This window comes from Lentzea sp. NBC_00516, assembly GCF_036346835.1.
GTDB classification, from domain to species: Bacteria; Actinomycetota; Actinomycetes; order Mycobacteriales; family Pseudonocardiaceae; genus Lentzea; species Lentzea sokolovensis.
This window is the reverse complement of record NZ_CP107840.1, coordinates 2,348,670-2,403,781: the sequence shown is the minus strand read 5'-3', so window position 1 is coordinate 2,403,781 and position 55,112 is coordinate 2,348,670. Positions and strand designations below refer to the sequence as shown.

Here is a 55,112-nt window from a genome sequence, read left to right as displayed (position 1 = left end):
GACACGTTGGAACGGGTTCTCGACAAAGGCGTCGTGATTGTCGGCGACATTGCTGTGTGCGTGGTGGACATCGAGCTCCTCACGCTGCGAGTACGGCTATTCATCGCATCCGCGCAGACAGCGCGTGAAATGGGAATGGACTGGTGGACGAACGATCCGTTCTTCACGCCGAAAGCGGTGGAATCGGACGTCGGGAAGAACGAGTTGGCCCAGGCGAACGCCGACCTGCGCGACCGGGTCGCGGCGTTGGAGCGGGCACTGGGGGAGGAACGGGCGTGAGACGCGGCCTGTACGCCTACGCGATCACCAGGGACCGGCGGATCGACCTGGAAGGGCCCTGGCTGATCAGCCATCGGGGCTTGGCGCTGGTCGTGGCCGAGGTCGACCTCGACCGGTTCACCGGGCTCGAGTGCGACGAACCCGACGAGGACAGCCCGTTGGCCGTGCTGGTCCGCGAGCACGACGCCGTGGTGCGCACCGTGTTCCGGCACGAACCGGTGTTGCCGTTGCGGTTCGGCACCGTCCTCGACGGCGCCGATGCCGCCGTACGGCTGCTCAGCGCCCGTTACGTGGAGGCGCTGGCCTGGCTGGACCGGGTGGAGGGACGGCGGGAGTGGGGCGTGCGGGTCCGCGGCGCCGGGCATGAGCCGGTGAACCTGGACGGGGTGTCGGGAACGGCCTACCTGTTGCAGCGGCGTGCACGGCTGGCCGCCGCCGAGAACGCCCGTCGCGACGCCGCCGCTGTGCATCAGGAACTGGCCCTGCGAGCCGCCGAGAGCACCTTCCGCGACCTCGCGGGCGATCTGCTCCTCGAAGCGGCGTACCTGGTCGACACCGGAAGCGAGGACGACTTCCAGGCGGAGGTCCACCGGCTGACCGGGGAACTGGGGCTGTCGGCGGAGATCACCGGGCCGTGGCCTCCGTACTCGTTCACGACAGTGGAGTTCGCCGATGCCTGAGCACAGCACCACGACCCTGGTCGACCTGCTCGACCGCGTAGTGCACCGGGGTGCGGTCGTGCGCGGCGACGTGGTCATCACGCTGGCGGGTGTCGAGCTGATCCGGCTCGACCTGCGACTGCTGCTGATCGGCCTCGGCGGCGCCCGGTGAGTGCGCAGGACGCGGGCAAAGGGCTCGGCCGGATCGTCGTGGCGGTCCTGGAGATCGTGTGTGAACTGCTTGAACGCCAAGCGCTGCGCCGGGTGGACGCCGGCACCCTCACCGACGAGGAGGTCGAGAACCTCGGCCAGGCGCTGGTCTCGCTGCAACGCCAGTTCGCGGCGCTGCGCGAAGCACTCGGAGAACCGGACACCTCCGCGGTACGGCTTCCCGTCGACATCGCGAGCCTGCTGCACGAAGAGAGGACATCATCGTGACCGCTCCCGCCACGCAGAACTCGGGCGGCCTGGCCGACGTGCTGAACGTACTGCTGGACAAGGGACTCGTGATCGACGCGTCGGTGCGCGTCTCGTTGATCGGCATCGAGATCCTGGCCATCGAGATCAAGGTCGTGATCGCCAGCGTCGACACCTACATCCGGTACCTGGAAGCGATGCATCGCCTGGAGATGGTCCGGCGCGGAGCGGTCGTACCGCAGCCCGTCGCCCAAGGCATCGGCGGCACCTACGGCCTGCTGGCCGCCGCGGTCCCCGCTGTGGTCACCCCTGCCGTGGCCACCCCGGTACCGGCGGAGCAGACCCGCCCATGAGCCTGCACCTGCACGCCGTCGTACGGGCGACCCATCAGCTACCGGACGGTTCGTCGTTCCGGCTCGTCGAACTGGAGGACGTCGCCGTCGTCGTCAGCGAGCATCCCGATGGCCGCGTGCTGACCGAACAGGAGGCCGTCGACGACCTGGCCGGGTTGTGCGCGCTGCTACCGGACGGACCGGTGGTGCCGCTGCGCATCGGCACCACCGCGGTGGACGAGACCGCCGCCCGTGCCGCCGTGCACGCGCTGTCCGTGCCGGTGGTGCGAGACCGGCTGAACCAGCTCGACGGTGTGGCAGAGTTGCACGTGCGCTTGGTGTTCGACGAGGACACCGCACTACGCGCCGTGCACGACGAGAGCGGCTTCGCCGGCGGCGGGGCCGATCTCACCGCCACCATCGCGCAGGGCGAACGGATCGCGCGGCAGATCGTGGCCTGGCGCCGGAACCAGGCCGACGGAATGCTCGCATCGGTGTCAGCCGTCGCTCTCGCGGTGGCACTGCTCGACCCGCCGGTGCACACCGAGGAACACCGCGCGTTCCTGGTTCCGCTCGGCGAGGTCGAGGCCGTGCGAGACGGTGTTGCCGCGCTGAACGGTGTCACAGCGATCTGCACCGGCCCGTTGCCTGCGTTCCACTTCCTCGACCTGGCCCCACGACAACCGCGCCACCAGGACCAGCCGGCATCGCGCTGGGGCTGGTAGGTCCTCGTCGAGGCACAGGATCGAGGTGGTGACTTCGTGAGTAGCGTCGTGAACATGGAGAACGGCGGACCCAGCCGGACGGCGCTCGTCACCGCGTACGCCCGTGCCTACCACCAGATCGTCGACCAGCCACAGATCTTCACCGACCCCCTTGCGGCACGTCTGCTCGGCCATGCCGCCGAAGAACTGCCGAGACTGGGCACGGCCGCGACCGATCGCCTCGGCGGCGCCGTGACGGACCGGCCCCGCCGCCTGGTCTTCGCCTCCAGGGCTCGCTTCGCAGAGGACGCCGTGGCCGCGGCCGTCGCCAAGGGTGTGCGGCAGGTCGTGATCCTGGGCGCGGGCCTGGACACCTTCGCCTACCGCAATCCGCACCGCGATCTGCACGTTTTCGAGGTCGACCACCCCGCCACCCAGGAGTGGAAGAGAGAACGCCTTGCCGCGACCGGGATCGACAGCCCTGACACGCTGACCTTCGTGCCGGTCGACTTCGAAACCCACACGCTGGCAACGGAACTCGAAGCCGCCGGATTCAGCCGGACGGACCCGGCCGTGTTCGTGTGGCTGGGCGTCGTCTACTACCTGACCCCCGACGCCGCCCACGCCACCCTCGCCTACATCGCCGGTCAGGCTCAGCCGGTCGAGGTGGTCTTCGACTACCTGCGGTCCGCGACCACCGACGCGGAACGTGCCTACCAGCGCGCACGTGCCGATCGGCTGGCCGCCGTCGGTGAACCCCTGTTCAGCTACTTCACTCCCGACGGCATCGCCGCACAGTTGCGAGCCCTCGGGTTCACCGATGTCGAGGACCACTCCGCTCCCGACCTGATCAGCGGTTACCTCGGCGGATCCGCGGCGTTCGAGAGTGAACCGTCCCCAGCGCTGCACGCGATCCGCATGCTGCGCGCGAGCCGCTGAGGACGCTGTGGGTGCCGGGTGACGCACTCACTCGGCGAGCTTTCGGTAGGTCAGGCGGATGTTCTGCGGGCCGGCCGAGGCGCGATGGCGTTCGAAGAGTTCGTCCAGAAGTGCGACGACCGGGCGGCGGCGCTGCCGGGTGAACACGGGGCGCCAGAGGAACAGGACGAGTTCTCCGCCTGGTCGAAGTACCCGGTGTGCTTCCCGAATGGCTGCCAGCGGGTCGGGCATCTCTTCGAGGCTGTAGCCGTAGAACAATGTGTCGGCCTGGTCGTCGGCCAGCGGAAGCTTGCAGCCGTCACCGGCCACATAGGACATTCGTGCGCCGGGCACGCCGTCCAGCCGGTGCTGCAGTGATCGCATGGCCGACGGTGACGGGTCGAGGGCGATCAGGGTGTTCTCGCCGCCCAGGTGGGTTTTGAGTGCCGTGGTGTAGAAGCCGCCTCCGCTGCCGACTTCCAGGCAGACCGTGCCGGGGCGGCGGTTGATCACGCGCAGGTCGTGCCGGGGCAGGTCCCATCCGAGGATCATGCGCAGGACCGGGCTGCTGATCAGCCGGTACAGGCGGTCGGGTGTGCGCCAGCCGCCGCTGACACCCGGCTGGGCCGGATGTGTCGTGCTGGTCTTGAGGTCAAGCTCGGTCATCGTTGTGTGATTCCTTCGTTTTGGGCAGGGCACGTGCCGCGGCGATCGTGGCGAGGACGAACAGGACGACGCCGAGCACCAGCGCGGCTCGCAGGCCTGTCACGAACGCGGCACGGGCCAGTTCGAGCAGGTGAGAGCCCGCTTCGGGCGGTAGTCCGGTGGCAGCGGCCGTCGCCTCGGTGAGGCCGTCGCGAGCTCGTGCCGCCTCGCCGGGAAGACTGGCCGAGTAGATCAAGGTTGCCACGCTGCCCAGAACCGTCACACCGAGCCCGGCGCCGAGCTCGTAGGCGGTCTCCTCCACAGCGGCCGCCGCGCCCGCCTGCTCGGCCGGTGCGGCGGCGAGCAGGGCGTCGGAGGCGGCGGTGAGCGAGATCGAGACACCGAAGCCGGTCGCGGCCAGCACCGGTCCGAGCAACCACAGGTTCTCGGTCACCGTCAGACCCGCGGCGCAGACCACCAGGGCCACCGCGCTGACCGCGAACCCGGCGATCGTCATCAGACGGTTCCCGAACCGCTGCAACAACGGCCCGGCGACGAGACTGCCGATGATCGCCGAGACCATGACGAACATCAGTCGCAACGCGGCGGGCAGGGGCTGCAGCGCGAGCACGAGCTGGAGGTACTGGGCGAACAGCAGACCCAGGCCGACCAACGAGGTCATGACCAGCAGGACGCTGCCGACCGCCACGCTGAACGCGCGGTCGCGGAACAGCGTCACGTCGAGCAGCGGAACAGCCAGTTTTCGTTGCCGCCGGACGAATGCCACGAGCAACAGGCACCCGAGCAGCCCGGCGACCGGGCCGAGCACGTACATCGTCCCGCCGTGCGGGGTCTGCTTGATCGCGAAGGCGATCCCGATGATGCCCAACCCGGCCAGCACGGCGCTGAGCCCGTCCCACGGCCCGTCCGGCGGGTCCGCGGACTCCGGGATCAGCCAGTAGGTCAACGGAATCGCCACGACCATCACCGGCACGTTGATCAGGAACGCGGCGTGCCAGGAGAACGTCTCCACCAGGAAGCCGCCGAGCAGCGGCCCGAGCACCGCCCCCGAACCGGCCACTCCACTCCAGATGCCGATGGCCGTCTGGCGTTCGGCACGGTCGGGAAACGCCTGGCGCAACAGCGACAGAGTGGCGGGCATGATCATCGCGCCGCCGACACCGAGCAGGGCCCGCGCGGCGATCAGCACCGCGACGTTGGGCGCCCACGCGCAGGCGAGTGAGGCCAGTCCGAACACGACGTATCCGAGCACCAGAATCCGGCGCCGGCCGTACCGATCGCCCAACGTGCCGAAGGCGAGCAGCAGGGGCGCCGCGACCAGCGAATAGACCGCGATGATCCACAGTTGGCTGGTGGCGGTGGGCCGCAGGTCCTCCGCCAGCGCGGGCAAGGCCATGTGCAGCACCGTGGCGTCCACGGACACCAGCAGCAGACTGGCGCACAAGATCGCCAGCACGAGCCAGCGCCTGCCCACCAGGACTCTGGGCGGAATGGTCACAACCAGTCGGCCTTACGCAGATGACGATGCACGGTTCCAGTCTCGCTAATTCCGGTCCATGACACCTCATCCTTCAGACGCTTGTGAATCATCCTCTGGTAGCAGAAGCACAGACCCGCTGGCGGGGATCGGCGTCTGGTTCACGATCGCCATGCCCCGCCCGCGTGGCGAGTCGGACGAGGACGGCCGCATCACCGGCGCCGACGCCGAGGCGTCCTCGACCGAAATCCTGACGACGCAAGGCTCACCCGACTTCCTCAGCCGCAGACGTGCTGGAAACCGCGCGTGGTCGTAGACGTTCGAGACGCGCTCGGTGACGACCAGTAGAACGTCGACGAGGTCGTCCTGGTGCAGGCCGGTCAACGAGGATTGTGTCCACCTGCGGACATTGCCCAGGTCGGCGGCATCGCGGTCCAGCTCCAGAACGTGCCAGCCCCGCCAGACTCAGCAGCTTCCTGGAGTGAGCTCCTCGCCGCCGCGCGGCGTAGGACGCGGTGTAGCAGGCCAGGGCGGCGGTGATGGCGATCGCGTGCACCACGTCTACTCGCCGTGGCCGCGGCTCAAGACGTTCGTAGTCAGCAAGTCCCAAGAGGACGACCGGCACCGAAGCACACGCCCAGGCCCCGATGGGCACGGTGGTCATCAAGGGGTGCACCCGGGCACACACCGCTCATCCGGTTTGAGGAGGCCTGCGGCGGTAACACCTCCGCCATGCCGATCGCCCAGTCCTTCCGACGTGTCCAAGCCGCCTATGCCGAGGACGAACAACGCCCACTGCTCGGATACCTCGCGTCACTGTGTTCCTACGGCGTTCTGGTGGGACTCGCCACGGCTGTCGGCCGGCACCGGGGAACGCGGCTGCCGGAACGGTTCACGGCCGGTGACACGGTCCTGCTGGCGCTGGCCACCCACAAGGCGAGCAGACTCATGACGAAGTCGTCGATCACGAGCGTGCTGCGCGCACCGTTCACCCGTTACGAGAAGCCCGCAGGCGTGGCCGAGGTCCAGGAAACGGTGCGCGGCAACGGGGTGCGGCACGCCGTCGGGGAGCTGATGACCTGCCCGTTCTGCTCAGGCGTGTGGATCGCGGGTGCTTTGACCGCCGGTCTGGTGCTCGCGCCGAGACCCACCCGGCTGATCACGACCGCCCTGTCCGCCGTGGCCGCCTCTGACTGGCTGCACGTCGGTTACGACGCCGCCAAGAACTGAGCCACGCGGCGGGCCATCTTGCGGTTCATCGTTCTGCCCACGGCTTTCACGATCCTTCGCGAGGGATCGCACTCGTTGCGGCCACCGCGATCGTTCACCCAGGAAGCGTGAACTGCCGGACGTTGTCGTGCGGATTTGGCAGCGGGGGAGTAGACGACCGAGCTCCTGGGTAGAGGTGGATCAAGTCGAGAGGAGACGACGACCAACCACGTCGCCACCGACTCGCTCTGCAAGCAGATCGACCGCGGCATCCCGCAGATGCCGCAGGAGGTCATCGCGAATATCGAGCATGACATCGACGCTGTCAGCGAAAGGATGTACCGATGAGCAACAAGAACGTCCCCGTCAACGCGGACGAGCCGCGCGCCGAAGTCGAACAGACGCGGCGGGGCCTCGGTGACACCGTGGAAACGCTGGCGCACAAGGAGAATGTCCGCGGCCGGGTCGAGGGCGAGGCGCACGAGGGAGCGAACACGGTGAAGCAGACCGCCGCGCGGGCCAAGAAACCGGCGGCTGGGAAGCCGGCCGATGCCGCGGGCAGCGCCGTGAGCAAGGCGGGACAGACGACCGACGAAGCCGGTGCCGCCGCCGGTATCGCTGCCGAGAAGGCAGGCGTGAAGGCGGAACAAGATGGCGCGGCCCGCGAGAAGGCGACCGTCGTGGCCGCTCAGTTGAGCGAGAAGGCGACCCAGGCCGGCCAGAAGGCCGGCGCCGTCGCCGACCAGTTGAGCGAGAAGGCGACCGTCGTCGCCGGTCAGGTCGGCGAGAAGGCCGGTGTCATGGCCACGCAGGTCGGTGTGGCTGCCGTTCAGGCGGTCGAGGCGCTGCCTGAGCCCGTGCAGCAGCGCGTCGAGCAGGGCATCCGTCAGGCCCGCCAGCACCCTGCGCTGGTCGCGGTCGGCGCGGCGGCGGGCGTGCTGCTGCTGTGGAAGCTGCTGCGGCGGGGGCGGTGAACAGGAACGTCACCAAGCTGGACCACCGGCCGCTGGGCATGCCGTTCGGTGTGCTCGGCGGCCTGGCCGCCAGCAGGTGTTCGTGCGCGTGCAGAAGCTGATCACCTGCACCGAAGAGTGAATCTCACCGACGTCTTCATTCGCTGTGGCGAATCGCCACCAATGCGGTGTCGTCGGCCGCCGGCTGGTCGCCGATCATCGTGGCCATGATCGTGATGCACGCGGTCTCGGGATCCGTGGAGGTGACGGCGCCGCGCAGGCGCTCCAAGCCCGTGTCGAGATCGTGCTCCCGGCGTTCCACGAGGCCGTCCGTGTAGAGGACGATCAGGGTCCCGGGCGGCACGTCGAACTCGGTGTCGTGGCGACCGGTGCTGCCGAGGTCGAACCCGATGGGCGGGTCGACGTGGACGTCGACGAACCGGGCTTCGCCTTCTGGCGTCGCGAGTACCGGCGGCAGGTGGCCGGCCACGGCGATGCGCATGTTGTGGCTGGCCGTGTCGATGACCGCGTACGCGACGGTCGCCATGGTGTCGTGTTCGAAGTGACTGGCTTTCCGGTCGAGTTTGCCCAGCACCTCCGCTGGATCGGCGTAGTCCAGCGCGTAGGCGCGCAAGGCGCTCCTGAGCCGGCCCATGACGACGGCGGCGGGCAGGCCGCTGCCGACGACGTCGCCGATCACCACGCCGATGCGGTCACCGGGCAGTTCGAACACGTCGTACCAGTCACCGCCGACACCGCTCTCCGCGCCCGGTACGTAGCGTGCCGCGAACTCCCAGCCCTCGGTGCTCGGCAGGCGGGTGGGCAGCAGGCTTTCCTGCAACAGCGTGGCCGCGGCGCGTTCTGAACGTGTCCGGTCCACGTAGACCGCGACCGCGAGGCGATCGGCGACGAGTTGCAGTGCCTCGATCTCCTCGTCGGTGAACCGGCGTGCCGCGGTGCTGCCGACGTGGAGCACCCCGGTCAGCTCGCCTTCGGCGATCATCGGCACGCCGAGCAGCGTTTGCAGACCGTGTTCCCACAGCAGGGGGTTGACCACTGTGGACTTGTCGACGTGCCCGATCTGCACTGCCTGCCGGAGTTGTGCCACCCGGCCCGCGAACCCCTTGCCCACGGGCACGCGCACTCCCTGGAAGACCTCCTCGTCCAGGCCGGAGGTCGCCTTCGCCACCAGGTGGCCACCATCGCGATTCATCAGCAGCACCGTCGCGGTGTCGACGGCCAGCAGTTCGCGGACGTTTTCCAGCAGTGCCTGCAGGAGCTTGTCGAGGTCGAGCTCCTTGAGCGCCCCAGCCGTGACGGCGTCGAGGACGCGCAAGCGAATCGACGAACCGCCGACCTCGGCCATTCCACCTCCAGCGCACCGAGCGTGTTCACGACAGTACTTCGCGGGGCCGTCGACTTCGAAGATCGATCATGGTCTGCGGGCGATTCGCCGACAGTTGGATCGTTTCTGAGTCGATTTTGCCGGGTATTGCTGTTCCAGGGCGTGAGCAGTCGTGGCGAAGAGGCCTGGATCGCGCTCCGCCGCTTCCAAACACATCTCAGCGCAGGGGAGAAGTCAGGCATGAGCACGATCACCAAGTCCGTGGACGTCGAGGCCGACGTCACGAGCGTCTACAACCAGTGGACCCAGTTCGCCGAGTTCCCGCGGTTCATGGAGGGCGTGGAGCGGATCGTCCAGCTCGACGACACCCACACCCACTGGACCCTGAGCATCGCCGGCGTGACCCGTGAGTTCGAAGCCACCATCACCGAACAGCATCCCGACCAGCGCGTGGCCTGGCGCTCCGACAGCGGACCGGACCACGCCGGGGTGGTGACCGTGCACCGCCTGGACGACCACCAGACTCGCGTGACGGTGCAGATGGACATCGACCCGGACGGCTTCGTGGAGAACGTCGCCGACAAGCTCGGCATCCTCGACCGCCGCGTCCAAGGCGACCTCGATCGCTTCAAGACGTTCATCGAGAAGCGCAACGGCACCGAGACCGGCGCGTGGCGCGATGACGTGGACCGCCCTGACGCTTCCTGACCTGGCGTACAGACGGGTGCGTTCCCGGGGTGATCCGTACAGCGCGGATCACCCCCTACGTCGTTCAACCTGGCCAACGCTATGACCGGCATCCGGCACGACGCGGCCGCGGTCGGAAAAGCGCTGCAGTGGCGGCGCACAGAACGGTCGCGAGGTGGGCGACGCAGGACCTTCGGTGGTGCTCACGCGCGATGCTCATCCGCGCCCTCGGCCTTCTGCGGGCTCAACGCGGCCATCACTTCGTCCGATGAGGCGTAGGTCCGCTCTGGCAGTTCGTGCAGCCGACGGCGGACCGGAGTCTCGAAGTCGTGCACACCGGCGCAGCTGACGACGTGCACCTTGTCTGCCGGGTAGGTCAGTCCGTTGAGGACTTCTCGTAACTCCGCTTCGTTGCTCTCTACCAACATGCTCACAGAACTTGACTACCCGCCCGTGCGTGGCACAACACCTGTGCTGGATCGGTTGACCTGCGTGAAGGCGAGCGGTCCAAGACGTCCCGGCGGAGGCGGATCGACCTCGAATGGTGACTTTCGTTGCAGGACAGCGGGTTGATGTCGTCCAGTGACCTGATCAGACGGACCACGTGCGGCTGATGCAGGCGGCTGATCAGATCCCACCCGGACTCATCACCGCTCAGGACACGGGCAGACCGCCCGGAAACGCCGAGTGCCCCCACATCAAGGATGTGGGGGCACTCGGCGGTGTGACGCTCAGTCTTTCTTGAAGACGTCCTTGACGTTCTCCGCAGCGTCCTTCAAGTGACCCTTGGCCTGATCCGTCTTGCCTTCGGCCTGCAGACCCTGGTCGTCCGTGGCGTCGCCGACGCCTTCCTTCACCTTGCCCTTGAGCTGATCGCCCTTGGCATCCAGCTTGTCATCTGCACCCATGTCCACCGGATGCCCTTGTTCCTCGCGGGCAAACCACTGTGATGGCCACGTGGATCGCGAAGGGCGCGTTGTCGTTGCTCGGCAAGGTCGAGTGCGAAGGTGTGGATGGCACGACACTGAGATTGCGCGGCTCGACACAGAGGCCACCAGCGGCACCGCCATCCTGTTCACCTTGTCCACCAGCAGACGTCGGCGTGTTGCCGGTCATCATCCGGTGTGAACGCGGACACGAGCGAGCGGAGTTGTTGACGTCGACGGATGCGCAGAGCCTGGGGGTGGCTGCTCGCCGCGATGGTGAGATGAAGCACCTCGCCCGAGACGCGATCCACGCGCTGAAAGGCCGTGAGCGGGGCTGCTGAGCAAGGCTTTGGTGTGTCGGACGACCGTCGCCTGGGCGGACCCGGTCCATCGTCATGGATCCTCGGTGATCAGTCGTCAGAGGTCCAGGTTGCCGCCTGAGACGATCACGCCGATCCGGCGCGGCGTGGGTCGTACGCGTCCGCACAGCAGGGCCGCCAACCCGGTGGCGCCGCTGGGTTCGACGACGATCTTCAGTCGTGTCAGGGCGAAGTGCATCGCCTCGCGGATTTCGTCGTCGGTCACTAGGACGATGGTCTCGACCAGGCGCTGGTTGATCGCGAAGGTCAGCTCACCCGGGATGGTCGCGGCCTGGCCGTCGGCGATCGTGTGGGGCACGGGGACGGAGATCCGGTGTCCGGCTTCGAGAGAGCGCCGGGTGTCGTCCCCGGCCTCGGGTTCGACGCCGATCACCCGGATTCCGCGGTGCAGGGAGGTCGCGGCGGTGGCACTGCCCGCGATCAGCCCGCCGCCGCCGACCGGGACCACCAGCGCGCCCAGAGGTCCGGTGTCCTCGAGCAGTTCGAGTGCGGAGGTTCCCTGTCCGGCGATTACGTGCTCGTGGTCGTAGGGCGGGACGAAGGTCAGGTCTCGTTCGGCGGCCAGGACGGCCCCGAGTGCCTCGCGGTCGTCGGTGTAGCGGTCGTAGGTGATGATCTCCGCGCCGTAGCCCAATGCCGCGTCCATTTTGGACTTCGGGGCGTCCGCGGGCATGAGGATCACGGCGGTGGTACCGAGTTCGCGGGCCGTGAGCGCGACGGCTTGGGCGTGGTTGCCGGAGGAGTAGGTCGTGAGGCCTTTCGCAACCCGCAGGCGCGACGCGGCGTTGTACGCGCCACGCACCTTGAACGAGCCTGTGCGCTGGAAGTTCTCGCATTTCAGGAACACCTCGGTGCCGACGGCCCTGTCGAGGGTGCGGGACCGCAGGACGGGCGTGCGGTGGGCGACACCGCGCAGTCGGCCGGCGGCGGAGCGGACGTCGTCCAAGGTCACCGGATCACGGCTCACCGGTCACCGCCCACGCGCTGACCTCGACCAGCACACCCGGCCGGAGTCCGCAGCAGACGGTGGTCCTGGCCGGGTACGGCTCGGCGAAGAACTCCGCGTACACCGCGTTGAACTCGTCGAAGTCGTCGGTGTCGGTGAGGAACGCCTGCACCGCGATCACGTCGTCCGCACTGGCGCCGACGGCCCGCAGCGCGGCGGCCAGGTTCCGCAGGGCGAGCCGGGTCTGCTCGGTCACGCCCTGTGCCGGTGACCGGTCCGGCAGGTAGCCGCACTGTCCGGCGACCGCGACGTGGCGCCCGATTCGCGCGCTCGCCGAGTAGGGGCAGCCGGGGGCCGGGCCGTTCGGAACCACTCCCGCGACGCGTGTCATCACAGCTCTCCTTCGGCGACGACGGGATTGCTCAGCGAGCCGATGCCGGGGATGCGGCACTCCACGACGTCGCCGCCGGCGACGACCACCGCGCCGGGAGTGCCCGTGGAGATGATGTCGCCGGGGAACAACGGCATGACCTGGCTGTGAAAGCTCACCAGGAACTCCGGCGAGAACGTCATGTGCGACACGGTGTTGTGGCGGTGCACCGATCCGTTGTGGACGGTCTGCACCTCGATCTGCGCCAACGGGAACGGGATCTCGTCGAGCGGGACCAGGTGCGGGCCGAAGGAGAAGAACGTGGGGAAGTTCTTGGCCCTGGTGAGGAACCGCGGGTTGCGCCGCAGGACGTCCTCCGCGGTCTGGTCGAGGATCGGCACGACTCCCCACAGGTGGTCGAGTGCCTCGGACTCCGGCACGGTGCGGCAGTACCGCCCGATCACCAGGCCGAGCTCGGCCTCCGCGGTCACCCGCGTGCTCTGGTGGGGCAGCACGATCGGCTCGCCCGGACCGATGATCGTGTGATCTCCCTTGATGAACGACGCGGGTTCGTCCGGCACCGACTCGGCCAGGTCGCCGGCGTGGTCGACGTAGTTCAACCCGATGCCCCAGATCTTGCGCGGGGACAGGTACGGCGCCACGAAGGTGACCTCGTTGGCAGGGAGGAACAACGCGTCGTCGGTCTGCGCCGCGGCCGTGAGGGCCGTCTGCCAGGTGAAGGGGTCGAGCAGGGCCATGGCGTCACCGGAGAACCCCGGAAGTGCCACGTCCGCAGGGATAACTCCCCGTTCGGCGTCGACTAGCACCGGACGCCGCGCTGTTCCCTCGGCGATCGTCGCGATCCGCATGAATTCTCCTTTCAGCAACCGGAGATCAGTCCGCCGTCGACGCGGATCTGCGCACCGGTGGTGTACGAGGCGCGGTCACCGCACAGGAACGCGGCCATGTCCGCGAACTCCTCCGGCCGGCCGTAGCGGCCCGCCGGGATGAGCTCCTCGGACCTGGCCCGCACCGACTCCGCGGGAAGTCCGCGGCGAGCGGCCTGGTCGGCGTCCAGCGCGGCGACGCGGCCGGTGTCGATCCGGCCCGGCAGCAGCATGTTCACCGTGACCCCGTCCGCGGCGACCTCTGCCGCGAGGGTCTTGAGGTAGGCGGCGAGTCCCGCGCGGGCCACGTTGGACCGCACCAGGCCGGGGATGGGCTGCTGCACGCCGCTGGACCCGATCGCCAGCACTCGTCCCCAGCCTCGCTCGCGCATGCCGGGCAGCACCGCCGACACCAGGTCGATCTGGGCCAGCAGCAGAACGTTCGCGGACTCGGCCATGCTCATCCCGGTCAGTTCTGCCGCCGGTCCCGGCGGTGGACCACCGGCGTTGAGCACCAGCACGTCGATCGCGCCGAAGGTGCCGGCGGCGCGCGTGACGGCAGCGGCGGTGGTGGCGGGCTCCACCAGGTCGAGCCCGACACCGATCGCGCCGGTCAGTTCCGCCGCGCGCTGCTCGGCGAGCGCGGCCCGGCGACCGGTGATCACGACGTTGGCGTGCTCCCGGCTGAGGACCCGTGCGATCGCGAGTCCCAGCCCGGACGTCGACCCGGTGACCAGGGCGGTGCGGCCCCGCAGTCCGAGGTCCATCACGCCACGCCCACGGCGGTGCTCGGGGAAGTGCGGCGCACTGTGCGCACGAGCAGAAGAGCCAGCACACCCGCGGCCACGAACGCCCCGGTGCCGAGTCCGATGTAGCCGAACACGCCCGCGGCCGAGTTCTCCGTCGATCCGTCCACCCGCACGCTGGTGGACTTCAGCACAGCGGCGCCTGCGAAGTTCAGCACCACCGACCCGATCGCGATCATCACCATGACGAGGCTCGACACGACGCCCTGCCGGTGCGGGGGTGCCAGCACCGCCGCCATGTTGAACCCGGACGTCACGAGCGTCCCCGCGGTCAGGCTGAGCATGAACGAGCAGACCACCGCCAGCGCGAGCGTGGACACCCCGGCGAACAGCCCGAGGGTCGCGACCAGCCCGAGCGCGACCCCGCCCATCAGCGTCACGGCGGGGCCCACCCGAGTCGCGAGCGCCCCTGCGAGCGTGCCGCCGAGCACGATCCCGATCGCCGGCACCCCGTACAGCAACCCGAGGGCGCCCTCCGCGGCCAGCCCGTAGCCGAGTCCCTGGTCGGGTGAGACGTCGGCGAGAAGGCTGAACAGCTGGAGCATGCTCTGGTACGCGCCGGTTCCCAGCACGACCACGAGAAGCGTGAGCACCAGCGGCCTGCCGAGATTGCCGATGTCGACGATCGGCTCCGGCACGCGGCGGGCCGTCACGTACCAGCCGGCGAGCGCCGCCGCGCCGGCGAGCAGCAGCAGGAGCGCCGGGCTGATCCAGCCGAACTCCGCGCCGAGGCTGATGTACCCGACCACCGCGGCCAGCCCGCCGCCGAGCAGGAGCGCTCCGGCGACGTCGATGCGGCCGGGCGTCCTGATCACCGACTCGGGCAGGAAGAAGCGCACGAGCAGCGCTCCGGCGGCGGCGAGGACGCCCGAGACGATGAAGACGATCCGGTAGCCGTACGCATGCGACAACGACTCGAACACGAACGGGAACACGATGCCGAACACCGCGTTGCCGGTGGTCACGATGCCGGTGACGATCATCGCGATACGGCTCTCGCAGAGGTCGCGGACGATCCCGACGGTGAGGAAGAGCGACGCCACGGCCGCTCCCTGGACCACCCGGCCGAGCACGAACACCCACAGGCTCGACGCGATCATGCACACCAGGGCGCCCGCGCCGGCCAGCACCAGCGTCAGCACGAGCAGCTTGCGCTTGCCGTGGACGTCGGCCGTCTTCCCGAGCAGGGGAGCCCACATCGCGCCGGCGAGCAGCGCGCTGGCGTTGAGCCAGGCCGGCTGGTCGGTGCCGAAGTGGTCGAGCATCTGCGGCAGGACGATCAGCGGTGCCGTGATCACGGTGTCCACCACGACGTTGACCAGGATCAGGACGGCCACCTGGCCGACGAGCCGCTTGTTCCACGCCGTGTGCAGCGTGCTGGTGCTTGGCATGACGCCCTTCTTCATCGTTTCCGGACCGGGTGCGCGCACTAGCGGGGACTGACCTGGTTGCCGACCGAGCGGAACGGCGCCAGGTGGTTGATGACGTCCATCTCGCGACTGGCGGGAACGCGGGCGATGACGTGCCCGTCGGTCCTGATGAGGATCAGCTCGCCGGCCAGGGGCCGGTACACGCGCTGGAACTCGCCCTCGGTGTCGACGATCGCGCTGTCCGGGCCCGCACCGATGCGGTGCACGTGCATGTGGGTCGGTTTGGCGTTGTCGAAGACGACCGGATCGGTGTGCTCGTAGGCGATCAACGACCAGTGCGGTCCGCGCAGGAGGTCGAAGAGGTCGCCGCGGAAGCCCCCGCCGCTGAGCCCGCCGACGTTCGGGGCCCGGTCGCCCGCCCAAGGGGCGTTCGCCGGTTTCTCGCCGTCGGGGAACACGATCGGGCTGGTGCGGTAGTGGATGCCCAGACCGCTGTTGAGCGCGCCGTCACCGATGGCCGCGAGAGCGGAGCCCAGCCCGTTCTCAGCGCCCCGGCCCGCCTGCTCCATCGCCCTGTCCATCTTGGCGGTGCTCATCTCCAGCACCGTGCGGGCGACGGGGACGCGTTCGGCGCCGTAGGTGTCCAGCAGGATCGGCAAGGCGCCGTCGAGGACGCTGGTGAGTTTCCAGCCGAGGTTGTACGCGTCCTGGATGCCGGTGTTCATGCCCTGCCCGCCCGCCGCGGAGTGCACGTGCGCCGCGTCTCCCGCCAGCAGCACGCGTCCGTTGCGGTAGCTCTCGACCATGCGGATGTTCACCTGGTACACCGACAGCCAGGACGCGCTGTCCAGCACCACCGCGCCCTCGCCCGCGCGTTCGTCGAACAACCGCTGGTAGAACTCGAGCGACGGCGTGCCGGGATCCTCGCCGGGGGCGATCGGGCTCTGGAACTGCCACAGGTCGCCGCCGAGCGGGGTGAGGCCGAGCATCCCGCGCTCGGCCGGCCAGATGTGGATGTGGTCGCGGTCGAGACCGGGCACGGTGACGTCGCCGAGGTACCAGCGCTGCTCCTCCCGGGTCTCGCCGACCAGCGGGAGCCCGGCGAGCTTGCGGGTGCCGCTCTTCCCGCCGTCGGCCGCCACCACGAAGCGGGCGCGGACGTCCTGGTCCCCGTCCGCCGTGCGCAGGGTGGCTGTCACGGCGTCGTCGTCCTGGGCGAGCGCCACCAGTTCGACCCCGAACTCGACGTCGCCGCCGAGCTCGCGGAGTCGTTGGCGCAGAGCGTGTTCGACGTCGAACTGGCCGACCCACAGCGGATCGGGGTAGGGGCTGTGGAACGCGTCGTCGGCTCGCTTCGAGATCGACGGCCGATCCACGATCGCGCCGGACGGTTCGTGGAACCGCATCGGGAGCCGGGCGACGCCGTGCTTCAGGACGTGGTCGATCGCGCCGAGGTCGTCGAGCACCTCGAGTGACCGGGGCTGGATCGTCTTCGCCCTGGTGGCGGTGTTCGGTGCGGAGTCCCGTTCGACGACGCGGTGCGCGACACCGCGGCGGGCGAGGTCGACCGCCAGCGTCAAGCCGGTCGGTCCGGCCCCGACGATGAGGATCTGGGTGTCGGCGATGTCAGTCATGGAGTCCTTCCGGGAGCGTGTTCTTGCGAAGCCGGTCGTCCACGCCCATCAGGCGTGCGGCGGTGACCGTCGCGGCACGGATCGCGTCCATCGGGCTCATGCCCAGCTCGACCAGGCACGCCAGTTCGGTGAGGTTCCGGCCGTGCTCGGCGATGCCGGCGTCGGTGCCCGCGGCGATGTTCACCTTCCGCTCGATCGCGGCGGCGATGTTGTGCCTGGTGCGTTCCTGCCAGCGCAGCTTCTTCTCGTACCGCCACGGCGGAACCTTCAGCGGATCCAACTTCTGGACCATTGTGGACAGTGTCGGGACGAGGAACGCGCCGCGCTCACCGAGCAGGTTGCACCCCTCGTCGTCGATGCCGAAGCCGTGCTCGACCGAACGGACCCCGCCGCGGAGCGCGGCCAGGATCCCGGCCCTGCCCTGGGCGTGCGCGGCCACGGGGCGGTCGCGATGGCGCCGGGCCTCGTCGACGACGGCGGCGATCTCCTCGTCGAGCAGGTCCTGGTCGTCCGGGTCGTCGCTCGGGCTGCTGATGCCACCCGTCGTGCAGATCTTGATGACGTCCGCTCCCGCGCGGAGCATCAGCCGGGTCGCCCTGCGCGCCTCGCGCACGTCGTCGGCGAGCAGGCAGAAGTCGAAGCCCAGGTCCTTCCCGCCGGGCAGCGTGCTGTCGGCGTGACCGCCGGTGTGGCTGATGATTCCGACCGAGACCTGCAGCCGCGGCCCCGGCAGCAGACCGGCGGTGACGGCGTCGCGGAACCCGGCGGGTAACGCGCCGAGGTCACGCGCCGAGGTGATGCCGGCGTCGAGAGTGCGCCGCATCCGGTCGGCCGCCTGCAGCACGCGCAGCACGGGGTCCGTCATCAGCGCCTCGTCCACGATCGACCGGTCGGAGGGCATGCCCAGGTGGACGTGGCAGTCGAAGAACCCCGGCAGCAGCGTGCCGCCCCGGCCGTCGACGGTGCGGATGCCGGGCGGTGCCGCGGGGGCCTGGCTCGCCGGGCCCGCGTAGGTGATCCGGCCGTCGGCGTCCGCCTCGAGCACCGCATCGGCCAGTGCTGTCGGGCCGACACCGTCGACGAGCCGGACGTTGGCGACTCTCAGCGCCGCCTTGCTCCGTATTTCCACCTCCTGAACGCTATGGTTACCTGACTTTCAATTCTGAAATCTGCATGTTCTTGTTGGTAGCATCGCGTTCTGTGCATGAAAGAGGCCGTGTGTCGGACTTCGACGAGCTGGACGTCGCCATCGTGGACGCGGTGCGGTCGGCACCCCGCGCGAGCTGGCGGGACCTCGCTCCCGTGCTGGAGGTCGATCCGGCGACCATCAGCCGGCGGTGGTCCCGCATGCAGTCCGAGGGGCATGCCTGGGTCACCGCTCACCCGGCGGGTGCCGCGACGCCGTCGTGCGCCCTCGTGGAGATCGACTGCGCTCCTGGGCGAGCGGTCGAGGTGGCGAACGTCCTGGCCGCCGACGTGGAAGCGGCCACGGTGAAGCTGACCTCGGGGGCGCGGCACGTGCTCGTGCTGGCGCAGGCACCGGACCTGGACTCGCTCTCCACGTACCTGCTCGACCGCGTCGGGAACGTCCCGGGCATCACGTCGCTGCGAAGCCACCTCGCCACGCGCGCGTCCCTCGAAGCCAGCCGCTGGCGTGAAGGGGCGCTGAACGTCCAGCAGCGGCGGAAACTGCTGGGCCGCACCAGGAACCAGCAGGACGGTGCTGTGCTGCAAGCCGTCGACCATCTGATCATCCGCGCGTTGAACGTCGACGGGCGGATGTCGTTCGAACGGCTCTCCGACCACGCGGGCATCGGCCCCGTCGCGGTGCGGCGCAGGCTGGCGCGGCTGGAGGAGGCGGGACTCGTCACCTACCGCTGCGACACCTCACGACGCCTCGCCGGGCACGTGGTGGCGGCGGTCTACTTCTGCTCCATCGAGGCCCGTCACCTCGACGAGGCCGAGGAGCGGATCCGCACGCTGCCCGGCGTGCGGGCCTGCAGCCTGGTGGCAGGCCCGCACAACGTCATCATCGACGCCTGGCTCAGGTCGGCGGGGGAGACCCACGAGCTCGAACGCGAGCTGAGCCTGGCGCTCCCCGCACTCCGCGTCCAGGACCGCTCAGTGGTCCTGCGCACGGTGAAACTGCTGGGCCGCGTCCTCGACGCGGAGGGAAGGTCCACGTGCTCCGTCCCTCTGCTGCGCGACTCTCAGTCCGCGTCGGCGGGCAGCGGTACGTCATAAGCGTTGAGCACGAGGCAAATGCCGGCGTACTGCGCGATCAGGAACACGAGTTCCGCCGTGCCGGCCTCGCCGAAACAGTCCACCGCGGCGCGGTACAGCGCGCCGGGCAGTGGTGAGCCCGCGTACAGCGCGGCCGCCACGTCGTGCGCCACCTCCTCCTCCCACGGCAGACCGCAAGGCCGTTGCCCGGCGACCAACGCCGCCACGACGGTGTCCTGCATTCCGATCGCCGAGGCGATCCTGCCGTGGGAGTACAGCTCGTACGCCGCCCCGTAACGCGATCCGGTGGTGAGGATCGCGACCTCGCGCACCCGAGGCGGGAGGACGGCGCCGTTGGTCGTGAACCAGTCGAGCAGCGGCCTGGCGAGGTGCGGGAAGCGCAGCAGCACGGGGAACGGCCCGATGAGCGCGCCGTTCTCGTCCTGCGTGGTGAACGGCACGTGCTCACCCATGATCCGGCGCGCGACCTCGTCGAGCTCCCGCTGTGCCGCCGACATGCCACCGGGTGCGATCGGGGACATCCTCACGTGTTCCTCCTCCTGGTCGGGACGATCCAGGAAGACAGCCTGTGCCGGTGTCGGCGAGGTCGTCGGGCAACGCACGAATTCCGCTGCTGGAGTTCGGGATCTGCACGGAACCGCCGTCCCGCCATGCGAGGCCAGAGGCGCGGGTACGGCTGTCAGTCCCGCGGTGTCAGGTAGCCACGGGAGAACGCGGTGGCCACGGCGGCAGCCCGGTCGTTGACGCCCAGCTTCGCGTACACGTGCAGCAGGTGCGTCTTGACCGTCGTCTCGCTGATGAAGAGCCGCTTGCCCGCCTCGCGGTTCGTCGCGCCCTGGGCGATCAGCTCGAGCACCTCCAGCTCGCGTTGCGACAACGGTGCCTGAGCCGGTTTGCGCACCTGGCCCAGGAGCCGGGTCGCGACGGTGGGGGAGAGCACCGCCTGCCCTCGTGCCGCTGCCTCCACCGCGCGGACGAGTTCCTCCCTCGGAGCCTCCTTGAGCAGGTAGCCGGTGGCACCCGCTTCGATCGCCGGCAGCACGTGGCTGTCGGTGTCGTAGGTGGTGAGCACCAGCACCCGTGACGGCACCCCGCGCTCCGCCAGCTCCCGGATGGCGGCGACCCCGTCGGTCCCGGGCATCCGCAGGTCCATGAGGATGACGTCGGGGCGAAGGCGAACGCCTGCCGCGATCGCTTCCGCGCCGTCAGCGGCTTCGCCGACCACTTCGAAGCGAGGATCGGCACCGAACATGCCCCGCAGCCCGTCCCGCACCACCGGGTGGTCGTCGACGATCAGCAGCGTGATCACACCCCACCCCCGGCGGGGATCGCGGGCAGCGTCACCGTGATCGCGGTGCCTCCGTCCGGTTCGGACTCGACGTCGAGACGTCCTGCGAGACGATGCACCCGCTGCCGCATGCCGGCGAGCCCGAAGCCCCCGTCCGCGGAGCCGGAGCGTTGGGCGTCGGGCCGGAAACCGATCCCGTCGTCCAGCACGTCGAGCGTCACCAGGTCCTCCATGTACGACAGGGTCAGGGTGACCCGACCGGCTCTGGCGTGCTTCGCGACGTTGGCGAGAGCCTCCTGCGCGGTTCGCAACAGCGCCACCTCGACGTCGGTGTGCATCGGCCGGGCGTCGCCGGTCGTGGTCAGCGCCGCTTCTACCCGGTTCACCTCGGACCAGCGCCTCGCCACGTCGCCGATCGCGTCCGGCAGGCGGGCGGACGCCAGCGCGGACGGCCCCACGGCGTGCACCGTCCGGCGGGCCTCGGTCAGGCTCTCCCTGGCCAGGTCCATCGCGTTCGTCACGTGCCGGCGCGAGACCGCCGGTTCGTTCGCCTGCTCGGCGGCCTGGAGCTGGGTCAGGATGCCGGCCAGGCCCTGGGCGAGCGTGTCGTGGATCTCCCGTGCCATCCGCTGCCGCTCGTCGAGCACGCCGGCCTCGCGGGCCTGCACCAGCAACTGGGCGTGCAGGGCCGCGTTCTCCGCCAGCGCGGTCTCGAGCTCGGTGTTGGCCCGGTGCAGCTCGATCAGCGCCCGCTTCTGCCGGTGGTTGCGGCGGTCGGACATCACGTCGGCGTAGAAGGCAGCCGTGGCGATCACCGCGGTGACCGCGCTGACGGCGGGCCACTTCCACCACTCCTCGCCCGTGATGCTGTCCGCCCCTCCCACGTAGGAGATGGCCGAGACCGCGGACGTGACGGCCACGCCGACGTAGCGCCACCGGCCCTTCAGGTACTGGAAGGCGTGCACGTAGCCGATGAAGGCGAAGAAGCCGAACCAGGGCGTGAGCAGCACGAGGCAGGCGGTGATCGCCACGAGACCCGCGTAGTACAGGCCCATCAGCCGGTCGTGGTCGTGCCACTCGGGATGGGCCGTGTGGAACCACGCCACCCACGCGGTGAGCACGGTCGAGAACCCGAGCACTGCCGGGAAGTGCACCGGTGCGTCCCACAGCGGTTGCAGCAGCGTGAACACGACGCTGACCGCCAGCAGCGGGTACGGGAGCACCTTCAGGACCGCGGACTCCTTGCGCTCCCAGCGGTCGAACTCCTCGCGCAACTCGGCCTCGACGCTCACCCCGGCAATGGTCGCACGCCCGTGCCCCGGCATGGCCGCACTACACCACTGCCCGCACGACGGGCACACGGCGCAGAGCGCCCGAGATCACCCAGCTCGCGGCCGCGGCGATCACCAGAGCCAGCAGGAACTTCAGGACGGGTCCGGCGTCGAGCGGCCGAAGCAGTTCCACGGTTCCGACGATGACCGGCGCGTGCAGGAGGTAGACGGCGAAGGCGTTGTCGGCGAGGTAGCCGCTGAACCGCGACGCACCTGCGACGAAGCGTTGGAACACGCGGAGCAGGACCAGGACGACGCCGACCGCGAACAGCGACTCCCACAACGCGAGAGCCAGAAAGGCGAGGTCGTGACCGGCCAGGTCGTCGGGCGAGACGAAGCCGCGGTAACCGCCCAGCGCCATCGGTACGAACGACCCCACCACGAGGAGCACGCCGAACCAGCCCGATCGCCGCGGCAGCGCCTCGAACCAGCGGCGGCGGTATGCCAGGACACCGGCGACGAAGAGCAGGACGTACTGCGGCATGTACGCGGGGCTGGGCAGCCCGAGCACGGGCTCGTAGGTCCCGAGAGGGACGAAGATCCGCCACCCGTAGGTGACCACGCCGAGGACGAGCGTGAAGCCGAGCAGATCCCGTCGCCGCAACGGTTTCGGCCGCGCCCGCTCAGCACTCCCGCACAGGTGCCGTGCCACGGCGTAGACGAGCGAGAAGATCAGCAGAATCTCGAGGAACCACGCGGGCCCGACCTCCCAGGTGGTGAAGTAGTAGACCACAAAGGACGGTCTGGTCGCGGACGGCAGGTCGAGATAGGTCGGGAGGACGAAGAACGGGCGCAGCAGCAGGATGAACGCGAGGAAGGGGATCCCGAGGCGTTTCGCCCGCTCGACCGCGAACGCGCGCTGCCCCCTCCTGTCCACCGCGCCGGGGGCGAAGTACCCGGACAGCAGGAAGAAGAACCCCATGAAGAACGTCTGGTTGACCACGAGCAGCAGGTCCAGCGGCACCGCCGCGGACGCCGAGACGGGCTCTTGCCGGTTGGGCCAGACGTCGAGGTTGCTGTAGGGCGCCGCGCAGTGGTGCGCGACCACCAGGAGCGTCAGGAAGGTCCGGAGGTTGTCGACGTAGGAGATGCGTGCCGGACGGGAAGTGCGGACGACGTCGGGTAAGGCCATGCCGAAAGCCTGCCGCGCGCGAGAAGGCGCCGGATCGACCGCGCGGGTGTGGATCACCGTGAACGGGGTGGACCCCCTCCATCCTCCGATCGGAGGATGGAGAAGGTGAGGGGGCGTCGAATCGTCCACAACCGACACCGTCGCGCCGGAGGTCTCACCGACCCGCTGTCCCGGACACGGTCTCACGGTCCGGGCCAGTCGCCGCGGTCGCCGACGGTGCGGTGCGGGGCCAGGTCCAGGCATACCGCACGACGAGGGCGAGAAGGACCAGTTCCAGTGCGATGCCGAGGCCGTAGAAGTACAGCCAGGACTCGCCCACCGCGTTGAACGCCGTGACGGGGACGTAGAGCGAGGCGACGGTGAGGTTGGTGATGCGGTTGGCCCGGGCGGGCAGCGTCATCGACAGCGCGACCATGAGGATCGGGATGGCCACGAGGGTCAGCGCCGTGGTCGAGAAGGTCTGGGAGAGGTCGAACTCGAAGACCTTGCCGTTGAGGATGTCGTCGATGACGCCGGGCGTGAAGAAGTTGAGAATGTCCACGTAGGCGTACAGGAACACGAAGCTCGTCCACGTCGCGGCGAGCTTGGCTCTCACCGGGATCCGCTGGTCTTCCAGTCTGGCGGTGGTGGGTTGACGTGTTCTCATCATGGGCTCCGTTGTCGTGGTGAGGATCGGTAGCACCACGATCGCGGAACCCCGGCGGCGGGCGCCTCGGCCCGGAGGCTCGGGTTCGCCTGGCCGATGGCACGGTCTCTCTCCTGTTCTTTCGGCGGGTACGTCGAGGCACGCCGATCCCTAGGCTGGAGCCGTGGTCACTGTCCGGCGCTCCATCTGGCGTGAGCCGCGGCCTGCTGACGCCCCACCCCTCGGTCGGCGCGACTGGCTGCTGGCGGGCCTGGTCGCGGCCGCTGCCCTGGTCGAGGGCATCGCCCGGCCGGGCTTGGCCTGGCAACCCCTTGTGACGGTGCTCGCCATGGCGCTGGTGCCTGCCCTGCTCTGGCGGCGGGGCCACCCCCTGATGGCCGCCCTGTTCGGGTGGGGCGTCGTCGGGCTGCTTTCGGTCCTCCAGCTGACCGCGCACGCCGGGGACCTCGGCCTCTACTCCACGATGGCCGTCCTGATCCTGCTCTACTCCCTGGTGCGGTGGGGCTCGGGACGGGAGATGGTCTTGGGGACGGCGTACGTGACAGGCGTCGTCGCGCTGGGGATGTACGCCTCCTCCACGGGCTTGGCCGACGCTTTCGGCGGGAGCGTCTTCTTGCTGTTGTTCGTCGCCCTCGCGGCGGTGTTCCGCTACCGCGCGGATCTCTGGCATCGCCAGGAGCGCGAGATCCGCAACCAGGAGCGGGTGGCGCTGGCGCGCGAGCTGCACGACACAGTGGCCCATCACGTCTCGGCCATCGCGGTGCAGGCGCAGGCCGGTGGTGTGGTCGCCGGCATCCAGCCTGAGAAGGCCGCCGAGTTCCTGGCCGTGATCGAGTCCGAAGCGTCGCGGACCCTGGCGGAGATGAGATCCATGGTGCGGGTGCTGCGGGAGGAGGAAGCCGTCGCCTACTCACCGCAGCTGGGTGTGGCGGACCTGCCCGCTCTGGCGCGCGCCGACGCGACGCCCACCGTCGAGGTCTCGCTGGACGGTTCGTCGACTCGGCTGGCACGACCCGTGGACACCGCGCTCTACCGGCTCGCGCAGGAGTCGCTGACCAACGCCGTACGGCACGCCCGGAGCGCGACCCGCGTCGGGATCGACGTACGCCGGGAGGGCGACGCCGTCAGGCTGCGTGTCAGCGACGACGGACATACCGTGCCGGGGCCGGCCCCGGAGCCAGGGTTCGGCCTGCTGGGCATGGCCGAACGCGCCCAGCTCCTCGGCGGATCGCTCTCCGCGGGGCCGGGGCCCGAGGGTGGCTGGGTGGTCGAGGCCGTGCTTCCGGTGGAGGCGTTGGGATGAGCATCCGTGTTGTCGTAGCCGACGACCAGGACCTGGTCCGGACCGCCCTGGTGATGATCCTCGGCGCGCAACCCGACATCGAGGTCGTGGGGGAGGCGGCAGACGGGCTCGCGGCGCTCGACCTGGCGACCCGGCTGCGTCCGGATGTCCTCCTCGTCGACATCCGGATGCCCGGGCTCGACGGGGTCGAGGTGACGCGGCGCCTGGCCGGGGCGGACGTGACGGACCCGATGGCGGTCGTCGTGATCACCACCTTCGACCTCGACGAGTACGTCCTCGGCGCCCTCCGCGCCGGCGCCCGCGGCTTCCTGCTCAAAGACGCCGGTCCGGCGCTCCTCGTGCAGGCCATCCACGCGGCGGCCAACGGGGACGCGCTGATCGCCCCCAACGTCACCAGCCGGCTGCTGGCGATCTTCGCCGACCAGGCGCCGGTGGTACCGGTCCAGCCCGTCGACCTGCTCACCGAGCGCGAGGAGGAGGTGCTCGCGCTGGTGGCACGGGGCCGGACCAACGCCGAGATCGCCACCGAGCTCTTCGTCGGCCTGAGCACGGTCAAGTTCCACGTCGCGTCGTTGATGACCAAGCTCGGCGCCCGCAACCGCGTCGAGATCGCGATGTGGGCGTACGACACCAGACGCGTGAGAGCCAATTAGCGGTCAGGTGAGTTCGAGCAAACCCCGGCGCACCGCTTCGGAGACCGCCGCGGCCCGGTTGTCGACGCCCAGTTTCCGGTAGATGCGCACGAGATGCGTCTTGACGGTCGCCTCACTGAGATAGAGAGACTGTGCGATAGAGCGGTTGCTGTGACCATCGGCCATCAACCGGACGACTTCTCTTTCCCGTTCCGTCACCCCGGGCGGAGGACTGATCACCCGGCCGACGAGATGTTCGACGACCTCCGCCGCGAGCCCCATGCCGCCCGCGGCGGCAGCGTGCACGGCTTGGAACAGTTCTTCTGGCGGACCCGCCTTGAGCACGTAGCCGCGCGCACCGGCCTCCAGCGCGCGTACGACGTCGGCGTGTCCGGAGTAACTGGTCAGCATCACCACCACTGTGCCGGGAGCCTCGGCGGTCAGCCGGCGAACTGCCTCGACTCCGTCGATGCCGCCGTCCGTGCCCACGAACCGCAGATCCATCAGCACGACATCGAGCGCCAGGCCGACAGCGAGGTGGACGGCCTCCTCGCCACTGCCCGCCTCCGCGACCACCTCGAAGTCAGGCTCACCGTCGAGCAGCGCCCGCAGTCCGGCCCGGACGACCGCGTGGTCGTCGGCGATCAGCAAGCGCAGCGGAGAGGTCGTCATGAGACCGCCGAAGAGTTCACGGGCACGATCGGTCCGGACAGCCGGCGAACCGGGAGGGTGGCCCGGATCCGCGTGCCCCGGCCCGGAGCGCTGTCGACGTCGAGATCACCGCCGCACTCGCGAAGCCTCGCCTGGGCGCACGGAAGGCCCAGACCCCGGCTCGAACGGAACACACCACCGAGGTGAGCATGATCGAAACCGACACCGTCGTCGCACACCTCCAGTTCGACGTGATCCGGGTGGTGGTGCAGGGTCACCGTCACGTTGGTGGCGTGCGCGTGTTCACGGACGTTGGCCAGCGCGCTCTGCACCACGCGGAACAAGGTGGTGCTGACCTGATCGCCGATGTCGGGACCGTGAGATCCGGCCGAGCGGAACTGCACGCGCTCCGCGATCTCGTCCTGCTGCGCGCGGGCGCACAGCAGGTGCAGTGCGCCCGCCAGGCCGGCCTCGGCGATGGCGGACGGAGTGAGGTCCGTGATCATCCGCCGGGTTTCGGCGAGACCCGCGCTCAGGTTGCCGGCAGCCATGCGAACACGGTCACGCGCCACGTCCGGACGCTCTTCCCAGCTCCGCTCGGCCGCCTGCAACAGCATCACGCTGCCGGACAGTTCCTGGGCGAGCGTGTCGTGCAGGTCTCGGGCGATACGCGTGCGTTCCTCGAGAACACCGGCCCGGCGTTGCTCCTGCGCGAGCACGTCACGCGTGCCGCGCAACTCCTCCACAAGGCGCTGGCGCTCCGCGGCATCCCGCTGCTGCGCCCGGTACAGGGCCACAGTGCCCCAGACAGCGGCTACGGGTACCAGCACGATCTCGGCGTCGAACCGACCGGCGGCCATGGCCAGTTGACCGACCAGCACGGCAGTGATCGCGGCTACCGCGATCATGGCTCCACGGCGACCGAGCGCACGCAGAACCGCACACGCCAGTGGCACGGCACACCAGACGTACGCAACGGTCAGGAACGGCGGAGTGAGCTGGACAAGGGCCGCCCACAGCAGGATCAGGGCGGCGATCCAGGCGTGCCGGGCGAAAGCGCCCATCCGGAGCCACAGAGCCAGGCCTGTCGCGTACACCACGGCGAGCACCGCGCTGACGGTCACGATCTCCCAGCACAGTGCGAGGTTCAGACTGGCGAGCCGGACCAGTGCGGCGCCGACGACGATGAAGAACACCAGGTGCTGGACGTGGCGCAGGGCGTACCAGCTCCCGTGTGCCGACGGCGGCGAGTCGGTGGACCCGCGATCGGACACGGCAACCCCTTGGATGAACGATCCATTGAGGACAAAGGGGGCTCAGTGTATCCGCTGCCGGTGTGGCTCAGGTGAAAGAACTGTGCTCCGGTCCCGCCAGTCGCGGCACCGGAGCACAGTTCGACGGCTATGCGCCAGGGCGCAGTCCGGGCCAGCCGGGCGTGGGGTCGCCCTTGACCTCCCCGAAGTACAGCGCGAAGGTCTGCTTCCAGCGCTCCACCTCGGCGCGGTCGGCCATGAAGCGGGGGAAGCCGTCGAGGTGGGCGTTCGGGTACTTCCAGATCGGCTTCAGACCGGCCGGAGGAGTGACGTCCGTGCGTACCGACCAGCCGTTGAAGGACGCCTGCTGCTGCGTGAGGGACAGCTGCCAGTTCAGGTAGAGCTTGGCGGCGGCCGGGTTCTTGGCCTGCTTGAGGATCGCGGCCCGCTGGCCCCAGGCCATGAACGGATGCCCGTCGGCGGCCACGAACCTCACGGGTGCCGACGCGGGAGCGGTCAGCGAGCCGGCGCCGCCGATACCGATCGCCTTCTCCCCGGCCATCACCGCCTCGCCCGGCGTGTTGCTGCCGCGGGCGAATCGCACGTCCTGAGCGGCCAGTTTGGCCACCCAGTCCCAGCCGTAGGTCTGTGCGTAGAGCGAGTAGAGGTAGAGGACGGCGTCGTCATCGTGCGGGAACGACGAGGCGATCTTGCCCTTCCACTTCGGGTCGACCAGATCCAGCGGGGTGCGCGGCGGGGCCGAACCAACCGCCGGCGGACCGTACATGAAGCTGAAGGCGAGCGCCGAGACGGCGACCCACGCGCCCTGCGGATCCTTGAACGCGTCGTAGACCTTCGAGAACCCGGCGGGCTTGTAAGACAGCAGGCGCCCCTGCTCCTTCCAGCGCACGAAGTCCTGAACGGTCTGGAGCTGCACGACGTCCGGAACGAGAGTGCCGGTGGCGAACTGGTTGTCGACCCGGACGTCGTGGTACTTGCTGTAGTCCACGATCAACGTCAGGGCGATGTCCGGGAAACGGGCCTTGAAGGCCGCCTTGGTGCCGTCCTGCTGGGTCGGTGTGTCGCCGCCGGCGTAGATGACGAGCTTGCCACCGTCCCTGAGCGCGGCCTGGTAGAGCTCGTCGAGCGTCCTGGTCTCCTCCGGCCCGCCGGGGTGCGGTGCCCCGCCTGGTGAAGCCGCGGCGCCGGCGGCACCGAAAGCGCTGAAGCCCAAGGCTGCGCCAGCCCCGGCGGCAAGGACACGTCGTCTGCTGAGGGAGCTTGACAAGGTGAGGAAGCCTCTCTGCGGGGGATGTACACGGTCAGGCGACTGTCATCCTCGTGTGACCGAGAGGATCTCCGCGTCATCCGGACGGAGAGAAGAACGCGCTGGAGATGGACGCCGCGTTCAACCGAACGATTGAACGCCCGTGGCAACGGGCGTCTCTTCGAGCTCGTGACGTCTTCAGCGTGGCGATTCAGTGCTCGGCCTGAAGCGGTCACGGAAGGCGGCCGGGGTCGTTCCGGTGCGGTGCTGGAAGTACTTGGAGAAGTTGGACGGATCGTCGAAGCCGAGTTGTCCGGCGATTCGCGCGACCGGGTCGGATCCGTGGGCGAGGAGGCGTTTGGCTTCGAGCACGACGCGCTCGTCGATGAGCTGCTTGGCGCTGAGGCCGGTGTTCTCGCGGGCGAGCCGGTTGAGGGTGCGGGTCGAGTAGCCCAGGCGGGCCGCGTAGTCCGCGACCTTGTGCCTGGTGCGGAAACTCGCTTCCAACTCGTCGCGGAACCAGACGAACACCTCGTGGGTGGGCAGGCGGTGGCCGCTGCCCTCCGGTTCGGCCAGGACGAGCAGAAGCAGCACCGCGGCGAGGGCACGGGCCGCGGCGGCGTCACGGATGTCCGCAGTGGAGGGTGCCGATGTCGCGGCGGCGGTGGCCTGCGCGGCGTCGAGGGCGGCCGCCGCCGCCGTGCCCACGACCGTGGCGGCGGTCCAGTGGTTGGGGGTGACCACGCCCGCCGACCGGATCAGTTCCCACGTACCGGTGTCGATCGCGGACGGGGTGAACAGGAAGACCGGGCCCTCGATGTCGTCGATGGCGCCCCACTGCTGCACCTGCCCGGCGCGCACCCAGACGAGGTCGCCGGGTTCGAGCGGGTAGCCGGTGAAGTCGACGGTGTGCGTGGTGCTGCCCGACTCGACGCGGATCAGCAGGTCGAAGTCGAGGCGCTGGGGTGCGATGAACTCATGTGGACCACCGCGTACCCGCATTCGCGCCAGCGAGGTGAGCTCGATCTCTCCGGTGGCACCGGGCGGTGGCGCATACCGGACAGGCCGGATGGCCTCCGGGAGTGTGCTTCCCATTTTCACCATGTTACGTCCCGCAGCAACCGTGAAAACCGCAGTTCACGTCCATAGTCTTCTGGTCATGGCACTGAGATTGACCTATGTGTTCGACGCCTACTGCGGCTGGTGTCACGGCTTCGGTCCGGCGGTTCGCGGCTTCGCCGACGCCAACGCCGGGCGGGTCCGGCTCGACGTGGTGAGCGGGGGCCTGTTCACCGGTGCGCAGGTCGCGCCGATCGGCAACATGACCTACGTGGCGGGCGCCAACGCGCGCATCGCCGCGCTGACCGGTGCCGAGTTCGGACCCGGCTACCAGGGGCTCGTCGCCGACGGCCGCTTCAAGATGGATTCCACGGCCGCCGCCATCGGGTTCGCCGCGCTGAGGGCGGCCGCTCCCGACCAGGCCCTGGAGTCGGCGGAGGCGATGCAGCGGGCGTTCTACGTCGACGGGCTGAGCCTGTCGGAGGCGTCGACCTACCGTCACATCGCCGAGCGGCAGGGCTTGGACGCGGACGCGGTCGTGAGCGGGTTCGCCTCGCCCGCGGGCAGGACCGCGGCGGCACAGGACTTCACGCGCGCGGCCCGGCTCCGGGTCACCTCCTACCCGACCCTCCTCCTGCACACCGACACCGGCGTGATCCGGCTCGGTGGTCCCACGTCGACGGCCACCCAGCTCACCGATGCGATCGACCGGCACCTCGCCCTCTCCGAGCAACGATCCGAAGGAACACAGCAATGAGCGCCCTCACCTACAAGATCATCGACGCGGCCGGAAGCTCGCTCAACAAGACCAGCACGCTGGTCACGGGTGACACCGAGGCCGTCGTGGTGGACTCGGCCTTCACCAGGGCCGACGGGCACCGGATCGTCGCCGAGGTCCTCGACTCCGGCAAGCGGCTGACCACCGTGCTGATCACCGCCGGCGACCCGGACTTCTACTTCGGCGCCGAGGTCGTCGCGGACGCCTTCCCCGAGGCCGTGTTCGTGGCACCGGCCGACGTCATCGACCACATCCGCGAGACCTACGAGAAGAAGCTGGCCGCCTGGGCACACCTCGGCGCCAACCTGCCCACCAGGTTGGTCGACATCGCGCCGCTGACCACGTCTTCGGTCACCGTGGACGGCGTCGAGCTCGAGGTGCGCCGCGGCAGCGACGCTCTCGGCGACCGCGCCTGGTACGTCTTCGAGCCCGTGGACCGCGTCGTGCTCGGTGGTGTGCTGCTGTTCGAAGGGCTGCACGTGTGGACCGCGGACACGCCGAGTGCCGAAGAGCGTGCGGAGTGGCTCCGCTTCCTCGACGGCCTGGAAGCGCTCGACCCCACCTTCGTCGTCGCCGGCCACCGCGTCGCCGGTGCGCCCACCGACACGACCGCGATCCGGCACACTCGCGACTACCTGCGGTTCTTCGAGAAGACCGTGGCCGACGCCGACGACGCCGCAGCGGCAGAGGAAAGCCTGCTGGCGGCCTACCCGGACGCCGGGCTGCGGATCGCCGCCTCGCTGGGCACCAAGGTCGCGAAGGGGGAGATGACGTGGGGCTGACCCCGGCCGACGACACGGCACCGGCCGCCGTCGTCCGGCGCCAGTACCTCGCCTCCGCCGCGGGCGACCTCACCGCCCTGCGCGCGACCCTCGCCCCCGACGTGGAGTGGACGGAGATGGCGGGTTTCCCGCTCGCCGGCACCTACCGCACACCCGAGGGCGTGACGAGCGGGGTGATGGAGGAGCTGGTGCGGGACTGGGACGGCTGGGTCGCCCACGACGACACCTACGTCGTGGGCGGCGAGGACGTCGTCGTCCTGGCCCGCTACACCGCGACGCACAAGACGACCCGCAGACCGCTGAACGTCCGGGTGGCGCACCACTTCACGGTGCGTGGCGGATTGATCGTCCGGTTCGAGCAGTTCGTCGACACCGCACTGGTCCGCGACGCCGCCACGTCATGACGCGGCGGGGCCCGGCACGCCGACGCCTGGGACGGAGCACTCGCGCCACGCTCAGGTCTACAGCGTCAGCACGCTTTTCGCCCACACGTCCAGCTCCGCCTTGCTGGCCACGAGCGTCTCGCTCGCGGCCTTCGCGCGGCTGTCGTCTCTCGTCTCCCAGGCGACCGCATAGGCCTCGTACGACTCGAGCCTGAGCCGCAGCCCGGTGACGCAGTGGCCGTGCACCTCGCGGACGACGTCGTTGGGCGGCCGGTACGACTCGGCCTCGCTCAGCAGCTGCCGCACGGGTTCGATGATCTCCGCACGCATCCGTTTCGCCCTGACCCGTCTGTCGGGTTCTTTTTCGATCTTCAGCACCTCGGTGTCGATCGCGTGGCGCCGCTGCAGGAGCTCCGGTGCGCGCCGGGTCTTGTAGTCCTGGACTGCTTCCGCCTCGACCCAGGCCTGGTCGTCCGGCGTCGGCACGACACCGGTGTCCGCCGCCGGCTGGACGTGGAGTCCGGCGAGGACACCGGTGGCGGTTCCCGTGGCGAGCAGCATCGAGACGGCGACCAGCACGATCCACGGAGGCGATCCGCGGCGCCTGGGCGGTGTCAGCGCACCGAACGACGCCGTGGCCGTGGAGACCAGGAACCCGGAGGCCAGGACGAACCACAGCACCTGGGCCGCGAACCCCGGTGTGAGCGCTCCGCCCCGCGCGGTGTTGATGACGAGGACACCGATACCCAGCACCGCGGCCGCGACAGGTCCGGCCAGCAGGGCGGCGCCGTGTCCCGCGCCGCCGAACAGCACACCGGCGAGCAGTCCGGCGGCTGCCGCGAGAGCTCCGGCGAGCCACAGGTACGTGGTGAGCAGACCCACGGCGTCCCCTGACGGGTAGAGCGCCCGGAACACGGCGAGCACGATCACGCCGGTGAGACCGACCACCACCCCCACGCCCACGACGTGCTGAACGCTCGGGCCTGAGGACGGCCACGTTCTCGGCGGGGCGAGCCACGCGGGCGTCGTCTCGCCGCGGCGCACTGTCCACAGCGTCCACCAGGTGACGGCGGCGAAGAACACCGCTACCAGAGCGAGAACGGGACTTTGCGTCCACGTCAGCAGTGCCGGGCCGGCCAGCGCCCACGTTCCCGCTCCGAGAACCACCCGCAACTGCTCGCAGAACCACAGCGCGACACCGAACAGCACCGTGCCGAGAACGACCGCCGGAACCCAGTTCGCCCTGGCGCTGCGGAACCGGCCGCCGGTGCGGGCCCAGAGTTCACCGAGTCCCGCGACCAGGACCGTGGCTCCCGCGACGACCAGACCCGCGGCCAGCACCGGCACGATCCGGCCGAACCTGTCGGTTCCCTCCAGCGCGGTGCCGGCCAGCGACGCCGCCTCACCGGCGACCAGACCGACGAAGGTCCCCAGGGCCACCATGCCCGGCCGGGGCGCGACACCGGTGACGCGTCCGACGCACGATTGACGCCACAGCGCGATGGCGAGGGTGGTCGCGAGCAGCGGAGCCATCCCGACCGCGACGGCGGGGCGGGCGAGGTGCAGCAGCCGGCTGTCCAGCACGGCGGAGACGATCAGGCCTCCCACCAGGGGAAGCACGAGTCCGGTGAAGAACGCGACGGTGAACCCGTCCGCGAAGGTGACGACGGTGGCGCGGCTCGGGTCGAGGACGACCTGGAGCCGTGTGGTCAGCGCCGGATGATTCGCCCGCCAGCGGCGTCGTCGTGGAGCATCTCGAACTCCGGACGCGAACAGGTCCGCGATCGCCTGCGCACCGCCGGCCAGCGCGGCACGCAGATCGGCGTCGTGCTCACGCGACCGCAGCAACGCACGCCTGGCGAGGTCCACCGCCAGAGCCAGCAACGCGCCCCGCCAGAGGTAGTCGGGCAGCACCGAGAAGTCGGCCGACATCGAACTGAGCACGACGGGCACCAGCAACATCGGGGTGAGCACGTACCAGGCCGCTTTCGCCAGCCACGACATCGCCACGTCGTGATGCACGAGATGGGACAACTCGTGCCGGAGGACCGTGTCGAAGGCGGGATGTCCCGGCCTGGTCGCGAGACCCGGGGGCAGCGCGATCCGATAGCGCCCCGGCCGCCCGAGGCAGAAGGCATCGTGCACCGACGGCCCGGACAGCAACGCGGGCGGCTTGCGCAGGCCCATCTGGTGCGCCAGCGCACGCATCCGGTGCTCTGTCGTAGCGAGTGCGGGATCGAGCGGTTTCAGCCCACGCCGTCGCGTGATCACCGCGGGCGCCGCGAACAGCACGACCAGCGCGGCGATCACGAGCACCAGCATCGCGCCGACGGCGAACGCGGCCCGCTCGCGTTCGACCGGCGCGGCGCACCTGAGGAACGCGGCTTCCTGCTCGACGGCATCGTTCGACGTCGCCGCCGAAGTGCCGGCACACTCCCCGATCGCGGAACTCCACGCCGCGCCGCCGACGGCGTCGACGTTGTAGGTCGCGCTGCCGACGAAGAGCCCGGCGGCGAGCATCGCGACGACGAGCACGAGGAACCGCGCCGTCGTCGCGGCGGGGAAGGCCAGCACGTTCGGCCGCGGAACGCTCACCATCAGGACCGGGTCGACGCTCTTCTCGCAGTCACTCGTCCTTCGCATAACTGAACTCGCCGTAGATGTCGACGACCACCAGCAACTCGACGTTGTAGCCGTAGACGTCCCCCATTTTCTGGACCGACCACCGCGCCGTTCGCTCGGTCCGGGAAACCTGGCCGACAACGTCGACCGGTCGCAGCACGACCTCGTTTCCGGTTCCGCCCGCCAGCCCGCGTTCGACGAATTGCGGGATTCCGGTCGCCCGGTCGTGCGACAGCTCGTAACGACCGTCCTGCGCGAACGTGAGGGTGTAGCCGGTCTGCGATCCCTCGCCGCCGGACCACGTGCCGACCAGGTCCGGGGGCATCCCGCCGGCAGGTCTGGCCGGAGCGGGTTTGTCAGGCGAGGCAACAGGAGGAGGCGGTGTGGCCGGTTCGGTCGATCCGGCGGCAGGTGGGGCCGGGTCTCGCACCGTCGCCGCGGGAGTTCCCGCGTCAGGGGCCGGTTTCGGCGTCCCGGGGGTCGTGCAGCCGACCACCGTCAAGAAGAGGAAGAGCACGGACGCGCAGACACGCCAGCAGGTCTTCATGCACATGAAAAAGACACCAACTTCCGGGCGACTACATCCTAAAACGCGCACCCACCGGTCGCCGGTTCAAAGAAACCTGCGCAGATCACCCGTTCAGCCGAAGATCAATGGCGGTCGAAATCGTTGTCCAAACCCAACTATCGATCGCACGTCAGCGCAGCCCACATTCATGACAATCGTAGAAGAAGGTGACGCGCCCGTATGAATTCTGGATTCCGGTGCGCGGATCAGCCGGTTGCCGAGTGCGGAAATCGTCGAAGTCCGGCAATTTCGCGGCATCCAACCGAACGGCGTTGCGGCTCGTCAATACTCCATCTGAGTCAAATATTGTCGGTTAACGAGGTTGTTTGCCAACGTAAGTACCAGATTGTACGTTGGGTCGGCCGGCCGGATTCGCCCGGCGGGCAATCACGAGATGGGGAGGAGTCCGTATGAGCCCAGTCAGCAAGCCTCAGGGATCATTCGTGCTGGACGAGGACACCGCGGAGCGGTTCTCGGCCATGATCCAGGGTGAGGGAGTCATGCGCGCGGGATTCGTGATCCACGAGTCCAACAACTTCCACAGCCCTGAGGACGACAAGAACGCCTAGTTCCACGTGAGTTGAGCTGGCCGGGGCGGAGCATGCGTGCTCGCTTCACGGCGCTGGCAGGCATGCTCTGCCTTGCCATCTGGGGTTGTACGGGGGATCTGGGGTGGATTTCGCGGTTCCGGCTGCATGCAGCCGTGCGTCTTAGTGGCGTGCCCGTTCCTGGATGAACGCTTCGGCACCACGACACCGGGGGATTCTGTGATACATAGAATGACGTCGAGCCTGCGCACGGTTCCGCTCGACGTGACGCTTTCCCGTGCCCAGCGGCTCGCGGTGGAGCTGGGCATTTCCCGGGTCACGGACACGACGTGGCTCGATTACATCGGCATCCCCGTTTTCTCCAGCATCAGGCCCGACGCGACACCTGGTTCGTTGTGCGTCAACGCCGGTAAAGGAGTGCGGCCGGCGGAAGCACGTGTCGGGGCGTACATGGAGGCCATCGAATTCGCGGTGGCCGAGTACCGGCGCCGCAACGTCGACGTTTTCCTCTCCACACCGCGTGCCGTCGTCGAGCAGCCGGCCGCCGGCTTCGACTTCCTCAGCCTGTGCCCGATCCTGGGCAGGCCGGTGGACCCGGACGGGCCACTGGCGTGCGTGCACGCCGAGGACGTCGTCACGGGCGACCGGGTCGCGCTGCCCGCCGAGCTCGCGTTCTCGCCGTTCGCGGAGAACCCCGGCCAGCGGATCTTCGGCACCAGCACGAACGGCCTGGCGTCGGGCAACTCGGTCGACGAGGCGACCGTGCACGGCCTGGCCGAGGTGCTCGAACGGGACGTCAGCGCGTTCAACTACTTCGACGACACCTCCCGCTTCGTCACCTTCGACGACCCCGCCGGCGACCTCGACGAGCTCAGGACCAAGATCGAGGCGGCGGGCCTCGAAGCGGTGCTGCGGTACACCGAGAACGCGTTCGGGCTGCCGTACTTCCACGGGTTCATCCTGGAACCGACCGACGACGCGCCGATCGCGATCTCCCACGGCTCCGGACTGCACCCGGTGCGCGACATCGCCGCGGTGCGCGCGTTGAGCGAAGCCGCCCAGTCGCGCCTGTCCTACATCCACGGCGGCCGCGACGACCTGATCGACAGGTTCGCGTACTTCGCCGCGTTCGACGGCGAGCTCGAACGCCAGGCCACCGCGCAACTGCGGGCCAACGCGGGCGACCGCGCCAACCCCGTCCGCTACGCCGACATCCCGCGCGGACCGGCCTTCGCCGACATCCCCGCGGCACTCGACTTCCTTCTCGGCAAACTGCGCGAGCAGGGTCTCACCCAGGTGTTGCGCGTCGTTCTGTCCAAACCGGACTCGCCGCTCGCGGTCGTCAAGGTCGTCGTGCCGGGCCTGGAGTCGTTCGAACCCCTGCTCAAACGCATCGGGCCGCGCCTGGCCGCGAAGCTGGACGCCCGGGAGGTGAGCCATGTCTGAGCAGGTGCGCCTATTCGTCGGCCCCACCGCGCACGGCGTGGACGTGCCCGTTCCCGCCGGCGTGGCGCTGCTGCCCCCGGTCCGGCGCGGCGACGTGCAGCGGATCGTCGACGAGGAGCAGCCGGGTGTGCTGGCGGTCGCCGACGGCACGTTCCACAGCTACCCGTCGGTCGCCCACGCGGAGCTGCGGCACGCGCTCGAAGCGGGCTGGCAGGTCTGGGGACTGTGCTCGATGGGTGCCATCCGCGCCGCCGAGATGCGGCACCTCGGCATGCGGGGCTACGGCCGCGTGTACGAGATGTACGCGACGGACCCGGAGTTCGACGACGACGAGGTCGCGCTGCTGCACGCCGGCGAGGCGCCGCACCGGCCGTTGTCGGAACCGCTGGTGCACATCAGGTTCTTCCTCGACGGGCTGGTCGGCCGGAACCTCCTGGACGCCGAAGGCAGGGCCGCCGTCGTCACCGAGCTCAAACATCGTTGGTACGCCGAACGAACCCTGCCCGGCCTCGCCGCGGCGCTGACCAAGGCCGGCCTGAACGAGGAGCTGGTGGCCGCGGAACTCGCCGACTTCTCGCCGTACCGGCTCAAGGCGCTCGACCTCGTCGAGTTCGTGAAGGAGCAGCCATGGTGCACACCAAGCCCGCGGTGATGACCGCGGCGGACTTCCTCGCCGCCACGGGCGGGGTGCCGTTCGTCGACCTGGACCTGGGGCACAGCACGCTGCTCACGGCCGTCGCCGCTGTTCGCCGTGCCGCCGACCCCGCCGCGTTCCCCAAGCTCGCCGACTACCTCGACCCCGCCAAAGCCCAGACGATCTTCGACAGGCACGCGCGCTGTCATGTCGACGTGGCCGAGTACACGGAGTTCTCGGAGGCGCAGGAGGAACGGATCGAGCAGGCCACCGCCGAGGTGCTCACCGCGGTGCCGGAGTGGACGCCGCTGTTCCAGATCCCGTTGCGGTTCCGGAGGATGGTCGACGACCGGCTGAGCGCGACGAGCGCGCTGGTGCCGCAGACGATCTACCTCGGCGACCGGGCGTTCGACAACGCCACGGTGACCCTGGCCGAGTCCCTGGTCCACGAACACGCGCACGTCTGGCTGAACTTCGTGGCGGAGGCGTTCGACCTGCAACGCGAAGGCGCGTCCGTGAACTACGTTCTGCCGTCGGGCACGGGTGGCAAGGCGTTGCGCGGCGTGCTGTTCGCCGCTCACTTCGCCGCCGCCGCGATCACGTTGCACAGCAGGACGGGTGGCCGGCCGGAACGCCTCGCGTACCTCGTCGACTACCTCGGCGGCTGCCTCGCGACCAGTGCCGGAAAACCCGACCTGACCGAGATGGGCGCGCTCGTGCACGCCCGGCTGACGAAATTCCTGGACGAGGTGCGCTGAGCTTGAGCCTGGGACGCGACTTCCACCTGGTGCAGGCCGCCGCGCTGCTCAACGGCGTCGGCACCCGGTGCAGCCAGCTCGCGGTGGCGTGGTGGGCGCTCGGCGTCACGGGCAGCACCACGCTGTTCGCGACGCTGATCGCCGTCGGGGCGGTCGCCGACGTCGCCGCGCGCGGCCTGCTCGGCTGGCTCGGCGACCGCTACCCGCCGCGGCTGCTGATCGCCGCCTGCTACCTCGTCTCCGCGGTGTGCCTGGTGGTGCTTGCCTGGTGCCGGTTCGCCGGGCTGTTCTCCCCGGTGCTGATCGGCGGGCTACTGGTGGTCACCGGCGTGTGCAACGGCGTGCGGGAACCGTTGCAGGCCACCATCATCCGCGGCCTCGTGCCGGTGGAGTCGGTGGAGCTCGCGGTCCGCAGGCGCAGCAGCGTCATGTCGGCCTCGACGTTGCTCGCCCCGGTGGTGGCGAGCGCGCTCATCGGCACGACCGGCGAAAAGGGCACGCTGGCCGCGACGGCGGTGGCCGTGGTGCTGAGCCTCGTTCTCGTCACCGTCGCGGATGCCGCTCCACCGCAGCAGGCGGCACAACGCCGGCCAGGGGTGTTCGCGGGCTTCCGAGTGGTGGCCAGGTTGCGCGTGGAACGTCACCTCGCGTTCTCGAACTTCCCGATCACCGCGGCGATGTACCCGGTGTTCGCCGTGCTCATCCCTGCGCTGACCCACCGCCTGCACCCCGGCGACGTCTGGCTGCTGGGGTTGCTGGAAGCGGCCTTCTCCGCAGGGCTGCTGGCCGGGAGCTTCGGCGTCGTGGCGCGGATCGCCGCCGTGCTCGGCAAAGCCAGGACCGTCCATCTTGGAGCGGCACTGGTCGGCGGTTCGTTCGCGGCCACCGGACTCGTCCTGCTGGCGGCGCCGGGCAGCGTGACGCTCACCGCGGCCACCAGCGTGCTGCTGGCGTGCGGCGGCGTCGGACTGACCATGTACACGATCAACATCGGCACCACGCGCGTGCTCGCGAGCCCGGCCGCGCTCCGCAACCGGATCGGCGCCGCCGCCGCGTTCGCCGCCGGGGTCGCGGTGCCGGTGGGCACGTTCACCAGTGGCCTGCTCGTCGCGTGGGCGGGGGAGGAGCTCACGCTGATCGGCTTCGGCGCGTTGATCGTCGTCACCGCCGCCGCGCTGAGCAGGAGCCGCGACCTGACCACGCTGCTCAACCTGCCGAGCGCCGACCTCGACAACGCGTACCACCGCCTCTACCCGGATGCCTTCGCGAAAGAACAGGTGTAACGATGCTGAGCACAGAGGAGAAGCGAGTCGCCGTCGTGCCCGACGCGTTCTGGGAGCGGGTCCTGGAGCAGACCGGCGGCGGCACCACGCCCGCGATCATCGACCTGACCGGGCTGGACCACCCGGTGCTGACCGCGGAGGACCTGCTGGAGGTCGCGGGAGGCATCCTGCGCGCCGGTGACGTGGCAGTCAACGGCGACGGCGTCCAACTCACCGACCCGGTGCTGCCCGACTGGCAGCCCACGACGATCGACGAGTTCGAACGCTTCGTGCGCGCCCTCGGTGAGGCCAACGGCGCGGAGGCGATCACGTTCACCCGTGACTACTGCCTGAAGTACTCCACCGAGGTCGCGATGAAGGTCCGCGCGTTCATCAGCGCCTACGTCAGCCGCATGGGTCTGCCGACGCCGGGCGTGAACGCGGTGTTCATCGCCGGCCGCTACCGCGAGACGTGGATCGGGCTGCACAACGACTTCTGCCGCACGTTCCTCATCCCCGTGCACGGCCGCAAGCAGATCATGCTCTGGGAGCCCTCGTACTTCGAGAACATGGTGCTGGACAAGAAGCCCGCGCTGAACGGCGTCTGCTTCGGACACATCGACGTGGACCAGTACGCGGCCGACGCGGTGACGCTCACCGTCGGCCCGGGCCAGATGCTGTTCATCCCGGAGAAGTGGTGGCACTACAACAAGTTCTCCGAGCTGGAGAGCACGCTCGGCCTGTCGGTCGGCGTCTTCAGCAACGGCACGCCCGGCGGCGCGGTGTCGAGCGCGGTCAACGCGGCCCTGACCCTGCCGGCGCTCACCGGTGAGATCGACTCCGCACAGCGCAGGCCCGCCGGCGTCGTGACGCTCGGCGAAGTCGACCTCTCGAACCAGCTCACCGCCGCCTTGGACGCGGTGCGCGACACCATGAAGGTCCAGTCCCTGGCGTGGTCCACCGCCAACGGCGTGATCGGCGGCGGGGGAGCGTTCCGCCCCGCGGTGGACATCACCGACTCCCTGCGGCTGCGCGGCCGGGCCGACGCCCCGGTGATCCTGCTGGACGTCGAGGACGGCACCGGCCTGCTGTTCGTGCTGGGGCGCATGGAGAAGGTGACGCTGACTCCCGGCGTGCGCGAGCTGGTCGAGCAACTCGCCGGGCTCGAGGACTTCGTGGCGCCTTCGGAAGCACGTGAGCTGGCGTCGTCGTTGTACGTGCGAGGTGCTGTGGAGATCGCGGTCTGAGAGCACGCCGGTACCGCGGCCGTTGTGGTCGACCGCGGTACCGCAGATCAGGCGTCGAGGCCGGGCAGGTGGTAGCCGGTGTGGTCGTCCCACTCGATCTCGTAGTCGTCGAGGGTGAAGGTCCAGTCCGCGTCCGACACCGCGCTGCGCAGCGCGGTGATCGCGGCCAGCCAGTGCACCAGCGACGGGACGGCCCGGTCATCCGCGGAGGGCAGCTTGGTCGACCCGTCGAGCACCGTTCCCGGCTCCAGCTGGTCGTAGAGGTACAGCCCCTCTTCTTCCAGGGAGAACGGCGCGTTCGCGTTGGAGGTGTCGACGACCTGGCCGACCGCCGTTAGCTCGGCGTCGGTCAGCGGGGTCGCGCGGCGAGCCGTGTAGTAAAGGGAAACGCCCACGCGGGCCACCCTAGCGCGCTCCGCACAGGACAGGTGTGAAACGACAGATCCGCGCGCACAGTACGAGCGGCACTACAACGGGCACCGCGCCCACCGATCACCGACGGTCGCGGACAAGCTGTAGCCCGTAAGCCGGATTGACGCCACCCCTTGTCATTCATACATTCGAGTCCTGAGTGTATGAATGACGAGGGGTGGTCCGCGTGACGTTGGGCAGAACCGCCGTCGTACTGGGTGGCAGCACCGCTGGTCTGTGCGCAGCCGGGGCGCTCGCCCCCTACTTCGAGCAGGTGGTGGTGCTGGAACGGGACGAACTCCCGGCCGCCGCGGAGCATCGGCGTGGCGTGCCGCAGAGCAAGCACCCGCACTTCCTGCTGAACTCGGGACGGCGCGCGATCGGGGCGCTGTTCCCCGGATTCGAGGACGCGCTCATCGCCGCGGGCGGGTTGCACCTGATGCCGTCTCTGGACGCCGCCTACCTCGACGGGGAGGGCTGGTCGGCGCGCAAGCGCGGGGCGATGACGATGATCTACGGGTCGCGGATCCTGATCGAACGCGTGTTGCGCGACGCGGTTCGAGTTCTGCCCAACACGACCATTCGCGAGGGTGTCTCGGTGCACGGCCTCACCACGCGGGATGGTGCGGTCACCGGGGTCGGCCTGTCCACGTCCGCCGGCGAGGAGCACCTCGACGCCGACCTCGTGGTGGACGCGATGGGGCGCGGGTCTTCGGTCGGCGGCTGGCTCGTGGCCGCCGGATGGCCCGAGCCCGAGGAGCGCACGCTCGACGCCAAGGTCACCTACACCTCGCGTTGGTACGAGCTGCCCTCACCGGCCGAGCGACCGGCGTCGTGGTGGTGGCAGCACCTGGTGATCATGCCCACCCCGGACAAGGGGGAGCACCCCGCCGAGCACGAGTTCCTGGTGAACTTCTTTCCCGTCGAGGGGAACCGCGTCATCGCCTGCATGGGCTCGTGGGGCATCGACATGCCCCGCACCACCGAGGCGTTCGTCGAGTCGGCGCGCCGGGTGCGGACGCCGTTGTTCGCGGCCGCGATGGATCGGTGTTCACCCACCTCGGAGGTGCACCTGACCCGGTCGACGGGCAACAAGTGGCGGCGCTACGACCGCTTGAGCACACCTGGTCTGGTGTTCGTCGGCGACTCGATCTGCGCGTTCAACCCGTTCTACGCACAGGGAATCAGTTCCGCGGCGATGTCCGCGCTGTTGCTGCGCGAGCACCTGTCTCGCGCGCAACGCCTCGACGCGGAGTTCTACACCAGGTTCCTCGTGGCGCAACGCAAATCGCTCACCGTGCCCTGGTCGCTGGCCATGGCGAGGGACCAGGGCTACGAGTGCGCGGTGGGCACCGAGAAGGTGCCGGAGTGGTGGCGTCGCGTTCTCGCGGCCATGTCCGGCCCGGCTTTCAGCCTCATCGTCGGTGCGGCGCGTGAGTACGAGGTGGTCGACGAGCACTTCGCGAAGGTGTTCAACATGGACGAGTCGCTGGGCGAGATGATGCGGAACCCGAGGGTGATCGCGGCGCTCGTGCGCTACCGGATCCGGACGGCGCTGGGACGGCAGCGGATTCCCTTCGGGTTCGATCCCCAGGCGGAGCCGCCGGCCACGGACTACTCGCCGAACGGTGCCGCGGCAACGGTTGCCGCGCGATGAGCGCCGTGTGCGGGCCGGAGGCGGAAGCCGTCGCCCGCGGCCTCGGCTTCGACTGCCACGACGTGTCACCCGTGGTCTCGGTGCGGTTTCCGTGGGATCTCGCGCACTGGACGATGCCGCTGCTCGAGCTGCTCATCATCGGCGGCGCCGTTTTCGCTCTGGTGCACGCGTTGCGCCGCTACCGCCACGGCGATCCGATCAACCTGGCGCTGTGGTGGACGTCGCTGGTGTACCTCGCGGTGATCGAACCACCGCTGTACTTCCCGGAGTGGTTCGGACTCAACGAGATCTACGGTTTCATCTTCGCCCACAACCAGTTCACCGTGCAGTTCATGTGGGACAGGTTGCCGCTCTACATCATCGCGTTCTACCCGGTGATCAGTCAGCTCGCCTACGAGCTGGTGCGGTCGCTCGGGATCTTCCGGCGTCGCGGCGCACTCGTGGGGTCGGTCGCCGTCGCCTTCGCCTGCCAGGTGTTCTACGAGGTGTTCGACCACATCGGACCACAGCTGAAGTGGTGGGCGTGGAACCCGGACAACCACATCGTCAACCACCCCTCGCTGGCAGCGGTGCCGATGACGAGCATGCTGCTGTTCGCGTCCGTTTCGTTGGGGGCCATGACTTATCTGGTCGTGCGCCTGGCTGGCGAGCGCCGTGGGCGGTCGTTGGTGCCGCGCGTTCTGCTCGCCGGCGTCCTCACGCCACCGACCATGGCGATCGCGGGCATTCCGTCGAGCTTCTTCAGCGGCAACGCCACCGCCCAGGCCTGGGTTCTCGGCGTCGAGCTGGCCCTGGTGTGGCTGGCCGGTGGCTGGATCGTCCTGTCGCAGCTGAGGTCGCCGGGGCCTGGTGAACCGCTGTCGGACTTCGTCCGGATCTACCCGGCCGTCTACCTGGGCGGGATGGCGGTGTTCTGGATCAGCGCTCTTCCTGACGGCCCACCGATCACAGGCGCGCTCTACGCGCTCGCCTGTTTCATCGGGGCCGGCCTGTTGCTCGCGGCGCTGCGTCGCGTGCACCGGAAAGCACCTTCCACCGTCTGAGCCAACGCTCTCGTGGATGATGGTGCGCATGGGTTACCACGGCTGGCAGGGCAACCCGCCCGGCACCGAGGACGAGGCACGCCGCCGGATCGTCAAGGCGGCGATGGCTTGTGTGGACCGCGTCGGGCTCGCCAAGACCAGCATGTCCGTGGTCGCCGCCGAGGCGGGCGTGACGCGGCAGACCGTCTACCGCTACTTCCCACGCCTCGCGGACATCCTCAGCGCCGTAGCGCTGGCAGGCGTCGAGGACTTCGCCGCGCGGATGGCACGGCACCTCGCCTCGTTCGGCAGCCCGGCCGAGGTGGCCGTGGAGTCCGTGGTGTTCGGCGTCCTGGAGGTCCCGCGGGAGCCGTACCTGGGCCTGCTCCTGCAGGCAGGCGAATCCGACTTCTTCACCGTCGCGGTGACCTCCCCCGAGTCCTTCGCACTCGGCGCGCGCATCCTCCGCGACGTGCCAGTGGACTGGGCCGGTGCCGGGATCGCCACCGACGACGAGCTCCAGGGGCTCGCCGAGATCCTGATGCGGCTCTTCCTGTCGTTCCTGCAGCATCCCTCGACGCCGGCGCTCACCGACGACCAGCTGCGGGCTCTGGTCCGCCGGTGGATCGGGCCCGCTCTTCAGTAGCCGCTGTGGTCGCAAACGGATCTTGAATGCTCTTGGGGCCTACTCGTCCAGCGCAGGTGCTCGGCGATCCGGTCGAACTCGGCCGCCATCTCCGGCGACGCGAGGAAGTCGTCCAAGCGCGCGGAGACCTCGTAGTCCACCGCCTCCAGCGACCGGATCGCCAGCTGCACGACGAACTCGGGGTCGCGGTCGGCGAGGAAGCTCGCCCAGTGGTCCAGGGCCTCCAGTGCCCACAACACCTGCGGGTCCATGTCGCCGTCGGACAGCGTGCCCTTGGTCGATCGTGTCCAGCCACGCGCGCAGCTGATCGGGAGTGCTGCCCGGCGGGTCCGTGCGCGCCTGCTCGAACGCCTGCTGGGCCTCGTCGTCGAACTCGGCTCCTGCCGCGTCCGCGAGGTCGTCGCCCGTGGTCAGCCTGACTACGGTCTCCGCGCCGAACCGGTGACGCTTCTCGTCGTGGGCGGCCGTGACCAGTTCGCGGACAGCCTGCTCCACCTCGTTGTAGTGCACGGCGTCATCCAACCAGCCCGGCCCCGGTGCATCCCGGTTCCCGCGCGACCGGACGTTTTGGGGAGGGTCGAAACGTTTCAGCGAAGTTGACGTTGTTCGCACACCGCTGGCAGTGTCGATCCCGAGGGCGTCTTCGCGCGGCTGGGGGTGAACGGCCGGAAACAGTCCACTGACGATCGCTGTCGATGAGCTGCTTCTCCTACGTGGCCCGGCAGGTGGATCCCGCACGAACACCGTGGGTTGCTCGAACCACGGCGAATCCCACTCTGTCGTAGCAGAGATCGAGAGGAAGTATTTTGAGGTTGAGAACCAGAGTCTTCGCGCTCATCACGTTCACTCTGTCCGCGGTCTTGGTCGGTACCGCGCCGGCGCCCGCCGCCCCTGCCCAGACCGTGGAACTCGCCGCGCCGGCCGGCAGCGGCCTCCCGCCCTACGTCGCCGTCATCAAGCCGGTCACCGCGAAGCGGCTCGCTTCCAGCTGGCGCGAAGGCTGCCCCGTCGGGCCCGATCAGCTGCGGCTGATCAGCCTGAACTTCGTCGGCTTCGACGGTGCGGTGCACCGCGGCGAACTGGTCGTCAACGCCGATCTCGCCGTCGAGGTCGCCCGCGTCTTCGCCGACCTGTACTTCGGTCGGTTCCCCATCCAGCGGATGGAGACCATCGAGAAGTACGACTCCGACGACGACGCGTCGATGGCGGCGAACAACACCTCGGCGTTCAACTGCCGGGCGATCACCGGCGGCACCGCCTGGTCCAACCACTCCTATGGACGGGCCATCGACATCAACACCGTGCAGAACCCCTACATCTCCCGCAGCGGCACCGTTTACCCGCCCAACGGCGCGCCCTACGTCGATCGCACCCAGAACGTGCCCGGCATGATCCACGCCGGCGACGCCACCGAGCAGGCGTTCACCACACGCGGCTGGACCTGGGGCGGCTTCTGGGACACTCCGATCGACTACCAGCACTTCGAGAAGCCCTGACGCCAGCCCGAGAAGCCGTCGGCGCGTTCTGTCGCACCAAGTAAACGCGAACAGCGCCTGGGATCGCCACCGGATGGAGTGGCGGCGATCCCAGGCGCCACGACGGCGTCCAGGACCGGTCCTCGGGGTGTAGCGGCCTGGAGGCTAGAAGGATCATCGTGTCGGACCAGGTGAGTGTTAGTGTTCTCGAACGGTTTGACCTGCGGCGCAGTGTCTCTTGGGGGGATTGACCATGGTGGACATGTGGATGTTGTCCGTTGCCGCCGCACTCATCGGTTCCGTGGAGGAGTCGGATTCCGCAGCTCTGACGCAGCTGGAGAAAGCGGTCCGCGCGGTGCCCGGCCTGGGCGATGCGCTGGATGCGGCTCGCGCGGAGAACGAGTCCGACACGATCCACCTCGCGGAGGAACTGGCGAACGGCCTCAAGGCCGCCTATGACGATGGTGGCACTTTCTCCATCCTGCTCGACGCTCTCTGGCCCGAGGTGCTGTTCGGTCCCACGACGACGAGGGTGCGCAACGTCTACACCGGCAACGTCTACGGCAGCCTGGTCCAACTGGGTGTTGTCGGTTCGATCAACCTCCCAGGTCCACAGAGTCCGGCCCGGTCACGATTCTCATTCTTTGGCTCGGGGCGGCGCGCCAAAAAGCACCGCCCGTGACCAACCGATCAACCCCAGGCATCTGAGTTCATGCTGGTCCTCGCAGATCGCGTGGGACTGCAAGAAGTTCGCGGGTAGTCCTGCGTCGCGATCGCGCGCGACTCGGGCTCAACGCACCTGCTCGGCCTTGAACTGCATCCGCGGCGTCGCGTAGAACTCCTGGGCCTGCACCAGCCGCAGCTCGCGCTCACCGGAGCGGTGGGTCAGGTCGATCAGGTCGAAGACGCTCGACGCGGTGCGTTCCAGCGCCAGTGCCGCGTCGTTGGTCTGGACGTAGTGGGCGGTGAACAGCGCGGCCGTGACGTCGCCGGACCCGTTCGCCTTGAACGGCAGGTGCGGGGTGCTCACGAGCCACGACCCGGCGGTGTCCACGACGAGCATCTCGATCGTGCCCTCCTCCCGGTCAGGCCGCTCGACGCTCGTGACCAGGACGGTCGACGGGCCCATCGCGCGGGCGAGGTCGGCCGAGGCCAGCGTCTCCTCGACGCTCGCCGGCTCGGTGCCGGTGAGGAAGCCCAGCTCGAACTGGTTCGGGGTGATGATGTCGGCCACCGGCACGACCCTGTCGCGCAAGAGCACGGGGATCTCGGGCGCGACGAAGCAGCCGGACTTGGCGTTGCCCATCACCGGGTCGCACGCGTAGAGCGCCGCCGGGTTCGCGGCCTTCACCCTGCGCACCGCGTCGATGATCACATCGGCGATGCCCGTGCCGCCCTGGTAGCCGGACAGCACGGCGTCGACCTGCGGGAACACCCCGCGTTCCTCCACCCCGAGCAGGATCTCGGCCACGTCCGACGGCGGCAGGAGCGGACCGCGCCACGCGCCGTACCCGGTGTGGTTGGAGAAGTTCACTGTGGGGATCGGGATGACCTCGACCCCGAGGCGCTGCAGCGGGAACACGGCGGCGGAGTTGCCGACGTGGCCGTGGGCGACGACCGACTGGATGGACAGAACCTTCATCCGCCCAGCCTAGAACGGACACCTCGACGTCGTGGTACCGCCGGACCAGGTTGGTGATCATCGGCCTGGTGATTGTTCCGACCAGACAACCCCTGGACTGCGTGCGCTGATCGGAGTGGAGCCGACGACATCAGTACCGAGCTGGCGTGTTTCGCTCTGTTGCTCGTCTCGCCAGCTCGAGCGGTAGGTGCAGTGAGTAGAACCGTTCGAACAGGTACATCAACTCACCTGGCGCGGCTGGATCGTGTTTCGGGGACAGCCCCGCAGCGGACTTCTCGGCCGATCCGCGGGGCCGGCCCCTCTGGTTGTGTGGTGCGGGATGTCAGCTCGCGGTGCAGGACGGGTTGAGTCCCGCTCCGCTTCCGGTGCCCTGGAAACCGAACTCGGTGGACTGGCCGGCGCCCACGGCACCGTTGAAGTCCACATTGGTCCAGTTCACGGTTCCGCTGTTGCCACTGCGGTTGGCGTTCCACGAGCTGGTGACGGTGCCGGACGACAGGGTCGTCGTGATCTGCCAGCCGCGCAGCGCGGAGGAACCCGCGGTGACCTTGACCGTGGCGACGAACCCGTTGTCCCACGAGTTCAGTGACACCGACGCGGTGCAGCCGCCGGGAATCGGGTCATTGGTCGTGGTGGTGGTCGTGGGGCCGGGGCCAGGACCGCCCGCGTTCAGCGCGTTCAGAACCGAGTTGTAGGCGGCCTTCTTGTTGCCGCTGCCGTCGAACAGCAGCGGGGTGCCGTAGGCGCGCCACGAGTCGGTGTCGCGGATGCCCCACACGGTGATGCCGGCGCACCGCGTCACGGCGAGACAGGCGCGCGTCACGCGGTCGTAGTTGGACGCCTGCGAGCTGCCGGAGCCCTCGATGTCCAGCTCGGTGATCTGCACGTCGACGCCGAGGTTGGCGAAGTTCTGCAGGTTCGTCTGGTAGTTGGACGGGACCGGGCTCTGGGCGTTGAAGTGGGACTGGAAGCCGACGCAGTCGATCGGGACACCGCGGGCCTTGAAGTCCTGCACCATCCGGTAGACGCCCTGGGTCTTGGCGTGCGACCAGTCGTCGGTGTTGTAGTCGTTGTAACAGAGCTTCGCGCCGGGATCCGCCGCCCGGGCCGCGCGGAACGCCGCCTCGATCCAGTCGTTGCCGGTGCGCTGGAGGTTCGAGTCACGGCGTGCGCCGCTGCTGCCGTCGGCGAAGGCCTCGTTCACCACGTCCCAGGCGTAGATCTTGCCGCGGTAGTAGGTCGCGACCTGCGTGACGTGGTTCAGCATCGCGTTGCGCAGCGAGGAGCCGGACATGCTCTGCATCCAGCCGGGCTGTTGCGAGTGCCACGCCAATGCGTGCCCGCGCACCCGCTTGCCCTGGTTGCGCGCGTGGTTCAGGATCCGGTCGGCGTTGCCGTAGCTGAACCGTCCCTGCTGCGGTTCGGTCGCGTCCATCTTCATCTCGTTCTCGGCCGTGACCATGTCGAACTCGCGGTTCAGGATCCCGATGTAGGTCGAGTCGTTCATCCTGCCTGCCGCGATGGCAGTGCCGAAGTAGCGGCCGGACTGCGCGGCGGCGGCCCCCAGAGTGGTCGCCGCGTTCGCGGGGGTGTTGGCGGCGAGCATCAACGACGCGCCGAGTGCCGCCGCCGCGACTGTCGAAACGATCGCGACAGGTGACACTGACCTCGATGTCAGTTTCATCTTCCACACTTTCGAAAATCGCCCGGGAATGCCGGACGTGACGGGTAGGACCAACGGAACGCACGAGACGAGAACCGGTGCGGCGGTGCCGGTTGTTTCGGTGTGCGCCGAATCGCGAAGGTTGTCGCCCCGCCGTCAGCCATGGCGTTGTGGCGAGCGGGCGTCGGTGCCGGAACGTCTTCGGCGCCGACTGCTGGTGTTCACTGCCGTCTCCTTCGCTCTCGTGGCGATGGGGGTCGTGAAGGGCTGCCGTGCAGGAGTCTCGCAGCTTCATGTTCGCGCTCACAAGAAGGCGTTGACTATTTCCCTTCGAAATTGAGCTGAACGGCCTACGGGAACAAGGGAGCGCTCCCAATTCGCACATCGAAGCGGCAGAGCGTCTTGTTCAGACGGTTCGCCGAAGTGATATTGCTAAAGTTAGCGCTAACATTTTAGCGTTGATTCTTGGCGGTTCCGTGGTTACGTTGGCCTCTGCCTGACCGCTTTCCCGTGGAGCTGGAGATGAGCAAGTCCGGCGTGCACGAGCCGGACCGAGCGCTCGTGCAGTCCTGAGATCACCGCCCAGCCTCACCGGAACTTCTCGGGCGGTACCGTCGTGCCGCGGAACCAGGCCGCGAAGAACGCGGTGAGATCCTGGCCGCTGATCTGCTGGGCGAGCTGCTCGAACCGCGGCCACGACACGAAACTGTGCTTGTTCTGTTGCGCCCACTGCCTGAGCAGGCGGTCGAACGACCGGTCGCCGATCTGCCGCTTCAGCGCGTGCAGTGCCAGCGGGCCCCGGTCGTACATCCGGAACCCCGGACTCTCGCCCGCCTGGTACAGCGGTTCCCGCCAGTACTCCGGGTCCGACCTCTTCTCGTCGATGATCGCCCGGTAGCGCGCGTCGAGATCGACGCCGTTCTTGGCCTGTTCCCACATCCAGGTGCTGTGCGACGCGAAGCACTCCGACAGGCAGGCGTCCTCCGGCAGCCGGGTGCCTGCCGAGACCCCGTACCACTGGTGTGCGTGCTCGTGGACCACTTGGAGCAGGTCCATGAAGCCGCTGCGCGCACCGAGGTACACCGGCATGGACTGAGGTGAGGTGCCCGGTCCGTCGTCATTCACCTGGACGAAGACGTTGCCGGTGGAGTCGAACGGGTAGGGGCCGTAGCGGCCGGTGAGGAAGTCCATGACCTCCGGGAGCCGGTCCGCCAGCGGTTTCGTCTTCTCCCGCAGTCCCGGTGCGTAGGCGTTCACCACTGGAATGCCGTTGGGGAGCGTGGATCGCTCGAGGGTGAAGCGGTCGACGGACACGGCGATGTTGGCCGGTGCCACGGCTTGTTCGGTCCAGCGGACCGTGTTCGGCCCCGGCCCCTGCCGCTCCTGGCCGACCGCGACGACGTGCCAGCTTCCGGTGCGGTCGCGGTCAGGTGGAAGTCGGCCTGGTCCTGGCGGGCGCCGACGGGGAACCAGGCGTTGGAGGAACCCTGGAACGCCGTGGCTCCACCGGATTCCGTCCTCAGCCACCCGCCCCCGGGGTGGCCCGCGTAGTCGACGCGGACGCGGAACAGACGGCCTCGCGGGATCCGCGTGGCCGGTGCGATGATGAGGTCGCCCGCCTCGTGGGTGAACGACCGCGCCGGGACGCCGTCGACCGTGACCGCGGAGACCACCGGGCCGTCGAGGTGCAGCGTGAGATCCGTCAACCCCGCCAACGCTTTCGCGGTGATCAACGCCGTGCCGCGCAGCACGTCCTCGTCCGGGCGGTAGTCGATCGTCAGGTCGTGGGCGGTGATGTCGACCGGTTCGTCGACGTGCTGGGACGCGGCGGCCGTGCCCACGAGCGGGGCCAGCAGTCCCATCACCGCGATGGTCGCGAATGTTCGAACGGTGTGCATGGCGCCGACCTTGTCGATGCGAGGTCGGGATCCCGCCCCGGACGTGTCGCGGTTCTGTCGCGAACGTCCTGCGACGTGACTGCGACACGACGTCGACGGGATGTGGATCTCGAAGCCGCACAGTCGGCATCATGACCGGACTTCAACCCGCCAGGACCGCACCGGCGACCTGGCGCGGCGCCCATGTGTCCTCATTGGACGGACTGCGCGGCGTCGCGGTGCTCGGTGTCCTGCTGTTCCACGCGGACCTGCTCCCCGGCGGTTTCCTGGGCGTGGACCTGTTCTTCGCGCTGTCCGGCTACCTGATCACCGACCTGCTGCTGCGCGAGGTGGCGGCGACGGGAACCGTGTCGCTCACCGCGTTCTGGGGCCGGCGGATCCGTCGGCTTTTCCCCGCGCTGGCAACGGTTCTGGTCGTGGTGGCCGTCGTGGTGTGGGCGGTCGCACCGGATGACGTCGTGCGCACGACGCTCGACGACGGACCGTGGGTGCAGGCCAACCTGCAGAACTGGCATCTGCTGGCGGAGTCGGCGAGCTACTGGGACCGGTTCGGCGGTGGTCGAGTGTTCGGGCACCTGTGGAGCATCGCCGTCGAAGAGCAGTTCTACCTGCTGTGGCCGGTCGTCGTGCTGTTGCTCGCGCGGCGGTCGCGACATCCCGCTCGTCAGGTGGCGATGACCGCGGCAGTGGTCTCGCTCGCTTCGCTGGTGTTGATGATCGCGTTGTTCGCCGCGGCCGATCCCACCCGCGTCTACACGGGCACGGACACGAGGGCGTTCTCCCTGTTGCTGGGCGCGGTGGTGGCCACACGTCCGGTGCGGGAGGCGCTGGGCCGGGCGGTACGACGCTGGGCCGGGGGAGTGCTGGTGGCACTGGTGGCCTCGATCGGTGTGATCTGGGGCCTGGCGGACGGCACGGGTTCGTCGTGGCTGTACACCGGCGGCCTGTTCGCGCACTCGCTGGCGTCCGCGCTGTTGATCGGTCTGTGTGCGCGGACACCCGAGTCCCTGGTGTCGCGGGCGTTGTCGTGGCGGCCGCTGCGGTGGTTCGGGGAGATCTCCTACAGCCTCTACCTCTGGCACTGGCCGGTGTTCGTGGTGCTGACGGCGACGAGCGGCTGGGCGTGGACCGCGCTCGCCTTCAGCGTGTCGATCGTCCTCGCGGCGTTGACCAGGTACCTGGTCGAGGATCCGATCCGGTTTCGTGCGGGCTGGGCCGCGGGACGTCGCGGGCTCGTCGTGTTCGTGGTGGTCATGGCCGGACTGGCGCTGCTGTGGGTGGTGCTGCCCGCTCCGCCGGCACCCGCGATCGACATCAGCCGCCTGGGGTGATCAAGGGACAGGTTCGCTCCACTTCGGACTCCGGTGCGGGCTGCGTGAAACCGACCTGCACCTTCATCGTGCGCGCACCGCCGCTCTGCACATGCACACCCAGCGCCGTGCACACGATCTGGTCGATGCCCACCGGTGTCACGTCCTGTGCGGTCAGCGGGAGCCGCAAGCGGATGACGTCCGGGGTGGTGGTGACGACCACCCGCGTGACCGGGGTGGCCGCGATCTCCGTGCGCAGGTCCGAGTCACCGGGTCCGGTGAGCAGCAGACCGAGCGCTTCGGAGATCGAGCCGAGGCGGGAGGTCTGACGCAGTTGCGGCTCGACCTGGCCGCGCGCGTTCACGAGGTACAGCGTGACCCCGGGAGCTACACCGGTCGGCGGTTCGCCGCCATCGGCGACACCAGACGGCCTGACACCGCACCCCACGAGCAGCAGCACCACCGCGAACCAGACCCGCCTCACTCCCGCTCCTCTCTCGGCAACCGCACCACGAAACTGGCGCCGCCACCGGAGCGGTTGGCCACGCTGATCTCGCCGCCGTGCAGCCGTGCGTTCTCCAACGCGATCGCCAGACCCAGCCCGCTGCCCGGCGTGCGCGTGCGCGCCGCATCGGCTTTGTAGAACCTGTCGAACACGTGCGGCAGCACGGCATCCGGCAGACCCGGCCCGCGGTCGGTCACCTCGATCACCACCTGCTCGTTCACCTCCGACACCTCGACGCGCACGGGCGGGGCGCCGTGGCGCAGGGCGTTGCCCACCAGGTTGGCCACCACGACGTCGAGCCTGCGCCGATCCAGACGTGCGGGGAGCTCGGCAGGGGTCTTCAGCTCCACTTGGCCGAGCCAGCGCCGTGCCCGCAGGCAGTCCCGCACCGCGACGGCGACGTCCAGGTCCTCCCTGCGCGGTTCGACCGTGCCGGCGTCGAACCGCGACACCTCCATCAGGTCCTCGACCAGTCGCACCAGCCGTTTCGTCTCGATGATCGCGAGTTCGGCGGACTCCCTGGCGTCCGCCTCCATCCCGTCCGCGGACATCGCCAGCACCTCCACCACCGCGGTCAGGGTGCTCAGCGGCGTGCGCAGTTCGTGCGACACGTCGGCCGCGAACCTGCGTGCGTCGGCCTGCATGCGCTGCATCGCCGCCATCGTCGTCTGCACGGACTCCGCCATCTCGTTGACGGTCACGGTCAGATCGGCGAGCTCGTCCACCCCCTGCGGCTGAGAGCGCGCTCCCATGTCTCCCGACGCGAGCCGGCGGGCGGTGTCGCGCAGTACCCGCACCGGACGCAGCACGCTCCCGGCGGCCAGCAGGGCCAGCACCACCGCGAGTGGCAACGCCAGCGCGGCGGTGAGCACCGCGGTCCTGGTCATGCCGCCGATCTCCTGGTCCACGGCGGCGAGGTCGCGCGCCGTGTAGACCTCGATCCCCGACGGCGTGCTCGTCCCGTCCGGGGCTGTGATCACGACCGGCGTGCCCACGAGCAGCCAGGACGTCCCCTCCGCGGTGATCCGCTGGGTGACGAGCCGGTTCCGGGTTCGCACGGCGGTGCGCAGTTCCGGGGTGACCCGGTCAGGTCCGTCCGCCGATGCCAGGCCCTGATACGTCACCGCGGTGTTCGGGCCGACCGCCGCGCGCAGCCGTTCCAGCGCCTCCTGGTCCGGCGGGTAGGTGAGGCCGGGCGCCACCGCGGTGATCTGACCGGTGATGGTCTCGGTGAGCCGCTGTTCGGCCGAGGTGACGAGCGCGGCGCTGGCCGAGCCCGCGCTCGACCACGCCGCCGCTCCGGCACCGAACACCGTCACCAGCACGAACGCGACCAGCAGCCGGGATCGCAGTCCCCGCGGCCACCAGCGCACCCTCACACCGGCCCGAACCGGTAGCCGAACCCGCGGACGGTCTGCACGTAGCGCGGCGCGGCGGGGTCCGTCTCGATCTTCGCGCGCAACCGCTGGACGCAGTTGTCGACGAGCCGGGAGTCGCCCAGGTAGTCGTGTTCCCACACCTCCCGCAGCAACTGCTCGCGGCTGAACACCCGCCCCGGCGCCCGCGACACGGTCAACAGGAACCGCATCTCGGTCGCCGTCAACGACACCGGCCTGCCGCGCGCCGTCACCGTGAGCCCCGTGGTGTCGATGCGCAGCTCGTCGTGCACCCGCACGTCGCCGGAAGCGATCGCGGTACGACGCAGGACCGCCCTGATCCGCGCGTCGAGGACCGTGGGCTGGGCGGGCTTCACCACGTAGTCGTCCGCGCCCGCCGCCAGCCCGCCGACGACGTCGAAGTCGTCACCTCGCGCCGTGAGCATGATGACCGGGACGTCGCCGCCCGCCCGAATCTGCCTGCACACCTCGAAACCGTCGATGCCGGGCAGCATCAGGTCGAGCACCACCAGGTCCGGTGTGGACGATCGGAACTCCTGGAGCCCTTCCTCGCCAGTGCACGTGGTCCGCACGCCGTGACCCAGCCGGTTCAACGCGAGCTCCATGCCCCGTCTCACCAGCGGATCGTCCTCGATGAGCAGAATCGACGCCACCCGTCCAGTATGGACAAGATGCCGCGACCCGCAG

General features: G+C 69.2%; 62 protein-coding genes (1 of these 62 only partly in view). 29 read left to right on the top strand and 33 right to left on the bottom strand.

Annotation, left to right across the window (positions count from 1 at the left end):
* The 7 genes in view from OG205_RS10955 to OG205_RS10925 are tightly spaced (at most 36 nt apart) and all read left to right on the top strand, a layout consistent with a single transcriptional unit that may run on beyond the window.
* Positions 1-279, top strand: the 3' portion of a protein-coding gene (locus tag OG205_RS10955; RefSeq protein ID WP_330276088.1) for a gas vesicle protein. Its footprint begins 27 nt before the window's first position; 279 of the gene's 306 nt are visible here — the last part of the coding sequence; its start codon lies off the left edge, out of view; it ends in the stop codon at positions 277-279.
* Entirely contained in the window at positions 276-959 is a 684-nt protein-coding gene (locus tag OG205_RS10950; protein WP_330276087.1) for a GvpL/GvpF family gas vesicle protein, read from the top strand. The genes OG205_RS10955 and OG205_RS10950 overlap by 4 nt, the downstream gene beginning before the upstream one ends.
* A complete protein-coding gene (gene gvpJ, locus OG205_RS10945; protein ID WP_319980723.1) occupies positions 952-1,110 on the top strand; it encodes a gas vesicle protein GvpJ in 159 nt (52 codons plus the stop codon). The genes OG205_RS10950 and gvpJ (OG205_RS10945) overlap by 8 nt, the downstream gene beginning before the upstream one ends.
* Entirely contained in the window at positions 1,107-1,376 is a 270-nt protein-coding gene (locus OG205_RS10940; RefSeq protein ID WP_330276086.1) for a gas vesicle protein K, read from the top strand. Before gvpJ (OG205_RS10945) ends, OG205_RS10940 begins: the two co-directional genes overlap by 4 nt.
* Positions 1,373-1,708, top strand: coding sequence for a gas vesicle protein GvpJ (gene gvpJ / locus OG205_RS10935; protein ID WP_330276085.1), 336 nt, complete (start codon positions 1,373-1,375; stop codon positions 1,706-1,708). The genes OG205_RS10940 and gvpJ (OG205_RS10935) overlap by 4 nt, the downstream gene beginning before the upstream one ends.
* Positions 1,705-2,412, top strand: coding sequence for a GvpL/GvpF family gas vesicle protein (locus OG205_RS10930; RefSeq protein ID WP_330276084.1), 708 nt, complete (start codon positions 1,705-1,707; stop codon positions 2,410-2,412). Before gvpJ (OG205_RS10935) ends, OG205_RS10930 begins: the two co-directional genes overlap by 4 nt.
* A 36-nt stretch (positions 2,413-2,448) precedes the next feature.
* The gene (locus OG205_RS10925; protein ID WP_330276083.1) at positions 2,449-3,330 is read left to right on the top strand and encodes a class I SAM-dependent methyltransferase; all 882 of its coding nucleotides are present in this window, start codon (positions 2,449-2,451) and stop codon (positions 3,328-3,330) included.
* A 27-nt stretch (positions 3,331-3,357) separates the two neighbouring features.
* Here OG205_RS10925 and OG205_RS10920 read toward each other — a convergent pair whose 3' ends face one another.
* The 3 genes from OG205_RS10920 to OG205_RS46765 form a co-directional block, all read right to left on the bottom strand.
* A complete protein-coding gene (locus tag OG205_RS10920) occupies positions 3,358-3,975 on the bottom strand; it encodes a class I SAM-dependent methyltransferase (protein WP_330276082.1) in 618 nt (205 codons plus the stop codon).
* The gene (locus OG205_RS10915) at positions 3,962-5,449 is read right to left on the bottom strand and encodes an MFS transporter (RefSeq protein WP_330276081.1); all 1,488 of its coding nucleotides are present in this window, start codon (positions 5,447-5,449) and stop codon (positions 3,962-3,964) included. The genes OG205_RS10920 and OG205_RS10915 overlap by 14 nt, the downstream gene beginning before the upstream one ends.
* A gap of 90 nt (positions 5,450-5,539) precedes the next feature.
* Positions 5,540-5,836, bottom strand: coding sequence for a hypothetical protein (locus OG205_RS46765; protein ID WP_442916777.1), 297 nt, complete (start codon positions 5,834-5,836; stop codon positions 5,540-5,542).
* 348 nt (positions 5,837-6,184) lie between these two features.
* Between OG205_RS46765 and OG205_RS10905 the strand changes: the two genes are divergently transcribed.
* The gene (locus OG205_RS10905; RefSeq protein WP_330276079.1) at positions 6,185-6,682 is read left to right on the top strand and encodes a DUF1360 domain-containing protein; all 498 of its coding nucleotides are present in this window, start codon (positions 6,185-6,187) and stop codon (positions 6,680-6,682) included.
* A 323-nt stretch (positions 6,683-7,005) separates the two neighbouring features.
* Entirely contained in the window at positions 7,006-7,635 is a 630-nt protein-coding gene (locus OG205_RS10900) for a hypothetical protein (RefSeq protein WP_330276078.1), read from the top strand.
* A gap of 136 nt (positions 7,636-7,771) precedes the next feature.
* Here the strand turns inward: OG205_RS10900 and OG205_RS10895 are convergent, their stop codons facing one another.
* Positions 7,772-8,980 carry a PP2C family protein-serine/threonine phosphatase gene (locus OG205_RS10895; protein ID WP_330276077.1) on the bottom strand — a complete coding sequence of 403 codons (1,209 nt, stop codon included), beginning with the start codon at positions 8,978-8,980 and terminating at the stop codon, positions 7,772-7,774.
* 219 nt (positions 8,981-9,199) lie between these two features.
* Here OG205_RS10895 and OG205_RS10890 point away from each other — a divergent pair, with 219 nt between their 5' ends.
* Complete coding sequence (locus OG205_RS10890) at positions 9,200-9,667, top strand: SRPBCC family protein (protein ID WP_330276076.1); 468 nt, start codon at positions 9,200-9,202, stop codon at positions 9,665-9,667.
* Between the two features lie 182 nt (positions 9,668-9,849).
* On the opposite strand, the gene OG205_RS10885 is transcribed toward OG205_RS10890, so the two are convergent.
* The 9 genes from OG205_RS10885 to OG205_RS10845 all read right to left on the bottom strand — a co-directional run bounded on the left by OG205_RS10885 (position 9,850) and on the right by OG205_RS10845 (position 18,094).
* Complete coding sequence (locus OG205_RS10885) at positions 9,850-10,074, bottom strand: DUF2795 domain-containing protein (RefSeq protein ID WP_330276075.1); 225 nt, start codon at positions 10,072-10,074, stop codon at positions 9,850-9,852.
* Between the two features lie 303 nt (positions 10,075-10,377).
* A complete protein-coding gene (locus OG205_RS10880) occupies positions 10,378-10,554 on the bottom strand; it encodes a CsbD family protein (RefSeq protein ID WP_330278142.1) in 177 nt (58 codons plus the stop codon).
* Positions 10,555-10,989: 435 nt separating this feature from the next.
* Positions 10,990-11,919, bottom strand: coding sequence for a pyridoxal-phosphate dependent enzyme (locus tag OG205_RS10875; protein WP_330276074.1), 930 nt, complete (start codon positions 11,917-11,919; stop codon positions 10,990-10,992).
* Positions 11,909-12,289: a RidA family protein gene (locus tag OG205_RS10870; protein WP_330276073.1), complete on the bottom strand. Its 381-nt coding sequence runs from the start codon at positions 12,287-12,289 to the stop codon at positions 11,909-11,911. The genes OG205_RS10875 and OG205_RS10870 overlap by 11 nt, the downstream gene beginning before the upstream one ends.
* Positions 12,289-13,137, bottom strand: coding sequence for a fumarylacetoacetate hydrolase family protein (locus tag OG205_RS10865; RefSeq protein WP_330276072.1), 849 nt, complete (start codon positions 13,135-13,137; stop codon positions 12,289-12,291). The genes OG205_RS10870 and OG205_RS10865 overlap by 1 nt, the downstream gene beginning before the upstream one ends.
* 11 nt (positions 13,138-13,148) lie before the next feature.
* Positions 13,149-13,922: an SDR family oxidoreductase gene (locus OG205_RS10860; RefSeq protein WP_330276071.1), complete on the bottom strand. Its 774-nt coding sequence runs from the start codon at positions 13,920-13,922 to the stop codon at positions 13,149-13,151.
* Positions 13,922-15,352, bottom strand: a complete 1,431-nt coding sequence (locus OG205_RS10855; protein ID WP_330276070.1) for an MFS transporter — start codon at positions 15,350-15,352, stop codon at positions 13,922-13,924. The genes OG205_RS10860 and OG205_RS10855 overlap by 1 nt, the downstream gene beginning before the upstream one ends.
* A gap of 38 nt (positions 15,353-15,390) precedes the next feature.
* Positions 15,391-16,965 carry an FAD-dependent monooxygenase gene (locus tag OG205_RS10850; RefSeq protein WP_330276069.1) on the bottom strand — a complete coding sequence of 525 codons (1,575 nt, stop codon included), beginning with the start codon at positions 16,963-16,965 and terminating at the stop codon, positions 15,391-15,393.
* Positions 16,958-18,094 carry a metal-dependent hydrolase family protein gene (locus OG205_RS10845; RefSeq protein WP_330276068.1) on the bottom strand — a complete coding sequence of 379 codons (1,137 nt, stop codon included), beginning with the start codon at positions 18,092-18,094 and terminating at the stop codon, positions 16,958-16,960. The genes OG205_RS10850 and OG205_RS10845 overlap by 8 nt, the downstream gene beginning before the upstream one ends.
* Before the next feature lie 89 nt (positions 18,095-18,183).
* Between OG205_RS10845 and OG205_RS10840 the strand changes: the two genes are divergently transcribed.
* Positions 18,184-19,209 (top strand): Lrp/AsnC family transcriptional regulator, encoded by a 1,026-nt coding sequence (locus tag OG205_RS10840; RefSeq protein ID WP_330276067.1) that lies wholly within the window; start codon positions 18,184-18,186, stop codon positions 19,207-19,209.
* On the opposite strand, the gene OG205_RS10835 is transcribed toward OG205_RS10840, so the two are convergent.
* The 5 genes from OG205_RS10835 to OG205_RS10815 form a co-directional block, all read right to left on the bottom strand.
* Positions 19,176-19,736, bottom strand: a complete 561-nt coding sequence (locus tag OG205_RS10835) for a carboxymuconolactone decarboxylase family protein (protein WP_330276066.1) — start codon at positions 19,734-19,736, stop codon at positions 19,176-19,178. The genes OG205_RS10840 and OG205_RS10835 overlap by 34 nt on opposite strands.
* Positions 19,737-19,888: 152 nt before the next feature.
* Positions 19,889-20,518 (bottom strand): response regulator transcription factor, encoded by a 630-nt coding sequence (locus OG205_RS10830; protein ID WP_330276065.1) that lies wholly within the window; start codon positions 20,516-20,518, stop codon positions 19,889-19,891.
* Positions 20,515-21,789 (bottom strand): sensor histidine kinase, encoded by a 1,275-nt coding sequence (locus OG205_RS10825; RefSeq protein ID WP_330276064.1) that lies wholly within the window; start codon positions 21,787-21,789, stop codon positions 20,515-20,517. The genes OG205_RS10830 and OG205_RS10825 overlap by 4 nt, the downstream gene beginning before the upstream one ends.
* Positions 21,790-21,829: 40 nt before the next feature.
* Entirely contained in the window at positions 21,830-22,960 is a 1,131-nt protein-coding gene (locus OG205_RS10820; protein WP_330276063.1) for an acyltransferase family protein, read from the bottom strand.
* A gap of 154 nt (positions 22,961-23,114) precedes the next feature.
* Entirely contained in the window at positions 23,115-23,606 is a 492-nt protein-coding gene (locus OG205_RS10815; RefSeq protein ID WP_330276062.1) for a DUF6326 family protein, read from the bottom strand.
* Positions 23,607-23,769: 163 nt separating this feature from the next.
* Here OG205_RS10815 and OG205_RS10810 point away from each other — a divergent pair, with 163 nt between their 5' ends.
* Both OG205_RS10810 and OG205_RS10805 read left to right on the top strand, forming a co-directional pair.
* The gene (locus OG205_RS10810; protein WP_330276061.1) at positions 23,770-24,909 is read left to right on the top strand and encodes a sensor histidine kinase; all 1,140 of its coding nucleotides are present in this window, start codon (positions 23,770-23,772) and stop codon (positions 24,907-24,909) included.
* Positions 24,906-25,562: a response regulator transcription factor gene (locus tag OG205_RS10805; RefSeq protein WP_330276060.1), complete on the top strand. Its 657-nt coding sequence runs from the start codon at positions 24,906-24,908 to the stop codon at positions 25,560-25,562. The genes OG205_RS10810 and OG205_RS10805 overlap by 4 nt, the downstream gene beginning before the upstream one ends.
* A 3-nt stretch (positions 25,563-25,565) precedes the next feature.
* Here the strand turns inward: OG205_RS10805 and OG205_RS10800 are convergent, their stop codons facing one another.
* The 4 genes from OG205_RS10800 to OG205_RS10785 all read right to left on the bottom strand — a co-directional run bounded on the left by OG205_RS10800 (position 25,566) and on the right by OG205_RS10785 (position 29,807).
* A complete protein-coding gene (locus OG205_RS10800) occupies positions 25,566-26,213 on the bottom strand; it encodes a response regulator transcription factor (protein WP_330276059.1) in 648 nt (215 codons plus the stop codon).
* Positions 26,210-27,466, bottom strand: a complete 1,257-nt coding sequence (locus OG205_RS10795) for a sensor histidine kinase (RefSeq protein ID WP_330276058.1) — start codon at positions 27,464-27,466, stop codon at positions 26,210-26,212. The genes OG205_RS10800 and OG205_RS10795 overlap by 4 nt, the downstream gene beginning before the upstream one ends.
* Before the next feature lie 127 nt (positions 27,467-27,593).
* Positions 27,594-28,679 (bottom strand): ABC transporter substrate-binding protein, encoded by a 1,086-nt coding sequence (locus OG205_RS10790; RefSeq protein ID WP_330276057.1) that lies wholly within the window; start codon positions 28,677-28,679, stop codon positions 27,594-27,596.
* 231 nt (positions 28,680-28,910) lie between these two features.
* Complete coding sequence (locus OG205_RS10785; RefSeq protein WP_330276056.1) at positions 28,911-29,807, bottom strand: helix-turn-helix domain-containing protein; 897 nt, start codon at positions 29,805-29,807, stop codon at positions 28,911-28,913.
* 64 nt (positions 29,808-29,871) lie between these two features.
* Between OG205_RS10785 and OG205_RS10780 the strand changes: the two genes are divergently transcribed.
* The 3 genes from OG205_RS10780 to OG205_RS10770 are packed head-to-tail and all read left to right on the top strand — an operon-like array spanning position 29,872 to position 31,735.
* On the top strand, positions 29,872-30,528 hold the full coding sequence (locus OG205_RS10780; RefSeq protein ID WP_330276055.1) for a DsbA family protein: 657 nt from the start codon (positions 29,872-29,874) through the stop codon (positions 30,526-30,528).
* Positions 30,525-31,331, top strand: coding sequence for an MBL fold metallo-hydrolase (locus OG205_RS10775; RefSeq protein WP_330276054.1), 807 nt, complete (start codon positions 30,525-30,527; stop codon positions 31,329-31,331). The genes OG205_RS10780 and OG205_RS10775 overlap by 4 nt, the downstream gene beginning before the upstream one ends.
* Positions 31,322-31,735 (top strand): nuclear transport factor 2 family protein, encoded by a 414-nt coding sequence (locus tag OG205_RS10770; RefSeq protein ID WP_330276053.1) that lies wholly within the window; start codon positions 31,322-31,324, stop codon positions 31,733-31,735. The genes OG205_RS10775 and OG205_RS10770 overlap by 10 nt, the downstream gene beginning before the upstream one ends.
* 57 nt (positions 31,736-31,792) lie before the next feature.
* Here OG205_RS10770 and OG205_RS10765 read toward each other — a convergent pair whose 3' ends face one another.
* Positions 31,793-34,357, bottom strand: coding sequence for a M48 family metalloprotease (locus tag OG205_RS10765; RefSeq protein WP_330276052.1), 2,565 nt, complete (start codon positions 34,355-34,357; stop codon positions 31,793-31,795).
* Positions 34,341-34,883 carry a hypothetical protein gene (locus OG205_RS10760; RefSeq protein ID WP_330276051.1) on the bottom strand — a complete coding sequence of 181 codons (543 nt, stop codon included), beginning with the start codon at positions 34,881-34,883 and terminating at the stop codon, positions 34,341-34,343. Before OG205_RS10760 ends, OG205_RS10765 begins: the two co-directional genes overlap by 17 nt.
* 431 nt (positions 34,884-35,314) lie before the next feature.
* Between OG205_RS10760 and OG205_RS10755 the strand changes: the two genes are divergently transcribed.
* The 6 genes from OG205_RS10755 to OG205_RS10730 all read left to right on the top strand — a co-directional run bounded on the left by OG205_RS10755 (position 35,315) and on the right by OG205_RS10730 (position 40,799).
* A complete protein-coding gene (locus OG205_RS10755) occupies positions 35,315-35,473 on the top strand; it encodes a hypothetical protein (protein ID WP_330276050.1) in 159 nt (52 codons plus the stop codon).
* A 210-nt stretch (positions 35,474-35,683) separates the two neighbouring features.
* Entirely contained in the window at positions 35,684-36,898 is a 1,215-nt protein-coding gene (locus OG205_RS10750; protein WP_330276049.1) for a YcaO-like family protein, read from the top strand.
* Complete coding sequence (locus OG205_RS10745) at positions 36,891-37,550, top strand: TfuA-like protein (protein WP_330276048.1); 660 nt, start codon at positions 36,891-36,893, stop codon at positions 37,548-37,550. The genes OG205_RS10750 and OG205_RS10745 overlap by 8 nt, the downstream gene beginning before the upstream one ends.
* Positions 37,526-38,290 carry a hypothetical protein gene (locus tag OG205_RS10740; protein WP_330276047.1) on the top strand — a complete coding sequence of 255 codons (765 nt, stop codon included), beginning with the start codon at positions 37,526-37,528 and terminating at the stop codon, positions 38,288-38,290. The genes OG205_RS10745 and OG205_RS10740 overlap by 25 nt, the downstream gene beginning before the upstream one ends.
* Positions 38,291-38,292: 2 nt before the next feature.
* Positions 38,293-39,573 (top strand): MFS transporter, encoded by a 1,281-nt coding sequence (locus OG205_RS10735; RefSeq protein ID WP_330276046.1) that lies wholly within the window; start codon positions 38,293-38,295, stop codon positions 39,571-39,573.
* A gap of 2 nt (positions 39,574-39,575) precedes the next feature.
* On the top strand, positions 39,576-40,799 hold the full coding sequence (locus OG205_RS10730; protein WP_330276045.1) for a cupin-like domain-containing protein: 1,224 nt from the start codon (positions 39,576-39,578) through the stop codon (positions 40,797-40,799).
* Positions 40,800-40,846: 47 nt separating this feature from the next.
* Here the strand turns inward: OG205_RS10730 and OG205_RS10725 are convergent, their stop codons facing one another.
* A complete protein-coding gene (locus OG205_RS10725) occupies positions 40,847-41,194 on the bottom strand; it encodes a hypothetical protein (protein ID WP_330276044.1) in 348 nt (115 codons plus the stop codon).
* A 203-nt stretch (positions 41,195-41,397) separates the two neighbouring features.
* On the opposite strand from OG205_RS10725, the gene OG205_RS10720 reads away from it, so the two are divergent.
* The 3 genes from OG205_RS10720 to OG205_RS10710 are packed head-to-tail and all read left to right on the top strand — an operon-like array spanning position 41,398 to position 44,535.
* Positions 41,398-42,867 (top strand): NAD(P)/FAD-dependent oxidoreductase, encoded by a 1,470-nt coding sequence (locus OG205_RS10720; RefSeq protein WP_330276043.1) that lies wholly within the window; start codon positions 41,398-41,400, stop codon positions 42,865-42,867.
* On the top strand, positions 42,864-43,910 hold the full coding sequence (locus tag OG205_RS10715) for a hypothetical protein (RefSeq protein ID WP_330276042.1): 1,047 nt from the start codon (positions 42,864-42,866) through the stop codon (positions 43,908-43,910). Before OG205_RS10720 ends, OG205_RS10715 begins: the two co-directional genes overlap by 4 nt.
* Positions 43,911-43,938: 28 nt before the next feature.
* Positions 43,939-44,535, top strand: coding sequence for a TetR/AcrR family transcriptional regulator (locus tag OG205_RS10710; RefSeq protein ID WP_330278141.1), 597 nt, complete (start codon positions 43,939-43,941; stop codon positions 44,533-44,535).
* On the opposite strand, the gene OG205_RS10705 is transcribed toward OG205_RS10710, so the two are convergent.
* Complete coding sequence (locus tag OG205_RS10705; protein ID WP_330276041.1) at positions 44,529-44,786, bottom strand: hypothetical protein; 258 nt, start codon at positions 44,784-44,786, stop codon at positions 44,529-44,531. The genes OG205_RS10710 and OG205_RS10705 overlap by 7 nt on opposite strands.
* Positions 44,787-44,808: 22 nt before the next feature.
* Between OG205_RS10705 and OG205_RS10700 the strand changes: the two genes are divergently transcribed.
* The 3 genes from OG205_RS10700 (at position 44,809) to OG205_RS10690 (ending at position 46,692) form a co-directional block, all read left to right on the top strand.
* Positions 44,809-45,135, top strand: a complete 327-nt coding sequence (locus OG205_RS10700) for a hypothetical protein (RefSeq protein WP_330276040.1) — start codon at positions 44,809-44,811, stop codon at positions 45,133-45,135.
* Between the two features lie 206 nt (positions 45,136-45,341).
* The gene (locus tag OG205_RS10695; RefSeq protein ID WP_442916776.1) at positions 45,342-46,031 is read left to right on the top strand and encodes a M15 family metallopeptidase; all 690 of its coding nucleotides are present in this window, start codon (positions 45,342-45,344) and stop codon (positions 46,029-46,031) included.
* Between the two features lie 232 nt (positions 46,032-46,263).
* Complete coding sequence (locus tag OG205_RS10690) at positions 46,264-46,692, top strand: hypothetical protein (RefSeq protein WP_330276038.1); 429 nt, start codon at positions 46,264-46,266, stop codon at positions 46,690-46,692.
* A 108-nt stretch (positions 46,693-46,800) separates the two neighbouring features.
* Here the strand turns inward: OG205_RS10690 and pdxY are convergent, their stop codons facing one another.
* From pdxY to OG205_RS10670, 4 genes are all read right to left on the bottom strand, one after another.
* A complete protein-coding gene (pdxY, locus tag OG205_RS10685; RefSeq protein WP_330276037.1) occupies positions 46,801-47,652 on the bottom strand; it encodes a pyridoxal kinase PdxY in 852 nt (283 codons plus the stop codon).
* A 322-nt stretch (positions 47,653-47,974) separates the two neighbouring features.
* Positions 47,975-49,336: an endo-1,4-beta-xylanase gene (locus OG205_RS10680; RefSeq protein ID WP_330276036.1), complete on the bottom strand. Its 1,362-nt coding sequence runs from the start codon at positions 49,334-49,336 to the stop codon at positions 47,975-47,977.
* A 567-nt stretch (positions 49,337-49,903) separates the two neighbouring features.
* Complete coding sequence (locus tag OG205_RS10675; protein ID WP_330276035.1) at positions 49,904-50,650, bottom strand: hypothetical protein; 747 nt, start codon at positions 50,648-50,650, stop codon at positions 49,904-49,906.
* Positions 50,569-51,213 (bottom strand): hypothetical protein, encoded by a 645-nt coding sequence (locus OG205_RS10670; RefSeq protein ID WP_330276034.1) that lies wholly within the window; start codon positions 51,211-51,213, stop codon positions 50,569-50,571. The genes OG205_RS10675 and OG205_RS10670 overlap by 82 nt, the downstream gene beginning before the upstream one ends.
* Before the next feature lie 131 nt (positions 51,214-51,344).
* Here OG205_RS10670 and OG205_RS10665 point away from each other — a divergent pair, with 131 nt between their 5' ends.
* Entirely contained in the window at positions 51,345-52,544 is a 1,200-nt protein-coding gene (locus OG205_RS10665; RefSeq protein WP_330276033.1) for an acyltransferase family protein, read from the top strand.
* Here the strand turns inward: OG205_RS10665 and OG205_RS10660 are convergent.
* From OG205_RS10660 to OG205_RS10650, 3 genes are read right to left on the bottom strand one after another with little or no spacing between them, the layout of a single operon-like run.
* Positions 52,528-53,007, bottom strand: coding sequence for a hypothetical protein (locus tag OG205_RS10660; RefSeq protein WP_330276032.1), 480 nt, complete (start codon positions 53,005-53,007; stop codon positions 52,528-52,530). The genes OG205_RS10665 and OG205_RS10660 overlap by 17 nt on opposite strands.
* Positions 53,004-54,401 (bottom strand): sensor histidine kinase, encoded by a 1,398-nt coding sequence (locus OG205_RS10655; RefSeq protein ID WP_330276031.1) that lies wholly within the window; start codon positions 54,399-54,401, stop codon positions 53,004-53,006. The genes OG205_RS10660 and OG205_RS10655 overlap by 4 nt, the downstream gene beginning before the upstream one ends.
* Positions 54,402-54,403: 2 nt before the next feature.
* Positions 54,404-55,078: a response regulator transcription factor gene (locus tag OG205_RS10650; protein WP_330276030.1), complete on the bottom strand. Its 675-nt coding sequence runs from the start codon at positions 55,076-55,078 to the stop codon at positions 54,404-54,406.
* Positions 55,079-55,112: the final 34 nt, after the last annotated feature.

Coding starts and splice junctions, on each gene's coding strand:
- OG205_RS10755 (WP_330276050.1), top strand. CDS start 35,315: ATGAGCCCAGTCAGCAAGCCTCAGGGATCATTCGTGCTGGACGAGGAC.
- OG205_RS10765 (WP_330276052.1), bottom strand. CDS start 34,357: ATGCGAAGGACGAGTGACTGCGAGAAGAGCGTCGACCCGGTCCTGATG.
- OG205_RS10865 (WP_330276072.1), bottom strand. CDS start 13,137: ATGCGGATCGCGACGATCGCCGAGGGAACAGCGCGGCGTCCGGTGCTA.
- gvpJ (WP_319980723.1), top strand. CDS start 952: ATGCCTGAGCACAGCACCACGACCCTGGTCGACCTGCTCGACCGCGTA.
- OG205_RS10665 (WP_330276033.1), top strand. CDS start 51,345: ATGACCGGACTTCAACCCGCCAGGACCGCACCGGCGACCTGGCGCGGC.
- pdxY (WP_330276037.1), bottom strand. CDS start 47,652: ATGAAGGTTCTGTCCATCCAGTCGGTCGTCGCCCACGGCCACGTCGGC.
- OG205_RS10900 (WP_330276078.1), top strand. CDS start 7,006: ATGAGCAACAAGAACGTCCCCGTCAACGCGGACGAGCCGCGCGCCGAA.
- OG205_RS10880 (WP_330278142.1), bottom strand. CDS start 10,554: ATGGGTGCAGATGACAAGCTGGATGCCAAGGGCGATCAGCTCAAGGGC.
- OG205_RS10740 (WP_330276047.1), top strand. CDS start 37,526: ATGGTGCACACCAAGCCCGCGGTGATGACCGCGGCGGACTTCCTCGCC.
- OG205_RS10775 (WP_330276054.1), top strand. CDS start 30,525: ATGAGCGCCCTCACCTACAAGATCATCGACGCGGCCGGAAGCTCGCTC.
- OG205_RS10750 (WP_330276049.1), top strand. CDS start 35,684: ATGACGTCGAGCCTGCGCACGGTTCCGCTCGACGTGACGCTTTCCCGT.
- OG205_RS10855 (WP_330276070.1), bottom strand. CDS start 15,352: ATGCCAAGCACCAGCACGCTGCACACGGCGTGGAACAAGCGGCTCGTC.
- OG205_RS10730 (WP_330276045.1), top strand. CDS start 39,576: ATGCTGAGCACAGAGGAGAAGCGAGTCGCCGTCGTGCCCGACGCGTTC.
- OG205_RS10690 (WP_330276038.1), top strand. CDS start 46,264: ATGGTGGACATGTGGATGTTGTCCGTTGCCGCCGCACTCATCGGTTCC.
- OG205_RS10930 (WP_330276084.1), top strand. CDS start 1,705: ATGAGCCTGCACCTGCACGCCGTCGTACGGGCGACCCATCAGCTACCG.
- OG205_RS10785 (WP_330276056.1), bottom strand. CDS start 29,807: ATGGGAAGCACACTCCCGGAGGCCATCCGGCCTGTCCGGTATGCGCCA.
- OG205_RS10870 (WP_330276073.1), bottom strand. CDS start 12,289: ATGACACGCGTCGCGGGAGTGGTTCCGAACGGCCCGGCCCCCGGCTGC.
- OG205_RS10780 (WP_330276055.1), top strand. CDS start 29,872: ATGGCACTGAGATTGACCTATGTGTTCGACGCCTACTGCGGCTGGTGT.
- OG205_RS10890 (WP_330276076.1), top strand. CDS start 9,200: ATGAGCACGATCACCAAGTCCGTGGACGTCGAGGCCGACGTCACGAGC.
- OG205_RS10805 (WP_330276060.1), top strand. CDS start 24,906: ATGAGCATCCGTGTTGTCGTAGCCGACGACCAGGACCTGGTCCGGACC.
- OG205_RS10850 (WP_330276069.1), bottom strand. CDS start 16,965: ATGACTGACATCGCCGACACCCAGATCCTCATCGTCGGGGCCGGACCG.
- OG205_RS10885 (WP_330276075.1), bottom strand. CDS start 10,074: ATGTTGGTAGAGAGCAACGAAGCGGAGTTACGAGAAGTCCTCAACGGA.
- OG205_RS10905 (WP_330276079.1), top strand. CDS start 6,185: ATGCCGATCGCCCAGTCCTTCCGACGTGTCCAAGCCGCCTATGCCGAG.
- OG205_RS10800 (WP_330276059.1), bottom strand. CDS start 26,213: ATGACGACCTCTCCGCTGCGCTTGCTGATCGCCGACGACCACGCGGTC.
- OG205_RS10670 (WP_330276034.1), bottom strand. CDS start 51,213: ATGCACACCGTTCGAACATTCGCGACCATCGCGGTGATGGGACTGCTG.
- OG205_RS10820 (WP_330276063.1), bottom strand. CDS start 22,960: ATGGCCTTACCCGACGTCGTCCGCACTTCCCGTCCGGCACGCATCTCC.
- OG205_RS10860 (WP_330276071.1), bottom strand. CDS start 13,922: ATGGACCTCGGACTGCGGGGCCGCACCGCCCTGGTCACCGGGTCGACG.
- OG205_RS10710 (WP_330278141.1), top strand. CDS start 43,939: ATGGGTTACCACGGCTGGCAGGGCAACCCGCCCGGCACCGAGGACGAG.
- OG205_RS10745 (WP_330276048.1), top strand. CDS start 36,891: ATGTCTGAGCAGGTGCGCCTATTCGTCGGCCCCACCGCGCACGGCGTG.
- OG205_RS10680 (WP_330276036.1), bottom strand. CDS start 49,336: ATGAAACTGACATCGAGGTCAGTGTCACCTGTCGCGATCGTTTCGACA.
- OG205_RS10760 (WP_330276051.1), bottom strand. CDS start 34,883: ATGAAGACCTGCTGGCGTGTCTGCGCGTCCGTGCTCTTCCTCTTCTTG.
- OG205_RS10815 (WP_330276062.1), bottom strand. CDS start 23,606: ATGAGAACACGTCAACCCACCACCGCCAGACTGGAAGACCAGCGGATC.
- OG205_RS10715 (WP_330276042.1), top strand. CDS start 42,864: ATGAGCGCCGTGTGCGGGCCGGAGGCGGAAGCCGTCGCCCGCGGCCTC.
- OG205_RS10920 (WP_330276082.1), bottom strand. CDS start 3,975: ATGACCGAGCTTGACCTCAAGACCAGCACGACACATCCGGCCCAGCCG.
- OG205_RS10895 (WP_330276077.1), bottom strand. CDS start 8,980: ATGGCCGAGGTCGGCGGTTCGTCGATTCGCTTGCGCGTCCTCGACGCC.
- OG205_RS10705 (WP_330276041.1), bottom strand. CDS start 44,786: ATGGACCCGCAGGTGTTGTGGGCACTGGAGGCCCTGGACCACTGGGCG.